A 53,740-nucleotide genomic window follows, 5' to 3' on the forward strand; every position below is an offset into this window, starting at 1 on the left:
GGACATGACCCACACCAGCGGGCCGCCGTCCGGCGCAGCGTCCCCGGCTGCGTCCTCGGCGGCCTCGGCTTCGGGTGCCTGCTCCAGGATCACGTGCGCGTTGGTGCCGCTGACCCCGAAGCTGGAGACCGCGGCACGCGCCGGGCGGCCGGCCTCGGGCCACGGCGTGGGCTCGGTACCGGTCAGCGGGGCGATCGCACCGGCCCAGTCGACGTGCGGGTTGAGTCCGTCGATGTGCAGCGTCGGCGGCAGCGCGCCGTTGCGCATCGCCATGACCATCTTGATGACGCCCGCCACGCCGGCCGCCGCCTGCGTGTGGCCCATGTTCGACTTGATCGAGCCCAGCCACAGCGGGGTGCTCGACGTGCGCTCGCGGCCGTAGGTGTTGAGCAGCGCCTGCGCCTCGATCGGGTCGCCGAGCCTGGTGCCGGTGCCGTGCGCCTCGACGGCGTCGACGTCGTCGGCGTCGAGCCGGGCGTCGGCCAGCGCCTGCCAGATCACCCGCTCCTGGGACGGACCGTTGGGCGCCGCCATGCCGTTGCTGCGGCCGTCCTGGTTCACCGCGGAACCCCGCACGACGGCGAGGATCCGCCGGCCGTTGCGCTGCGCGTCGGACAGCCGCTCGAGCAGCAGCACGCCGACGCCCTCGGACCAGGAGACGCCGTCGGCCGTGTCGGAGAACGCCTTGCACCGCCCGTCCGGGGAGATCGCGCGCTGGCGGGCGAACTCCACGAACGTGTCCGGCGAGGCCATCACGGTCGTGCCGCCGGCGAGCGCGAGCGAGCACTCGCCGCCGCGCAGCGCCTGCACCGCGAGGTGGATCGCCACCAGGGAGGACGAGCAGGCCGTGTCGACGGTGACCGCCGGCCCCTCGAGGCCGAACGTGTAGGACACCCGGCCGGACAGGATGCTCGGCAGGCTCGACGTGTACAGCGAGCCCTCGACCTCCTCCGGGACCCGGCCGAGGAACCGCGTGCAGTAGAAGTCGAACATGACGCCGGCGAAGACGCCGGTGCGCGCGCCACGCAAGGACATCGGGTCGATCCCGGCCCGCTCGAACGCCTCCCAGCAGGTCTCCAGGAACAGCCGGTGCTGCGGGTCGGTCGCGAGCGCCTGGCCGGGGCTCATGCCGAACACCTCGGCGTCGAAGTCCGCCGCGTCGTAGAGGAACCCGCCGTTGCGCGTGTAGGTCGTGCCGCGAGCCTCCGGATCGGGGTCGTACAGGGCGTCGAGGTCCCAGCCGCGGTCGGTGGGGAACTCGCCGATCACGTCACGCCGCTCGGTGACGAGCTCCCACAGCTGCTCGGGGCTCTGGACCCCGCCCGGGTAGCGGCAGCCGACGCCCACGATCGCGATCGGCTCGTGCCGGGCTTCCGTCACGCCGGTCAGCCGGCTCTCGGTCTCCGCTAAACGACGACGGGTGTCGGTCAGGTCGGCGGTCGCGCGCTTGAGGTAGTTGCGCAGTTCTTCCTCGGTCGCCATGCCGAACCTTTCCTCGGTGGGTGGGGGATGCCGGAGCTCGTCGCTCAGAGCTGGTTGTCGATGAAGTCGAAGATCTCGTCGTCCGTCGCGGAGTCGAGCTTCTCCCCGACGGCGTCCGCGGCCGCCGATCCGTTGCCGAACCGGGCGACGGTGCTGTTGAGGATCGCGATCAGCCCGGCCCTGGTTGCCTCGTCGTGCTGGTCGAGCAGCTGTTCGAGCTGGTCGAGCGCGCCCCGCAGGGTGTCTTCCGGGGACGGTGCGGCCGGCGCCAGTGTCTGGCGCAGGAACTCGCCGAGCGCGGCCACCGTCGGGTGGTCGAACGCCAGCGTCGCCGGCAGCCGCAGGCCGGTCTCCGCGTCGAGCCGGTTGCGCAGCTCCACGGCGGCGAGCGAGTCGAAGCCGAGCTCGGTGAACGCGCGGTCCACGTCGACCGACTCCGGGTTCGGGTGGGCCAGCACGGCGGCGACGTGCGAGCGGACCAGGTCCACCAGCATGCCGCGGGCCTCCGTCTCGGCCAGCGTGGCGAGCCGGGCCACCAGCGCGCCCGAGGAGTCCCCGCCACCACCACCCGCGCTCGCGGCGCGGCGCGGGGTGCGCACCAGGCCGCGCAGCAGCGGCGGCAGCACGCCGCCCTCGGCCCGCGACCGCAGCCCGGCACTGTCCCAGTTGGACGCGACGACCACGGGATCGGCCGTGCCGAGCCCGCCGCCGAACCCGCTGCCGAACGCCGCGTCGAACAGGTCGAGGCCGTGCTCGATCGCGAGCGGGGCGACGCCGGAGCGGCGCAGCCGCACGATCTCCGCGTCGGAGAGCGTGCCGGTCATGCCGGACTCGGTGTCCCACAGTCCCCATGCGACGGAGACCGCGGGCAGCCCGCGCTCGCGGCGGTGCGCGGCAAGGCCGTCCAGCGTGGCGTTCGCCGCCGCGTAGTTGCCCTGCCCGGGGTTGCCGAGCACGCCGGCGAGCGAGGAGAACAGCACGAACGTCGTGAGCGGCTTGTCCGCGGTGAGCTCGTGCAGGTGCCAGGCGGCGTCCACCTTGGGCGTGCACACCGTGTCGATGCGCTCGGCGGACAGGCCGTCGATCGTCGCGTCGTCGAGGACGCCGGCGGTGTGCACGACACCGGTCAGCGGCGCGTCCGCCGGGATCGCGGCGATGACCTCGGCCAGCGCCGAGCGGTCGGCCACGTCGCACGCGGCCACCGTGACCGCCGCGCCCAAACCCTCCAGTTCGGACACCAGCGCCGCCGCACCCGGCGCGCCCGCGCCCCGGCGCGACACCAGCACCAGGCTGCGCACGCCGTGTCCGGTGACCAGCCGCCGGGCCACCAGGCGGCCCAGGCCACCGGTGCCGCCGGTCACCAGCACCGTGCCCGCCGTGTCCACCCCATCCACTGTGTGCACCGTGTCCGCCGTGTCCACATCGGACCTGGTCGGTTCGCCGGTTCGGCGGGCGAGCCGCGGGGCGTGCAAGCCGTCGTCGGTGACCACGAGCTGCGGCTCGTCGGCCGAGGCGGCGGCGAGCGTGGCCCAGCCGTCGAAGCCGTCCGGCACGTCCGCGAGCACGAACCGGCCCGGGTGCTCCGACTGCGCCGAGCGCACCAGACCCCACACCGCCGCACCCGCCACGTCGGTACCGGCCGCCGGGCCGGCGGCCCCGCGGGTCGCGAACACCACCCGGCACCGGTCGAGCCGCGCGTCGCTCACGCAGGCCTGCAGGACCTCGAGCACCGCACCGGCGAGCTCGCGTGCCGCCGCCGGGACGTCGCCCGTCCCGGCGGCGCACGGCACCACCAGGCACTCCGGCGGCGCCTCGCCCGCCTCCAGCGCGGCCAGCAACGCCGTCAGGTCGCCGTACCCGGTCAGCCCGGGCACGGCCGAGCCGACCGAGACCCAGCCGGACACGTCCGCGGCGGCGGGCGCGGTGACCGGCACCCAGTCCACGCCGTGCGAGACCGGGCCGGAGTCACCCGCACCGGCCAGGGACTGCGCCGAGATCGTGCGCACGCGCACCGAGTCGATGCCGCACACGAGGTGGCCGCGCCCGTCGGCGGCCGCGACCGTGACCTCGTCGCCGCCGGACGAGGTCACGGTGGCGAGCCGCACCCGCAGCACCGACGCACCGGACGCGGCGAGCCGCGCGCCGCGGAAGACGAACGGCAGCCGCAGCTCGTCCGAGTCGGCGGTCAGGACCATCGCGTGGAAGGCGGCGTCGAGCACGGCCGGATGGATGCCGAAACCGGACAGGTCCAGGCCCTCCGGCGCGATGATCTCCGCGAACAGCTCGTCGTCACCGCGCCGCCACACGCCGGTCACCCCGCGGAACGCCGGGCCGTACTCGTAGCCGCGGTCGAGCAGCGCGTCGTACCCGGCGTCGAGCCCGCCCTCGATGTCCACAGTGGAGGATCCGGTCGGCGGCCAGGCCGTGGCCCAGTCGCACGCCGGGCCGTCGCCGCCCCGGGTGAGGACGCCGGACGCGCAACGCGTCCAGTCGGCCTCGCCGGTCCGGGCGTACACCCGCACCGCGCGGGCGTCCGCCCCGCCGTCGACCACGACCTCGAGGAACAGCTCGCCGTCCGCGGGCAGCACGAGCGGTGCCTCGAACATGAGCTCCTCGACGACCTCGCAGCCCGTCTGAGCCCCCGCCTCGAGCACGGCGTCCAGCACCGCGGTGCCGGGCACGACGACCGAGCCGGACACCATGTGGTCGGCGAGCCACGGCAACGCGGCGAGCGTGATCCGGCCGGTGAGCACGACCCCGCCGGAGTCGCCCAGCTCGACCATCGCGCCGAGCAGCGGATGGGCCATGCCGCGCTGGCCGACGGACGCGGGATCGGTGCTGTCCGCGCGCGGCGGCAGCCAGTAGTGCTCCTTGTCGAACGCGTAGGTGGGCAGGGCCGCGGCGACCGGGGCGATGTCCGCGCCGGTCTCGAACAGCGCGGACCAGCCGACGGGCACGCCGGCGGCACACGCCTGCGCGAGGCAGGTCAGGACGGCGTGCGACTCGGTCAGCTGCTTGCGGTACAGCGACAGCACCGACACGTCCGGCGCGGTGACGCAGTGGTGCGCCATGCCGGCGAGCACCGCGTTGGGCCCGACCTCGAGGTAGGTGTCGACCCCGCGGGACTCCAGCTCGGCGACGGTGTCGTGGAACCGCACGGTCCGGCGGATCTGCTCGACCCAGTACGCCGGCGCGGTCCACGTCAGGTCGTCGCCGGACGGGTCCGCCCCGGACAGGTTGGTGGCGAAGGAGATCGTCGGCGTCTCGAATGTCACGCGGTCCAGCTCGGCGGCGAACTCGTCGAGCATCGGCTCCATCAGCGCGGAGTGGAACGCGTGGCTGACCGGTAACCGGCGGGTGCGGCGGCCCTGCGCCGACCAGTGCTCGGCCACCGCGAGGCACGCCGCCTCGGCACCGGACACGACGACCGCGGTGGGCCCGTTGATCGCGCCGATGCCGACCCGCTCGCGGCCCTCCAGCGTTGCGGCGACCTCGTCCGGGGTGGCCTCGATCGCGACCATGGCGCCCGCCTCGGTGATCGCCTGCATCAGCCGGGCGCGCGCGGTGATCAGCCGGGCGGCGTCGGGCAGCGACCACACGCCGGCGACGTGGGCGGCGGCGAACTCGCCGATCGAGTGGCCGGCCACGTGGTCGGGCTCGACGCCGAGCGACTCCAGCAACCGGAACGCCGCCACCTCGAAGGCGAACAGGGCCGGCTGGGTGTAGTACGTCTTGTCCAGGAGCATGGCCTCGGGCGTGTCCGGCCGGGCCCAGACGACCTCGCGCAGCGGGCGGTCGAGGTACTCGTCGAGAGCCGCGCACACCTCGTCGAACGCGTCGGCGAAGGCCGGGTAGGCGAGGTAGAGGTCCCGGCCCATGCCGACCCGCTGGCCGCCCTGCCCGGTGAACAGCATCGCGACGGTCGCCTTGTCCCGGGCGGTGCCGGTGACGACGTCGGCCTGCTCGCCGCGAAGGTGCGCCTCGATGTTCGCGAGCAGCCGGTCCCGGTCGCCGCCGAGCACGACGGCCCGCTGCTTCCAGTACGGCCGGGCGGTGACGAGGGCCTGCGCCACGTCGACCGCGCGCAGGTCCGGCCGGCTCGCGGCGAACTCGCGCAGGCGGGTCAGCTGGCCGCGCAGCGAGGTGGCGTTGCGGGCGCTGACCACCCACGCCACCGGTCCACTGTGGTCGGTCACGGTCGCGGCCGGGGCGTCCACGAGTGGGCTCGGGTCCTCGGGCGTCTCCTCGAGGATGAGGTGGGCGTTGGTGCCGCTGATGCCGAACGAGGAGATGCCGCACCGGCGCGGGTGCCCGCGGCGGGCCCACTCCTGCGTCTCGGTCAGCAGCGCGACGGACCCGGCCGACCAGTCGACGTGCGGGGAGGGCACGTCCGCGTGCAGGGTCGGCGGCAGCACGCCGTTGCGCATCGCGTGCACCATCTTGATCACGCCGGCGATGCCGGCGGTGGCCTGCGTGTGCCCGATGTTGGACTTGATCGAGCCGAGCCACAGCGGCTCGTCGGCCGGGCGGCCCTGGCCGTACGTGGCGATCAGCGCCTGCGCCTCGATCGGGTCGCCGAGCCGGGTTCCGGTGCCGTGCGCCTCGACGGCGTCGACGTCCCGGATGTCCAGCCCCGCGTCGGCGAGCGCCTGCTGGATGACCCGCTCCTGGGCCGGCCCGTTGGGCGCGGTCATGCCGTTGCTGCGGCCGTCCTGGTTCACCGCGGAACCGCGTACCACCGCGAGGATGTGCCGGCCGTTGCGCCGCGCGTCGGACAGCTTCTCCAGCACCAGCACGCCCACGCCCTCCGACCAGGCCGCACCGGACGCGTCCGCGGAGAACGCCCGGCAGTGCCCGTCCGCGGACAGCGCGCGCTGGCGGCAGAAGTCGACGTACGGGTCGGTCGTCGCCATGACCGTGGTGGCACCGGCCAGCGCGAGCGTGCACTCGCCGTTGCGCAGCGCCTGCGCGGCGAGGTGGATGGCCACCAGCGAGGAGGAGCACGCGGTGTCGAGGCTGATCGACGGGCCGGCCAGGCCGAGCGTGTAGGAGACGCGTCCGGACAGGACACTCGGCGCGTTGGACACGAGGATGACGCCCTCGAGCCCGTCGGGCGTGGCGCCGTTGAAGCGCATGGCGTAGTCGTTGTGCATGATGCCGGCGAAGACGCCGGTACGGCTGTCGGCCAGCGTGCGCGGGTCGATCCCGGCGCGCTCCAGCGCCTCCCAGGTGGTCTCCAGGAACAGCCGGTGCTGCGGGTCGGTGGCGAGCGCGCTGCGCGGGCTCATCTCGAAGAACGCCGCGTCGAACTCGCCCGCGTCGTAGAGGAATCCCGCCCTGCGCGTGTAGGTCTTGCCGACGGCGTCCGGGTCCGGGTCGTAGATGCCCTCGACGTCCCAGCCGCGGTCGGCCGGGAAGTCGCCGATCGCGTCGCCGCGGTCGGCGACCAGCCGCCACAGCTCCTCCGGGCTGGTGACCCCGCCCGGGAAGCGGCACCCCATGCCGACGACGGCGATGGGCTCGTGGCGGCCCTGCTCCAGGTCGGCCAGCCGCCGCCGGGCATCGGTGAGGTCAATGGTCACGCGCTTGAGGTAGTCGCGCAGTTTGTCCTCGGTCGCCATTGTCTTGCCTTTCTTGCGGAGCAAGGAATTCGGGGGTCAGAGCTGCTTGTCGATGATCGCGAAGATCTCCTCGTCCGAAGCCGAGCTGACCTTCTCCAGGACGGCGTCCGCCTCGAACGTGTCGGTGCTCGCCTTGGCACCCGTGCCGAGCCGGTCGAGGGTGCTGTGCAGGATCGCGACGAGCTTGGTCCGGGTGGCCTCGTCGCGGTCGGGCAGCACGCCGTGGATCTGGTCCAGCGCGGCGCGCAGCATGTCCTCGGGGGACGGTGCGGCCGGGGCCAGCTCGCGGTACAGGTGCCCGGCGAGCGCGGTGACGGTCGGGTGGTCGAAGGCGAGCGTGGTCGGCAGCCGCAGGCCGGTCTCGGCGTCGAGCCGGTTGCGGAGCTCGACCGCGGTCAGCGAGTCGAAGCCGAGCTCGGTGAACGCCCGGTCCACGTCGACCGATGCCGCGCCGGCGTGTGCCAGCACCGCGGCCACGTGCGTGCGCACCAGGTCCACGAGGAACTTGCGCGCGTCGCCCTCGGCCATCGTCGCGAGCCGTTCGGTGAGCCCGCCGGGGCTCGCCGGGGTTGCCGCTGCGGATGTGGCGAGGGCCGCCGCGGCGGGGGTGGCCGCGGCCGCTACGCGGCGGGTGCCGCGCACGAGCCCGCGCAGCACCTCGGGCAGGGAGCCGGCCTCGGCCCGCTCCCGCAGTCCGGTGGCGTCCCACTTGGCCGCCACGAGCAACGAGTCCGGTGTGGACCGTGACATGGACACCGCGTGGTCGAACAGCGCCAGCCCCGCCTCGACGCTCAGCGGCGCGATGCCGAACCGGTTCAGCCGAGCGACCTCCGCCTCGGACAGCACGCCGGTGATGCCGGTGCCGACCTCCCACAGGCCCCACGCCACCGACACGGCGGGCTTGCCCTGCCGGCGCCGGTGGGCGGCGAGCTGGTCGAGGAAGACGTTGGCCGCCGCGTAGTTGCCCTGGCCCGGGTTGCCGGCCACGCCGGCCACCGAGGAGAACAGCACGAACATCGACAGCGGCAGGCCGGCGGTCAGCTCGTGCAGGTGCCACGCGCCGTCCACCTTGGGCGCGAGCACGGCGTCGAGGCCGTGCGCGGTGAGCCCTTCGACGGTGGCGTCGTCGGTGCTGCCGGCCGTGTGCACGACGCCGGTGAGCGGGGCGTCCGCGCCGATGGCGGAGACGACCGCGGCCAGCGCGCGGCGGTCGGTGACGTCGCAGGCGGCCACGGTCACCGTGGCGCCCAGACCCTCCAGTTCGGACACCAGCTCGGCCGCGCCCGGCGCGTCCGGGCCGCGGCGCGAGGTCAGCACCAGGTGCCGCACGCCGTGGCTCGCCACGAGCCGCCGGGCGACGAGCGCGCCCAGGCCGCCGGTGCCGCCGGTCACCAGGACCGTGCCGTCCACTTCGGCCGGCTCGGTGTCCGCCGTCTCGATGCGGGTGAGCCTCGGGACCAGGACGTCACCGCCGCGCACCGCGAACTGCGTCTCGCCGGCCAGCGCGGTAGCGGCCACGAGGTCCCAGCGCGGCGGCTCGCCGGACACGTCCGCTATCGCGAACCGGCCGGGGTGCTCGGACTGCGCCGAACGCACCAGGCCCCACAGCGGGGCGGCGACCACGGCGTCGGTGTCGCTGCCGGTGTCGCTGCCGGCGTCGGTGCCGCTGCCGCTGCCGATGTCGCTGCCGGGCTCCGCGAACACGCCGCCGGTGACGAACACCAGCCGGCTGCCGGCGAAGCGCTCGTCACCGACCCAGCCCTGGATCAGGTCCAGCGCGCCGTACAGGCCCTCGCGCACCGAGTAGGGCAGGTCGCCCGGCAGCGCGTCCGGCCGGTGGGTCACGAGCACGGTGGCCGGCACGTCGCCCGCGGTCGTCTCGGCGAGCGAGGCGAGGTCGTAGAACACGCCGGCGTCCACGCCGGCCCCCGCCAGCGCGGTGGCCAGCTCGTCGGCCGACTCGTCGTAGCCGACCACGGCGACCCGCTGCCCGGCGAGGTCCACTTCGGACGGAGCGAGCCCGGTCCACGTCAGCGCGTATGCCATGGCACCGGATCGAGCGCCGGATCGAGCGCCGGACCGGGGCGTGGTCCGGTTGCCCCGGCGTGGCACGCGCCGCAGGGTCAGCTCGTCGATCGCGGCGACCCGGCGGCCCGCACCGTCGTAGCAGGCGAGCGAGACGCGGTCGTCCGCGATGCGGGTTACGCGCACGCGCAGCGTCTCCGCGCCGACCGCGCTCACCTGCACGCCCTGCCAGGAGAAGGGCAGCAGCAGCGTGCCGTCCTCCCCGTGCACGGAGCCGTGCACGACGCCGTCGAGCACCAGCGGGTGCAGTGCGGCGTCGAGCAGGGCGGGATGCAGCGTGAACCCGGTCGCGTCGCCGCGCACGTGCTCCGGGAGCAGGACCTCGACGCAGGTGTCCCCGCCGGTGTCCCCGCCGGTGTCCCCGCCGATGTCCCCGCCGATGTCCCCGCCGATGTCCCCGCCCACCCGCCACGCGCCGGTCATGCCCTGGAAGGCCGGGCCGTAGTCGTAACCGCAGTCGGCCAGCTGCTCGTACGCACCGGCCAGGTCGATCTCGACCGCGTCCGCGGGCGGCCACGCGGTGAGCTCGTCGGCCGGGGCGGAGGCCGCGGTCGCGAGCGTGCCGGTGGCGTGCCGGGTCCAGCCGTCCGCGTCGGGTTCGCGCGTGTAGAGCGTGAGGGGGCGCCGCCCAGCGCCGTCCGGACCGCCGTCCGCGCCGCCGACCGTCAGCTGGACGTCGACGCCGCCGGTCTCCGGCAGGATCACCGGCGCCTCCAGCGTGAGGTCGGCGATCCGGTCGCAGCCCGCGACGACGCCCGCCTCCAGGGCCAGCTCGACGAACGCGGTGCCGGGCAGCAGCACGGTGCCGTCCACGGCGTGGTCGGCGAGCCACGGCATGGCCGACCGGGACAGCCGGCCGGTGACGAGGTAGCCGCTGGTCAGGCCGTCGCCGGCGACCGGGACGACGGCGCCGAGCAGCGGGTGGCGGGAGGCGGTCAGGCCGCCCGCCGCGATGCCCTGGCCCGCGGTCGAGCCGTCGAGCCAGAAGCGGCTGCGCTCGAACGGATACGTGGGCAGGCCGGCCGGCGGCCGGTACCCGGCGGTCGCGCCCGCGGTGCCCAGCGCGGCCGGCCAGTCGACCGGCACGCCCGCCACGTACGCCTCGGCGGCCGCGGTGAGCAGGCGCCGGCGCCCGCCGTCGCCGCGGCGGATCGAGCCGATCGCGTCGCCGTCGATGCCCGCCGCGCGCAGGGTGTCCTGCACGTGGCCGGTCAGCACCGGGTGCGGGCTGGACTCGATGAACAGCGGTGTACCAGTGCCGGCGAACGAGCCGGTGAACGAGCCGGCGAACGCGCGGACGGCCTGCTCGAACAGCACGGGGTAGCGCACGCCGCGGACCCAGTAGTCGGTGGTCAGCTCGGCGGGCTCGACGAACCCGCCCTCGAGCGCGGAGCAGAACGGGATGTCGGTGTGCCGCGGCGGGACCTCGCCCAGCGTGGCCAGGATCTCCTCGCGCAGCGGCTCGAGGTGGGGCGTGTGGGCGGCGTAGTCGATGGGGATCCGCCGGATGCGCACGGCCTCGCCGCAGGACTCGGCGAACTCGTCGAGCGCGCCGATCTCGCCCGCCACGACCGTGCTGAACGGGCTGCTCTCGATCGCCACCCACAGGCGGTCCGGCCACTGGGCGATCAGCTCGCGGACGCGGTCGGCCGCCGCGGCGACCACGGCCATCCCGCCGGTTCCGGTCAGCGGCATCAGTGCCTGGCTGCGCAGCGCGACGATCCGCGCGGCCTGCTCGACGGACAGCGCGCCGCCGATGCACGCGGCGGTGATCTCGCCCTGGGAGTGCCCGACCACCGCGGCCGGCTCGACGCCGAACGACCGCCACACCGCGGCGAGCGACGCCATCACGGCGAACAGCACGGGCTGGATCACTTCCGAGCCGGCCGGCTCCGGCGCGCCGTCGGCGCCCCGCAGCACGTCCTCGACCGACCAGCCGGTGAACTCGGCGAGCGCGTCGCCGCAGCGGCGGAGCTCGGCGGCGAACACCGGGTCCTCGTCGAGCAGCTCCACGGCCATGCCGGCCCACTGCGAGCCCTGGCCGGGGAAGAGGAACACGGGCCGCACGTCGGCGCCGGCCACACCGTCCACAATGGCCGGATGCGCGATGCCCTCGGCCAGCGCCGCCAGGGCGGCCGCCAGCTCCGCGCGGTCGCCGGTGACGACCACCGCGCGGTGGGTCAGCGCGGTGCGGCGGGCGAGCGCGTGGCTCGCGGCGGCCAGGTCGGCGTCCGGCGCGGTGGTGGCGAAGTCGTGCAGCCGCGCGGCCAGCGTGCGCAGGGCGGTGCCGGTCCGCGCGGACAGCACCCACACCAGTGGCGCGTCGGCCGCCGGCTGTCCGGCTTGCGGGGCCTGCTCGAGGATCAGGTGCGCGTTGGTGCCGCTGATGCCGAAGCTGGACACCGCGGCACGCAGCGGCCGGTCGGCGGCCGGCTCGACGGGTTCGGTCAGCAGCCGGACGGTGCCGTCCGCCCAGTCCACGTGCGGGGTCGGCTCGTCGACGTGCAGCGTGCGCGGCAGCACGCCGTGCTCCAGCGCCTTGACCATCTTGATCACGCCGCCGACGCCGGCCGCGGCCTGCGTGTGGCCGAGGTTGGACTTGAGCGAGCCGAGCCACAGTGGACGGTCCGCGCTCCGGCCGGCGCCGTAGGTCGCGAGCAGGGCGTGCGCCTCGATCGGGTCGCCGAGCGTGGTGCCGGTGCCGTGCGCCTCGACGGCGTCCACATCGGACGCGGCGAGCCCGGCGTCGGCGAGCGCGTCGGTGATCACCCGCTCCTGGGACGGTCCGTTGGGCGCGGTCATGCCGTTGCTGCGGCCGTCCTGGTTGACCGCCGCGCCGCGCAGCACCGCGAGCACCGGGTGCCCGTCGCGGCGCGCGGCGGACAGCCGCTCCAGCAGCACCATGCCGGCGCCCTCGGCCCAGCCGGTGCCGTCCGCGGCCGCGGCGAACGCCTTGCAGCGGCCGTCGACCGCGAGCCCGCCCTGGCGGCTGAACTCGACGAACATGCCGGGTGTGGCCATCACCGTCGCACCGCCGGCCAGCGCGAGGTCGCACTCGCCACGGCGCAGCGCCTGCATCGCGAGGTGGATCGCCACGAGCGAGGACGAGCACGCGGTGTCGACGGTGAGCGCGGGGCCCTGCAGGCCGAGCGTGTAGGCGATCCGTCCGGACGCGACGCTCAGCGCGGTGCCGGTGAGCAGGTGGCCGTCGACGGCGCCGGTCGGCTGGTGCAGCCGGGGCCCGTAGTCCGGCGCCATCGCGCCGACGAACACGCCCGTGCGGCTGCCGCGCAGCGCGTCGTGGTCGAGGCCGGCGCGCTCGACGGTCTCCCAGCAGATCTCCAGCAGCAGCCGCTGCTGCGGGTCCATCGCGGTGGCCTCGCGCGGGCTGATGCCGAAGAACGCGGCGTCGAACTCGTCGGCGTCGTACAGGAAGCCGCCGACGCGGGTGTCGCTGGTGCCGGACCGGTCCTCGCCGGTGGCGAACAGCGTGTCGAGGTCCCAGCCGCGGTTGGCCGGGAAGCCGGCGACCGCCTCGGCGCCCTCGGACACCAGCTGCCACAGGTCCTCCGGCGAGCGCACGTCGCCCGGGTACCGGCAGCCCATGCCGACGATGACGATCGGGTCGTCTTCCTCAGCCGTGCTGGTGGTGCCGCGCCGGTCCGGGCCTGGCGCGGTGCCACCGGCCAGCGTGTGCAGGTGGTCGACGACCGCCTCGACGGTCGGGTGGTCGAACAGGAGGCCGGTGGCCGGGCGCAGGCCGGTCGCGGCGCGCAGGCGGTTGCGCAGCTCGACCGCGGTGACCGAGTCGACGCCCAGGTCCTTGAAGGTCCGGGTGGCGGGCACGGCCTGGCCGTCGGAGTAGCCGAGCACGTCGGCGACCGTGCGCAGCACCAGCTCGCGCAGCTCGCGGCGGGACCGGACGGGGGTGGCGGCGGGGGCCGCGGCGGGGGTCGCGGCGGCGGCCGGGGCGGCATCGAGCCGCGCGACGGGCCGGGCGGCCGGGGTGGCGTCGAGCCAGTGGCGTTCGCGCTGGAACGGGTACGTGGGCAGGTCGATCAGCCGGGTGGCGGGCAGGCCCGTGCCGCCGGACCAGTCGACGGTCGCGCCGGCGACGTAGGCCTCGGCGAGCGAGTGGGCGAACCGGTCCGCGCCGCCGTCGTCGCGGCGCAGGGTGCCGACGACCGTGGCGTCGCGCTCGGCCTCCTCGACGGTCTGCTCCACGGCGGCGACCAGGACGGGATGCGGGCTCGCCTCGACGAACAGGCCGCAGCCGAGCGCCAGCGCGCGCCGCGTGGCGTCGGCGAACCGCACGCGCTCGCGCAGGCTGCGGTACCAGTAGTCCGCGTCGAGGCCGGCGGTATCGATCGGCTCGCCGGTGAGCGTGGAGACGAACTCGGTTCCCGTGCCGCGCGGGCGCACCGGGGCGAGCGCGTCGAGCAGCTCGTCGCGCAGCCGCTCGACCTCGGCGGAGTGCGACGCGTAGTCGACGGGGATGATCTTGGCCCGGGTGCCGGCGGCGACGAGCTCGTCACGCAGCCCGGCCAGCGCGCTTTGCTCCCCCGAGACGACGACCGAGCCGGGCCCGTTGACGGCCGCAACCGTGACCGGCCGGCCCGCCAGTGCGGGCTCGACGTCGGCCAGGGCGGCGGCTATCGACATCATGCCGCCGCTGCCGGCGATCCCGGCGATGGCGCGGCTGCGCAACGCCACCACCCGCGCACCGTCCTCAATAGACAGCGCGCCGATCGCGGTGGCCGCGGCGATCTCGCCCTGTGAATGGCCGATGACGAGGTCCGGCCGCACGCCGTGCGCCTGCCAGACCGCCGCGAGCGAGACCATGACCGCCCACAGCGCGGGCTGGACGACGTCGACGCGGTCGAAGCCGGGGGCGCCGGGCGCGCCGGTCAGCACGTCGGTCAGCGAGTAGTCGGCGAACGGTTCGAGCGCGGTGGCGCAGTCGGCGATCCGGGCGGCGAACACGGGCGAGCGCTCGAGCAGCGCGCGGGCCATCTCCGGCCACTGGGAGCCCTGGCCGGGGAAGACGAACGCGCACCGCCCGGTCGTGCCGATGCCGGTGACCACCTGCGGGCCGGGCGTGCCGGCGGCGAGCGACTCCAGGCCGCCGATGCGGTCCGGGCCGAGAACCACCGCGCGGTGCTCGAACTCGGCCCGGCTGCGTAACAACGACAGCGCGACGTCGCCGGCTCTGGCCGCGGCGGCGGTGTCCCGCAGCCGCGCGGCCTGCACGTGCAGCGCGGCGGCCGAGCGCGCCGAGAGAACCCAGGGCAGGTCCGCGCCGCGCTCGGCCGGTTCCGGCTCGCCGGTCCCCGGTGCGGCGCCCAGCACGAGGTGGCAGTTGGTGCCGCCCATGCCGAACGAGCTGACGCCGGCGAGCCGCGGGCCGTCCGGCCACGGGCGGGTGTCGCGGACGACTCGCAGGCGCAGCTCGTCGAGCGGGATGCCGGGGTTCGGGGTTTCGTGGTGCAGGCTCGCCGGGACCGCGCCGTGCTTGATGCTGAGCACGGTCTTCAGCAGGCCCGCGATGCCGGCGGCACCTTCGAGGTGGCCGATGTTGGTCTTCACCGAGCCGACGAGCAGCGGCTCGTTCGCCGCGCGGCCGGTGCCGAGCGCGGTGCCGAGCGCGGCGGCCTCGACCGGGTCGCCGACGCGCGTGCCGGTGCCGTGCAGCTCGACGTAGCCGACCTCGGCCGGCTCGACGCCGGCCCGCTCGCACGCCAGCCGGATGACCTCCGCCTGCGCACGCTCGCTCGGTGCGGTCAGGCCCTCGCCGCCGCCGTCGTTGTTGACCGCGCCGCCGAGGATGACGCCGTGCACGGGGTCGCCGTCGCGCTGCGCGGCGGCGAGCGGCTTGAGCACGACCAGCGCGCCGCCCTCGCCGCGGACGTAGCCGTCGGCGCGGCTGTCGAACACGTGGCAGCGGCCGCTTCGGGACAGCGCGCCGAACCGGCCGATGGCGGTGGTGGTCTCGGCGAGCAGGTTGAGGTTCACCCCGCCCGCGAGCGCGAGCTCGACCTGGCCGGACCGCAGGCTCTCGCACGCCAGCTGCACGGCGACGAGCGAGGAGGACTGGCCGGCGTCGAGGGTGAAGCTGGGCCCGCGCAGGCCGAGGAAGTAGGAGACCCGGTTGGCGATCATGGCGCGGTTGGCGCCGGTGTATGCGTGCTGGCTGGCACCGCCGGCGCCGAGCCGGTCCTGCAGGGCCGCGTAGTCGTAGGAGATGGCGCCGACGAACACGCCCGCTGCCGTGTCGCGCAGGGCCGCCGGGACGATGCGGGCGTTCTCCAGGGCCTCCCAGGACAGCTCGAGCGCCAGCCGCTGCTGCGGGTCCATGACCGCGGCCTCGTTCGGGGAGATCCCGAAGAAGCCGGCGTCGAAGGCGGCCACGTCGGAGACGAAGCCGCCGCGGCGGTACTCCGGCGCGGCGCCCGCGGGCCAGCGGTCCTCGGGCGCCTCGGTGACCGCGTCCACCCCGTCGCGCAGCAACGCCCAGAACGCGTCCGGGTCGCCTGCCTGCGGCAGCCGGCAGGACATGCCGACGATGGCGATCGGCTGACTCGTCTCACCAACCATCAATGCCCACCTCAGCACTGGTAAACGCCCGCACGACGCCGCGTGGGCGTCAATTACCGGGCATCCTGATTCCGGGGAATTCGCGGTTCGGTTTCCGCCTGGCGAAATTCCGTTCCGCTGAGCAGAGCATCTTCACCGGCCGCGCCCGTGTCAACGGCTTCGGGCGCTTGTGGCGGTGGCAACTAGCGACCACAACAAGGTGCCAACGCCGGCCCTTTGACCGGCGGTCGCCGCGCACCTTAGCTTCGGTACCGGACAAATAGACCCTTCGCATTTTCCTGCCCCCGCAACCGTTCCGCGCGGGCAGCTCCCACGCCCGAATGGAGAGGATCGAAGATGGCCGAACTGACGGTTACCACGACGAGACCGAGCACTCCGGCCCCGCCCGGCGAGCACACCGCCACCATCCCGACGAGCCCGGCGCGGCTGAGCGGGGCGGTGCTGTCGGCGGCGCGCGCCGTGGTTGGTTTCCTGTACGCCTGCCACGGCGCCGATTCGCTCTTCGGCGTGTTCGGTCGCGAGCACACGGCCGCGTTCGGCGCATGGCCGAGCTGGTACGCGGGGGTGATCGCGCTGTTCGGTGGCGCCCTGGTGGCGATCGGCCTGGCCACCCGGCCGGCGGCGCTGCTGTGCTCGGGCGCGATGGCGTTCGCGTACTTCACCGTGCACCAGCCCGGCGGCCTGCTGCCGATCCAGAACCACGGCGAGCCGGCCGCGATGTTCTGCTGGACGTTCCTGCTGATCGCGACGCTGGGCCCCGGCTCGTTCGCGCTCGACACCCTTCGCCGGCGCCGGGCCTGACCCCGTCACGACGTCGTTCCGGGGCGGCCGCGCCCCCCCGGGACGACGTCGTTTCCCGCCGGCAACAAATTACCGCAACAACGTGTCAGCAGGCGCTGGTCGACCGGCGCGCACCGGCGCGTTATCGTGGAAAGGAAATGCGCATGTTCTCCTGGTGGGGAATGGCGATGAGCCGGCTGCGATGGCTGGTCGTGCTCGCCACAATTGGATTCGTAGCATTCGCCGGCGTGTGGGGTACCGGTGTTTTCGACAGACTCGCCGACGACGCCAGCCTGAGCGACCCCAGCAGTGAGTCCGCGCAGATATCGGACCGCGTCACCAAGGAGCTCGGAGCGCAGAAGACGCATTTCGTCGCGCTGTACTCGAGCGACTACCTGACCGTTTCCGACCCGGCGTTCGCCGCCGAGATCGCCGCCGTGACCAAGCGCGTGCGCGGCTTCGCGGCCGTCAAGCAGGTGACGTCCTTCTACGAGACCAAGGCACCGCAGCTGGTCTCCCGCGACAAGCACGCCACGTACCTGCCGATCCGGTTCGCCACGGGCACCGACGACGCCACCGTTGCGCAGGTCCGCGACGCGCTCGCCGTCGACACGCTGAAGCTGCAGGTCGGCGGCCCGCTCGCGATCGACGAGGACATCAGCGGCCAGGTGGAGCACGACATCGTGCGCGCCGAGCTGATCGCCATGCCGATCCTGCTGGTGTTGCTCGTCCTCATCTTCGGCAGCCTCGTCGCGGCCTGCATGCCACTGGTGCTCGGCGTGCTAGCGATCCTCGGCGCGTTCACGGCGGTCCGCGGGATCACGATGCTGACCGACGTGTCGGTGTTCTCGATCAACATCATCACGATCCTCGGGCTGGGCCTGGCGGTGGACTACGCGCTGTTCATGGTCACCCGGTTCCGCGAGGAGCTCGACCGCGGCCGGCCGGTGCGCGCGGCGGTCTCCCGCACGATGGCCACGGCGGGCCGGACCGTCGCGGTGTCCGGCACGATCGTGTCGCTCTCGCTGTCCGGCCTGCTGATGTTCCCGCAGCTGCTGCTGCGGTCGATGGGGCTTGGCGGCGCGGCCGCCGTGGCGGTGGCCATGGTGTCCAGCCTGACCGTGCTGCCGGCACTGCTCGCCCTGCTGGGGCACCGGATCGACGCGCTGCGCCTGCCGTGGTCGCGGCGCCGGCGGATCCGCACGGTGACCGGGGCGGTCGAGTCGCTCGCCACGCGGTCCGGCGGGTGGGCCCGCATCGCGCGCAGCGTCATGCGCCGGCCGGTGCTCTACACGATCGGCATCACCGCGGTGCTGCTGGTGCTGGCCACCCCGTTCACGCGCGTGCAGTTCGGCGGTGTGGACGAGCGCGTGCTGCCGGCCGGCACGGAGAGCCGCGTCGTGTCCGAGCGGCTGGACGCCGAGTTCCCCGGCGGCGGCTCGGACCCGATCAAGGTGCTGGTGAGCGACGTGGACCCGGGCGTGGCCAAGTGGTACACCGGCGAGCTGCGCATGCTCGGTGGGGTGACCGGCGTCGAGATCGCCGCCCAGCGCGGGCGGGCCTCGTTGCTGAACGTCGAGTTCGCCGGCGCGGCGAACTCCGAGCACGCCCGGCAGATCGTCGAGGAGATCCGCGCGGCCGACCCACCGGCCGGCGCCGAGGTCCTGGTCGGAGGTCCCACGGCCGGCATCGTCGACCAGCTGAACCGGCTGGACGAGCGGCTGCCGTGGATGGCGCTGCTGGTCGCCGGTGTCACGTTCGTCCTGCTGACGTTCGCGTTCGGCTCGATCGTGGTGCCGCTCAAGGCGATCGTGATGAACCTCGTGTCGATCGGCGCGGCGTTCGGCGTGGTGGTCTGGATCTTCCAGGACGGGCATCTGGCGGACTTCCTGGGCTTCACCCCGACCGGCTACATCGACGCGAGCCAGCCGATCCTGATGCTGGCGATCCTCTTCGGACTGTCGATGGACTACGAGGTGTTCCTGCTGTCCCGCATCCGCGAGCAGTGGGACCACCTGGGTGACAACACGTCCGCGGTCGCCGCCGGCGTCCAGCGCACGGGCGGCATCATCACCGCGGCGGCGCTGCTGCTGTGCGTGGTGGTGGGCGCGTTCGCGACGTCGGGCATCACGTTCATCAAGATGGTCGGCGTCGGCATGCTCGTCGCCCTCGCGGTGGACGCCACCCTGGTGCGCCTCCTGCTGGTCCCGGCCACGATGCGCCTGCTGGGCCGGGGGAACTGGTGGGCCCCGTCGTTCCTGCGCGGCATCTACGGCCGCTACGGCGGCCTGGAGTCCGAACTGGACGACTTCCTTCCCGCGGAGCGGGAGCACGTCCTCGTCACGGCTCGCTAGCGCGGTTCAGCAGCGAGTGCCTCCGGCTGTAGGCGAAGTAGACGATCATGCCGAGCACGAACCAGATCGCGAAGCGCAGCCACGTCTCGGGCTTCAGGAAGGTGATCAGCCAGATCGAGAACACCACGCCGACGATCGGCACCACCGGCATCCACGGGCAGCGGAACGAGCGGGGCAGGTCCGGCCTGCGGTAGCGCAGCACGATGACCGCGGTGCACACCACCACGAACGCGAGCAGGATCCCGATGTTGGTGAGCTCGGCCGCCTCGCCGATCGGCAGCAGGCCGGCGATGACGGCGGCCGCGGCGCCCAGGATCCACGTGATGCGCGCGGGGACCTGGCGGGCCGCGCTGGTCTTGCCGAGCCACGCGGGCAGCAGGCCGTCACGGCTCATCGAGTAGCCGACGCGGGTGGCGCCCATCAGGAAGGTGAACAGCACGGTGAGGATGCCGAGGATCGCACCGGCCGCGATGACCGCGCCAAGCGCCGAGAGGCCGACCGACTCGAACGCGGCGGAGAACGCCGCGTTCGGGTCGATGTCGCGGTAGTCGACCATGCCGGTGAGCACGAGGCACGCCAGCACGTAGAGGACCATCGAGATCGCTAGCGAGTAGATGATCGCCCTGGGCATGTGTTTCTGCGACTCGCGCGACTCCTCGGCGGCGGTGGACATCGCGTCGTAGCCGAACACGGCGAAGAACACCGTCGCGGCACCGGTGAACACGCCCGCGATGCCGAACGGCGCGAACGGGGTGAAGTTGCCGGCGTCGATGTGGAACGCGCCGACGGCGATCACGAGGACGACCACGCCGACCTTGAGGTAGACGAGCGAGGTCTCGAACCGCGCGGCGCTTCGCATGCCGCGGTTGAGCACGTAGGCGATCAGCAGGCAGAGCAGGACCGCGAACAGGTTGACCTTGTACGTGCCGGCGGCGACGCCCTCGGGTTCGGTGCCGGGCGCGCCGAGCATCCACGACGGCAGCGAGATGTCGAGGAAGCCGAGGAGGTCGTTGAAGTACCCGGAGATCCCGATGGCCACGACCGCGACGATCGCGGTGTACTCGAGCAGCAGGTCCCACCCGATGAACCACCCGACGATCTCGCCCAGGACGGCGTAGCCGTAGGTGTAGGCCGAGCCGGCGCGCGGAATGAGCCCGGCGAACTCGGCGTAGGAGAAGGCGGCCGCGGCACTCGCGACCCCGGCGACGAGGAACGAGAGCACGACGGCCGGCCCGGCGGTCTCGTGCGCCACCGCCCCGGCGAGCGAGAAGATCCCCGCCCCGATGATCCCGCCGATCCCGATGGCGGTCAGCTGCCAGAGCCCGAGCGTGCGCCGCAGCCCGCCCTCCTCCGGCGCCTCGATGGTGTCGATCGGCTTGCGCCGGAACAACCCGGTAGCCGAAACCCGCGCGTCACCCTCCGGACGTTCCACGACCCCTCCCGTGCACGAGCGGTGCCTGCGATGTATCCGTCAGACCAACGGTAGGCCGGGGAGTCAAGACCGGCAGCTCATCAAGGCGTTCGGCGATGGCCGGTACCGTGGCACACTGCCTCGGCGGCGGGGTTCTGACGTACGCGCGGCTCGGTCACGCGAGGGGCTGGACTATCCGGGTCTCCCAGGTCTCGGGGTCCGGGTGCTCGCCCGGATCGGTCAGGTAGATCTCGTACGGCGGGCCGCCTCGTTGGTGGCCCTCCTTCTCCAGCCACGTCTCGATCGCCTGGTACGTGTCCGGCAGCGTGTCGTACGGGCCTTTGTGGACGGTCACGGCCGCCTTGCCCGACGGCAGCGAAAGCGGCTCGATGCCCGCGGACGGGTCGCCGGGTGCGGGTGCCGCGATCTGCACGCCACCCTCGATGACCACCGAGCTCATCCCGAACTCGGGGTACCGGGCGAACGGCGGGCCGGTCATCGTCAGGCCATGCTGCTGCGCGTGCGCGAACACCGCCGGCAGCGTCGAGCCCAGCGCGGCGGCTATCTCGTCGCGGGACGTACGGCGGCGCATCACCAGCGCGTCGACGGTCGGCATCTCCTGTACGGCGATCTCCGCGGGCACGGGAACGCTCCTCTCGGTAGACACGGTCATGCGGTACAGGCCCACGCACGGCGCCGCGGCGGACACGGCCGCCGCGTGCGTGCGGGACAGGTCGGCGACGTGCAGGCCTCTGGCCCGGTACGCCCGCGGGCTGACGCCGAACAGCCGGCGGAACGCGCGGGTGAACACCTCGTGGCTGGCGAACCCGTGTGACGCCGCCACGGCCGACGTGCGCCGGTCCGTGGTGACCAGGTCCGCCGCCGCACGCGCCAGCCGGACCCGCGACGTGTACGCCTTCGGCGTCTCGCCAACCACGGCGCGGAACCGCCGGTGCAGGTTGTACGCCGACCGGTGCGCCAAAGTGGACAGCGCGGACAGCGACACGTCCGCCCGCCGGCGCTCGTTGACCAGCGCCAGCAACCGAAGGATGTCCCGGGGCACGGCGGCAACCCTAGCCACGGCGGGCGGGTCCGGCTTGACCTTTCTTGCCCGGATCACGCCGCCTCCGTCAGGGCTTCGCCGAGTGAGTCCACGACGTGGTCGACGCTCACCGTGGTGATGCACATCGGCGGCTTGAGCTTCAGCACGTTCTTGTGGTCGCCCGTGGGCTGGACGACGCAGCCCTTCGCCAGCAGCGCCTCGCACACCCGCTCCGCCAGCTCGGTGGCCGGTGCGAACGTGGCGCGATCGGTCACCAGCTCTACGCCGAGGAACAGGCCCAGGCCGTGGACCGCCCCGATCGACGGGTGTGCCAGCGCCTCGAGACGAGCCTTGAAGTGCTCGCCCACCACGCGCGCGTTCTCCTGCAGGCCCTCGTCGCGCAGCACGTCCAGCACCGCGAGCCCGGCCACGCAGCTGACCGGGCTCCCGCCCGCCGAGGAGAACAGGCTGCCCTCCACGGCGAAGGCGTCGGCGATCGCGCGCGTGGTGAGCACCGCGCCCAGCGGATGCCCGTTGCCCATCGCCTTGGCGACGGTGATGATGTCCGGTCGCGCGCCCTGCTGCTCGAAACCCCAGAAGTACTCGCCGAGCCGCCCGTAGCCGACCTGCACCTCGTCGCTGATGCACACGCCGCCGAGCGCGCGGACCCGCTCGTACACCCCGGCCAGGTACCCCGGCGGCAGCAGCACCCCGCCGCCGTTGCCGAAGACCGGCTCCAGGATCACGCCCGCCAGCGACGCGCGCCCGGCGGGGCCGAGGGCGGACAGCTGCGCGTCGAGGTCGGCGAGGTAGCCCGCGGCGGCGTCCGGGCCGCGGTGCGTGCCGCGGACCGCGTTGGGCGCGTCGGCGAGCTCGACCCAGCCGGGCCGGCTCGTCAGCGCGCGGGGGTTGTCGCCGATGGACGTCGACACGGCGTCGGCGCCGGCGGTCCAGCCGTGGTACGCCTCGCGCGCGGCGAGCACCCGCGGCCGGCCGGTCGCCGTCATCGCCAGCCGCAGCGCCAGCTCGACCGCCTCGCTGCCGCTGTTGACGAGGAACACCGTGTCGAGGCCGGCCGGCGCGAGGGCCGCGAGCCGCTCGGACAGCTGCGTGAGCGCGGCGTAGTGGAACCGCGAGTTCGTGTTCAGCAGGGCGAGCTGCCGGGCGACGGCGGCGGTGACCCGCGGATGCGCGTGGCCGAGCAGCGCGACGTTGTTGATCGCGTCCACGTACACCCTGGCCTTGGTGTCCACGAGGTACTCGCGCCAGCCGCGCTCGATTTGCGGCGGGTGGCGGTAGTAGTGCTCCTGGACCCGGGCGAACGCGGCGTCGCGGCGCGCCAGCAGGTCGGCGGGATCGGCGGCCGGGGCCGCGACGGGCACGCCGAGCAGCGCGGACGGGTCCGGGCTGAGCCGCCGCCAGCTCTCCTCGGCCCGCGGCGTCACGAGGAACGGCGGAAGAAGACCGGGGACGGCGGACAGCCGCACCCCGACGAGCTCCGCACCGACGGCCAGCGGGTCGCCACGGCGCACCGCGTCGGCCACCGGGCGAACGCCGGACAGGTGCAGCTCCAGCGAGTCACCACGCAGCCGGAGCCACCCGTCGCCGGCCACGAGCCGGCCGTCGAAGGGCGCCACGAGCTCGGTCCCGGCCGGCAGTACGAGGTCGACCCCGAGCGCGAACGTGGCGCACGGCGCGACGAGCGGGCGCCCGCGGGTCAGCCGGTACTCGGCCCACCGCGTCACCGCGGCGCCCGCCTCCTTCGCGTGCGCCCGCAGGATCCGCGTCTCGGCACCGTCCACGAGCCACGCGCCCTCGTCGAGGTCCGGGCTCACCGGGGACAGGTCGACCACCGCGGGCACGCAGCCCGGCGGCAGCAGCCGCCCGACCGAGGACGCGTCACCCGGCGTCGCGGCGGCCGCCCGGATCAGGACGTCGAGCTCGTCGGCCGGCCAGGACGAGGCGACCCGGAACGAGCGCAGCTCCGCGGCCCGGCGGGCGCCGACGTAGTCGTTGCCGTCGTCGAGCGCGGCCTGCGCGTAGTTGCTGACGACGAGCACGGCGGTGCGCAGCACGACGAGCGGCCACAGCGCGGCGAGCTCCGGCTCGCCGAGCGGCACGCGGGCGGTGAAGGCGCCGACCGCCGCCAGCATCGGCGCCGGGTCGTCGCCCTTCATCAGCACCGCGGCACAGGCGGCCACGAGCTCGGCCACCCGCCAGCCGTGCTGCAGGTCGCCGAAGTCGATCACGCCGGCGGTGCCGTCGTCGAGCAGCACGACGTTGTCGTCGGTCACGTCGGCGTGGATCACCTGCTCCGGCAGCCGCCCCGCGACCGTGCGGAGCCGGCGCGACGCCGTCGCGCGGGCCGCCGCGACCGAGGCACGCAGGTCCGGCGGTACGAACGGCAGCAGCTCGGCCACGACGTCCCCGGCCACCCGCATGTCCCACTGGGTGCGACGCACCGTGCCGGGATGCCGGAAGCCCGCGAGCGCGGCGGCGACGCGGCCCGCGGTGTCCCCGAGCAGTCGCGCCTCCGGGAGCCCGAAGCCCGGCCGGTCGATCAGCGGCGTGCCCTCCACGTAGCTCAGCGCGCGGGTCAGGAGCGTGGTCCCGCCGACGTCGACGCGCTCGACGTCGGCGCCGGACAGGCTCGGCACGGGGAGTGGCACGGTGACCCCGGCCGCGGACAGCGTGCGCGACGCGAGGGCCTGCGCCTCGAGCTCGGCCGCGTCCGTCGCCGGGTTGGCGAACTTGAGCACGGCGCCCGCGACCCGGAAGTTGCGGTCCTGCTGGCTGCCCAGCTCCGCCGCCCGCCCGCGCAGCCCCCAGAGCCGGAGCGCGACGTCCTCGGCCTGCGCGGCGGTGACGGCCGGGCGGGCGAGGCCCGCCAACCCGGGTGAGTCGGTCATGCCACGCTCCTACCACACCCCAGCGCGAAACGGTGCGCGGCGCGTCCTCGGGACCGTCGACGTCAGGACCGTCCGGGTCCGGGGTTCGTTTCGCCGATCCGTCCATTCCGAGCCGTTGGTGCCGCTTGGCCGGGTTCCGGCCATTGCCGGATTCACGAATTCCGGGCAGTTTGCGAATGGGCCATTTGCCGTCTTGTAAATACAACCGCGATTGACGATAGTCACGCCGTCGCACGGGAATGGATCGCGCGCGGGGAGACCCATTCCGTCGGGGATTGTAGAAATAGTTTACCAACGCTTAGGGAAAGTGGGGAGCTGCAGATGCGGCATTCCTTGCGGTCCGCATGCGCCCTGGTCATCGCCATAGTTACGGGTGTGGCGGTGGCCGGCACGGCAGGACCGGTCGCTCTGGCACAACCGACTGCGAGCACCGGCTCCGGGCCACAGTCGGTGATTGTCTTACTCAAAGACCAACTCACGAATACGCCGGCGACAAAGGGCGATTCGAGCACCCGCCGAAACCGCGCGAAGAGCGCGCAGGACTCCGTGCTCGGCCGCCTCGCGGGTGCCGCGCCGGCCAAGGTCAAGCATTTCTCGCTCGGCAACGCCTTCTCCGCGACGGTGACCGCCGGCCAGGCCGCCGCGCTCGCGCGCGACCCGGCCGTCGCCAAGGTGCTGCCCGACAGCGAGGTCACGCTCCCCGAGCCCACCGCACCGGGCGCTCCCGGCACCGGTGGCGCGCCCGGCAGGTCGTCGGCGACCACGGCCGCCGAGGGCCAGATCTGCCCGACCGACCCGAACCACCCGCTGCTCGAGCCCGAGGCGCTCACCTCGATCCGCGCGGCGAGCACCGACGGCTCGAAGAGCGCGGCGGACCTCGCCGACGGGCACGGCGTGAAGGTGGCCTTCCTGGCCGACAACATGGACCCGAACTACGCCGACTTCATCCGGCCGGACGGGTCGAAGGTGTTCGTGGACTACAAGGACTTCTCCGGCGACGGGCCGAACACGACCGACAGCGGCGCCGAGGCCTTCGGCGACGCCTCCTCGATCGCCGCCCAGGGCGTCGTGGTCCACGACCTGTCGAAGTTCGTGAACCAGGCCCACCCGCTGCCGCCCGGCTGCAACATCGTGGTCAAGGGCGTGGCGCCGGGTGCGAGCCTCGTCGGGCTGAACGTGTTCGGCTCGACCGCGACGAACTCCGCGGTCCTGCAGGCGATCGACTACGCGGTGACCGTCGCGCACGTCGACGTCATCAACGAGTCGCTCGGCCTCAACCAGTACCCGGACCTCAGCTCGCGCGAGCTGTTCCAGGTGTTCAACGACAACGCCGTGGCCGCGGGCGTCACCGTCGTCTGCTCCACCGGCGACGCGGGCATCACGTCGACCATCGGCAGCCCGGCCACCGACCCGCTGGTGATCTCCACCGGCGCGACCACGGACAACCGGCTCTACGCGCAGACCACCTACGCCGCGTTCCCGTTCTCCAACGGCAAGTGGGTCAGCGACAACATCTCCGCGCTGTCCTCCTCCGGCATCACGATGGGCGGTCGCACGATCGACCTCGTCGCCCCCGGTGAGGGCAACTGGGCGGACTGCTCGCCCGCCTACGCGGAGTGCGTCAACTTCCAGTCGCCACCGCAGCCGACCGACCTCGAGTCGTTCGGCGGCACCAGCGAGTCGGCCCCGCTGACCGCGGCCACCGCCGCGCTGATCATCCAGGCGTACCGCGGCAGCCATCACGGCCACTCGCCCTCGCCCGCGCTGATCAAGCGGATCCTCACCGGCACCAGCCGCGACCTCGGGCTGCCGGCCGACGAGCAGGGCTCGGGCCTGCTCGACGCCCGCGCCGCGGTCGAGGCCGCGCTGACCGCGCCGGGCACCACCGGCGCACCGGCCGGCGTGCGGTCCAACATCGTGCTCTCCGACGGCCAGGTCACCCTCGAGGGCGCGCCGGGCAGCACGAAGTCGGGCTCGGTCAAGGTGACCAACGTGGGCAACCACGCGGTGAGCGTCCACACCGGAACGCGGACCTTCCGGGAGCAGTCGGCGCACCGGCAGACCGTGCAGTTCGACGCCACCACGCTGCCGACCTTCACCTACTACAACGGCCAGACGTGGGCGGTGAAGAAGGTGCCGTTCGACGTCCCGGACGGCGCCGACCGGCTGTTCGCCCGGATGGCGTGGCAGGGCAACCCGGCCGTGGTGCGGCTGACGTTGCTCGCACCGGACGGCACGTTCGTCGCCAACAGCCGCCCGCAGGGCGGCGCCGCGACGGCCAACTACGCCAACGTCGACGTCCGGTCGCCGAAGGCCGGCACGTGGACCGCGGTGATGTACTCGATCGCCGGCACCGGCGGGTACACCGGCCCGATCATCCTCGACACCAGCACGCAGCGGGCCGCGCCGTACGGGCACGTCTCGCCGTCGACGCTGACGCTCGGGCCGGGCCAGACCAGGTCGGTCTCGTTCAGCCTGCGCACCCCGGACAGCGGCGGCGACGCCGACTACTCGGTCACGTTCGGCACGTCCGAGGGGCAGCACACGACGATGTCGGCGGTGCTGCGCAGCGTCATCCCGACGCCGGGCCGGTTCCACGGCACGATCACCGGCGGCAACGCCAGGGCCGTGTCGCCGGCGCAGACGTTCAGCTACTCCTTCGACGTCCCGCGCGGCAAGCGGGACCTCGACATCGGGCTGCGGCTGTCCGACCCGGGTTCGCTCGTGGACATCGTGCTGATCGACCCGAACGGCGAGCTCGCCGACGTCAACAGCAACGTGTTCCTCAACTCGCAGACCACGGTCGCGCAGGGTGGCACGGTGCAGACGTACGACGCGCGGCCGCTGCCGGGCCGCTGGCACCTGGTGCTCGTCGTGCAGAACCCGGTGACCGGCCAGGAGATCGAGCAGCCGTTCCGCGGGACGGTCGGGTTCGACCAGCTGGCCGTGCACGCGAACGGCCTGCCCGCGGGCGGCACGCTCACGGCCGGCCAGGCGGTGACCGTCCCGGTGACCGTGCGCAACACCGGCGTCGAGCCGATCGCCGTCGGCGTCGACCCCCGCACGAACGACGTGCGGACGCTGACGCCGGTGCCGATCCAGGGCAGCAACGAGGTGGACCTGCCGGAGGACCCGGCGGCCGCCCCGGTGTACCTCGCCCCGCCGGACACCAGCCGCCTGACGGTCGCGACGACGTCGACGGTGCCGGCGCAGGTCGAGCTGCAGAGCTCGGCGGCGGGCTTCGACCTGTTCGGTGACCTGAAGGCCGCCCAGAACGGCGACACCACGTCGGTGGCGACCGTGGGCGAGCGGAAGGGTTACGTGAGCAAGGGCATCTGGTTCGGCGCGCTGCAGGAGATCGGCCCGTTCGGTGCCGCGGGTGCCCAGCCGGGGCACGCGACCTACACGGCGACGATGCGCACGACGGGCTTCGACTCGTCGGTGACGTCGTCGACGGGTGACCCGTTCGACTTCGCCGTCGACCCGAACGGAACCGGCGGCACGCCGTCGATCATCCGGCCGGGCCAGACCGCCACCGTCCAGGTGACGATCACGCCGGCGGGCCGGCCGGGCGAGGAGGTGTCGGGCCACCTGAACCTGGTGACCGTGCCGGTCCTGCCGACCGGCGTCACCGCCCTGCCGTTCAACGGCACGGGCGAGGTCATCGCGGTCCTGCCGTACGACTACCGGGTCAAGTAACCAACCGACCCGGGCCCGGGTCCCGTCCGCCGCGGACGGGGCCCGGGCCCGTACCAGCGGGATCGCGTCGCCCGGCTCAGGGCCGGAAAGCGGCGATGACCTTCGCCATGCGGACCAGCGGCTCGGGCGAGGTCAGGTCCGGGAGGCGGACCATGACCTCCGCGACGCCGGCCTCGGCCAGCTCGCGGAACCGTCCTATGTGGTCGTCGACGGTGCCGGCGTGCACCGCGGCCGCGTAGCTCGCCGCGTCCTGGCGGCGGGGACGCAGGCGGTCGACGAGGCCGGCCACCGAACGGTCGTCGTCGCCCACCAGGGCGGTGCACAGGTGCGTCAGGTCGATCGGGTCCCGGCCGGCCGCCGCGCAGTGGGCGTGCAGCACGGATGCCTTGCGCCGCACGGTGTCCAGGTCGCCGAGGACGTTCGCGGCGTCCGCGTGGCGAGCGGCGAGCCGCAGCGTGCGCCGCTCGCCCCCGCCACCCACGACGATCGGGACGTGGTCCTGCAGCGGGCGCGGGTAGCACGTAGCCTCGGGCACGCGCAGCGCCTTGCCCTCGAACGCGGGGCTGCCCGGACCCCACAGCAGCGGCAGCAACGTCAGCGCGTCCTCGAGCAACGCGTACCGCGAGCGGGCCGGCGGGAACTCCCAGCCGTACGCGGTGTGCTCGGCCTTGAACCACGCCAGCCCCAGCCCGCACACCGCGCGGCCGCCGCTGAGCACGTCCAGCGTGGCGATGATCTTGCCGAGGTGCGCGACGTTGCGGTACGTGATGCCGGTGACGAGCGCGCCCAGCCGCACCCGCGACGTGCACGCGGCCAGGTAGGCCAGCGTCGTGTAGCTCTCCAGGAAGTCGTCCCACGCCCGGCCGACCTGCGGAATCTGTCTGAAGTGGTCCATCACGTAGATCGCGTCGAAGCCGGCCTCCTCGGCCGCGACCGCGATCTCCCGCAGCCGCGCCGCCGTCGCGGCCTTGCCGCCGTCGAACGCGAACGCCGACAGGTGCAGCCCGAACCGCAGCCCGGTCGGCCGCTCCTGCTGCCGCGCGGCGGCGGCCGGCGACGTCGCGAACGGGGCGGCAACCTGCCGGACCGGTTGCGGGGCAAGGACTTCGTCGTACCCCTCGGCGGCCAGCAGGTCGCGGACCGCACGCCAGCTCCGCAGCTGTGCGGTCAGCGCGTCGGCGGGGATGCGCTTGGCACGGCCGCGGTTGCGGGCCCGGCACTCGGCGGCCGGCGTGTCGAACGCGACCGCCACGCACGGCAGCCCGTGCCGGCGGGCAAGCGCCAGCCACGCCCGCCTGCGGTCCGTGTCCAGCCCCAGCGTGTCGATGACCGTGGTCAGCCGGCGGGCGAGCCGCACGGCGACGATCTGCTCGAGCAACGCGAACGCGTCCGTGCTGGCGGCGATGTCGTCCTCGCCCGCGCCGACCACGGCGCGCAGCCGGTCGCTGGACACGATCGTCTCGGCCGGGAAGTGCTCGGCGGCCCACGTCGACTTGCCCGACGCACCCGGCCCGACGAGCACGACCACACATGGCGACGGCAGCGCGAGCGTCACCCGGCCACGATCCCACACCCGTACCGGGAAATCAGCCCGGCGGCCCGGCCCAGATCGTGCGGACGTGGGCGATGTGGTGGCGCATCAGCCGCTCGGCACCGTCCGCGTCGCCGGCGGCCAGGAGGTCCAGCAGCTCGGCGTGCTCGTGCGCGGACGGGACGAGCGCGCCGCGGTCGGCCAGGGAGCGCAGGCCGTAGATCCGCGAGCGGGCGCGCAGCGAACGTACGGTCTCGACCAGGTGCTGGTTACCGGCCAGCGCGAGGAGCCGCAGGTGGAACTCCATGTCGGCGGTGACATGCGCGATGAGGTCACCCCGGCCGGCGGCCGCCTCGATCTCCGCGGCGAGCGGGCGCAGCTCGGCCAGCACGTCCGGGGCGACACCGGCCTCGGCGATCCGGCGGACGGTCGGCACCTCGATCAGCGCCCGCAGCTCGCTCAGCTCGTCCAGGTCCTTCCCGGACAGTTCGGTGACGCGGAAACCCTTGTTGCGCAAGGTGTCCACGAGTCCCTCGGTCGCCAGGTCGAGCATCGCCTCCCGGACCGGGGTCGCCGAGACGCCGAACTGCGCGGCGAGGCTGGGCGCCGAGTAGACGACCCCGGGGCGCAGCTCCCCGGAGATCACGGCGGCACGCAGCGTCTGCCGGATCTCCTCGCGCAGGTTCCGCCGCGCACCCAGCGCCGGCAGGGCGAGGTCCTCCCCCGTCATGCCCGCTTCTCCCAGCTGGCCGCGGCGATCACCAGGTCCTCCCAGGCCATCCCGACGCTCTTGAACAGCACCGGCCGCCCCGGCTCGACCGCCACCCCGCCGCGGACGGCGTCCGCCAGGCAGACCACTGTGGACGGATCCAGGACGCCGGCCCGGACCGCCTGGACCACGTCGCCGGCCTCGCGCAGGGCGGCCGACCGGGCCTCGACGACCACCGTCGACCCGCCGGCCACGGCATCGTCGACCTCGCGCGCGTCCGGCTCGTGCGAGCCGACGGCCACGACCATGGCCCCGGCGGGCAGCCGGGCACCGTCGAACAGCGGCGTCCGAGCGGTGGTCGCGCACACGACCAAGTCCGCGCCGGCGACGTCCGCCACCGAGCCCACCCGTCCGTCCACCGAGGACGCGAACTCGCCGGCGGAGGACCGGCCGATGACGACGACCTCCGCCACCGGCCGGACCGTGCGGATCGCCGCGATGTGGCTGCGGGCCTGCGGGCCGGTGCCGAACACGACGAGCCGGGACGCGGCCGCGGGCGCGAGCACGTCGACGGCGAGCGCCGAGACCGCCGCGGTGCGCACCGCCGTCAGCGCCGAGGCGTCCAGTGTGGCCAGCGGGGCGAGCGTCGCGGCGTCGTGCAGCAGGTAGGTGCCCTGGATGCGCGGATGGCCCAGCGCCGGGTTGCCGGGCGCCACGGAGGCGACCTTGACGCCGACGTACCGGTCCCACTCGGCCGGCATCAGCAGCAGGTGCCCGTGCGACACCGGCACCACGGACCGGGCGGCGTCCGCCTCCGGGTCCAGCCCGCCACACAGGGCCGCGCGGAGCGCCTCGATCGCCGCCCGCTCGCCGACGACCGGGATCACAGCTGGAACCCCTCGGGGAACGGGTCGTCGGGGTCGAGGAAGTACTGCGCGGTCCCGGTCACCCAGGCGCGGCCGGTGATCGTCGGCAGCACCGCCGGCTGGTCGCCGACCCGCTGCTCGCCGACCAGCCGGCCGGTGAAGTGCGTGCCGATGAACGACTCGTTGCGGAAGTCGGTGTGCAGCGGCAGCTCGCCGCGCGTGTGCAGCTGTGCCATCCGCGCGCTCGTGCCGGTGCCGCACGGCGAGCGGTCGAACCAGCCGGGGTGGATCGCCATCGCGTGCCGGGAGTGCCGCGCGTCCGACCCCGGCGCGGCGAGGTAGACGTGGTGGCAGCCGGCGATGTCCGGGTTCTCCGGGTGCACCGGCCGGTCCTGCTTGTTGATCGAGTCCATGATGGACAGCCCGGCGTCGAGCAGGCGCTGCCCGGCCGCGCGGTCGAACGGGAGGCCGAGCTGCGCCACGCCCAGGATGGCGTAGAAGTTCCCGCCGAACGCCATGTCGTAGCGCACGTCGCCGAACCCGGGCACGTCGACGACGCGGTCGAGCCCGAGCGTGAACGACGGCACGTTCTGGATGGTGACCGAGCGCGCCACCCCGCCGGCGACGGCGACCTCGGCCACGACCAGGCCGGCCGGCGTGTCCAGGCGGATCGTCGTGACCGGCTCGCTGACCTCGACCATGCCGGTCTCCACGAGTACCGTCGCCACGCCGATCGTGCCGTGCCCGCACATCGGCAGGCAGCCGGAGACCTCGATGAACACCACGCCCCAGTCGGCGTCCGGCCGGGTCGGCGGCTGCAGGATCGCGCCGCTCATCGCGGAGTGCCCGCGCGGCTCGTACATGAGCAGCCGGCGGATGTGGTCGAGATGGGCGATGAAGTGCATCCGCCGCGCGAACATCGTGTCGCCGGGGATGACGCCGACGCCGCCGGTGATCACCCGGGTCGGCATCCCCTCGGTGTGGGAGTCCACGGCGTGGAAGACGCGTTTCGTCCGCATCAGGAAAGCCCCTCCGCCAGGGCCTTCTCGGTGGCCTGCCGCACGGCCGCCTCGTGTTCGGGCGTGAGCGGCACGCGCGGCGCCCGGCACGGGCCGCCGTACCGGCCGGCGATGTCCATGCTCAGCTTGATCGACTGCACGAACTCGGTGCGGGAGTCCCAGCGCAGCAACGGATGCAGCAGCCGGTACAGCGGCAGCGCCTTGGCCAGGTCGCCGGCCGACGCCGCCCGCCACAGCGCCACGCACGCCTCGGGCAGCGCGTTCGGGAAGCCCGCGACCCAGCCCGGCGAGCCGGCGATCGCGAGCTCGAGCGCCACGTCGTCCGCACCGCACAGCACGTCCAGGCCCGGCGCGAGCTCGGCGATGCGGTAGGGCCGCCGCACGTCGCCGGTGAACTCCTTGACGCCGACGATCAGCCCTTCCCGGTACAGCTCGGCGAGCAGTTCGGGGCCGAGGTCGACCTTGGTGTCGATGGGGTTGTTGTAGGCCACGATCGGCAGCCCGGCCTTGGCGACCTCGCGGTAGTGCCCGAGCACCGCCCGCTCGTCGGCGCGGTAGGAGTTGGGCGGCAGCGACATCACGGCCGGGCACCCCGCCTCGCCGGCCTGCTCGGCCCAGCGCCGGGCCTCGGCCGCGCCGTACGCCCCGACGCCGGGCATCACGGTGAACCCGCCGGGCGCTGCCGCGACCGCGGTCGTCACCACGCGGGCCCGCTCCTCGGGCGTGAGCGTCGGGTACTCCCCCAGCGAGCCGTTGGGGGTGACGCCGTGGCAGCCGTGCGCGGCGAGCCAGGCGACGTGCTCGGCGTAGCGGTCGTAGTCGACGGCGAGGTCCTCGGTGAGCGGCAGCGCGGTCGCCACCAGGACCCCGTGCCAAGGTTTGGTCATCGGTGTTGTCATGGCTCCTCCAGCTGTTGTTCGGCGAGGGCGGCGAGTGTGATCGGCTGGGCGATGGGCCGGGCGGCCAGGCCGCGCAGGCCGGCCGCGGTGAGCGGTCCGGTCAGGCACGCGGTCGCGTAGCCGCACACCCGGCCCTGGCACAGGCCCATGCCGGGCCGCACGAGCAGCTTCACGGCCCGCGGCTCGCTCGCGCCGAGTTCGCTGACCGCGCGCCGGACCTCACCGACCGGAACCTCTTCGCACCGGCACACCACGGTGTCGTCGTCGAGCCAGGTCTGCCAGCCGGGCCGGACGGGATACGTCCGGTGCATGGCGGCGGCGAACCGGCGGAGTGCGGCCCGGCGGCGCAGGAGCTTCCCGCCGGGTGCCCCGCCCGCCGCGTGCCGGCCGGCGATCTCACCCTCCACAAGGGACAGTTGCGCGCCGCCGACTCCGCAGACCTCCCCGGCGAGGTACACGCCGGCCACGGACGCGCGCTGCTCGTCGTCGGCCGTGGCCACGAGGCTGCCGTCGGCGTCGAGGTGGGTGTCGCAGCCGAGCTGCAGCGGGATCTCGAGCTGGGGCGTGAAGCCGTAGCCGACGGCAAGGGCGTCGCACTCGATGTCCCGTTCGGCGACGACCCGCCACGCCGCGTCGAGCTTCGCGACCGTGACCGCCTCGAGCCGGTCGCCGCCGTGCGCGGCGACGACGGTTTGCCCGGTGTGGACCCGAATCCGGTGCCGCCGCAGGGTCCGGACGTAGCCGGCGCCCTCGGCGAGCTTGGCCGGGTTGCGCAGCACGGCGGCCGGGTGGCGGGCGAAGCCGAGCGGCGAGCCGGCCTCGAACACGCCCGGCACCCGCGCGCCGGCGGCGGCGAGCGCGGTGGCGACCGGCAGCAGGAACGGGCCGGTGCCGGCGACGACGACCCGGTCGCCGACCACGACCCCGTGTCCCTTGAGGAGCGCCTGCGCGCCACCGGCGGTGTACACGCCGGGCAGGGTCCAGCCGGGGAAGGGCAGCTGCCGGTCGTACGCGCCGGTCGCGACGATCACGGTGGCCGACCGGATCTCGCCGGCGTTCGTGTGCGTCGTGAACCCGTCCGCGGTGCGCTCGACGTGCCAGATCGCATGGCCCGGGCGGAAGTCCACGGGCGGGGTGCGGGGGCCGGTGCCACCCGGGCGGTGGCGCCAGTACTGGCCGCCGGCCCGCGGCGCCGAGTCGACGAGCGTGACGCGCGCGCCGGCCCGGTGCGCGGCGGCCGCGGCGGCGAGCCCGGCGGGACCCGCGCCCAGCACCGCGATGTCAGCGCGCACGGCCGGTGCCCTCCTGCGGTTCGACCTCGTCGCCGCCGCGTACCTCGGTCAGGCAGGCCCGCTGGTTGGGCCGGCCGTTGACGACCACCAGGCAGTCGAAGCAGACGCCGATCCCGCAGAACACGCCGCGCGGTGCGCCCGCGTGCCGGGTCGTGCGCCACGCGGGGTACCCGGCCGCGATCAGCGCCGCCCCGACGCTCTGCCCCGCCTCGGCGCTGATCTCCTTGCCGGCGAACGAAAACCTCATGCCGCCGCCTCGAACCTGCCGGGCCGGAACGGCGTGAGGTCGAGGTCCGGCTTCACGCCCGTCAGCACCTGCGCGATGAGGTGTCCGGTCGCGGCGGCCAGTCCGATGCCGGCGCCCTCGTGGCCGCACGCGTGCACGAGTCCGGGCACCCGCGGGTCCGGGCCGATCACCGGCAGGTGGTCGGGGCAGTACGGCCGGAAGCCGAGGTAGCTGCGCAGCACGTTGACCTCGGCGAGGAACGGGAACAGCCCGACGGCCTGCGCGGCGAGCCTGCCCAGCACGGGCAGCGCCAGCGACCGGTCGAACCCCACGCGCTCGCGGCTGGCGCCGATCAGCACGGTGCCGGCACGGGTGCCCTCGACGACCACGGAGGTCTCGAGCCCGGCGTCGTCGCTCGCCACGTTGGCCACGTAGTCGGCGGTGTAGACCTTGTGCAGGATGAGCGGCGGCAGCGGCTCGGTCACGAGGATGAACCCGCGGCGCGGCAGCACCGGCACGGGCGCCGCGGCCATCGCGGCGACCTCGCCGCCCCAGGTGCCGGCGGCGTTGACCACCCACCGCGCGGCCATGTCGCCACGATCGGTCCGCACCCCGGCGACGGCGCCGCTCGTGTCCCGCCGGATGCCGAGGACGTCCGTTCCGGTGCGCACGCTCGCGCCCTTCGCGCGGGCGTGCCGCAGCAGCTCCGCGGCCGCGAGCATGGGCTGGACCTGCATGTCCTGCGGGTAGTAGGCGCCACCGGCGACGTCCGGGGTGAGCTCGGGCTCCAGCTCGGCGAGCCCGCTAGCCCCGACCCGGGTCACGTCGATCCCGCAGGCGCGCTGCCGCCCGATGAGCGTGTCCAGCCCGGCCGCGGCGTCCGGCGTCCGGGCGACGACGACCCCGCCCTTCGCGTGCAGCTCGATCCGGTCGCCGAGGCGCTCGCCCAGCTCGGTCCACAGCCCGACGGAGAGCAGCGCGAGGTCCAGCTCGGGGCCGGGCTCCTTGTCGGAGACGAGGATGTTGCCCTCCCCCGCGCTGGTCGTGCCGCCGGCCACCGCGCCCCGGTCGACCACGCCGACCCGCAGCCCGGCCTCGGCGCAGTAGTAGGCGCAGGCCGCACCGACCATCCCGGCACCGATCACCAGCACGTCCACACCGGTACAATGTCACATTGCACAGCTTCGCGTAAGCCGGCGCGCTCGACAGCGCTCGCGGAATCCGCCGGGACGGCTTGCCCGGCGTTGCGCGGTCTGTGAAGGTGCCCCGATGAGCGATGGCACGTACCACCTGTCCGCGCGCCAGACGGTCGTGGTCAGGAGATCCGGCGCCGACACCGATGGCGAGGTGCTCGAGGTGGAGGCGACCTGGACCGGCGGCGGGGACCTGCCGCCGACGCATCTCCATCCGTCCCAGGACGAGCACTTCGAGGTGACCGAGGGCGAGCTGCGCGTGCTTCTCGACGGCACGGAGCGGCGGGTGGCGGCCGGCGAGGTCCTGGACATCCCGCGCGGCACCGCGCACGCGATGACCGCGACCGACAAGGGTGCGCGCGCCGTGTGGCAGACCCGGCCCGCGCTGCGCACCGAGCAGTTCTTCGCCGCGATGGACGAGGCGCACCAGCGGGGCGGCTCGATCGCCGACCTCGTGCCCGTCGCCCGCGCGCACCGCGCCGAGGTCCGGTTCACCAGCCCGCCGCCGTGGCTGCAGGTGCCGCTGTTCGCCACCCTGGCCGTGCTGGGGAAACTGCGCCGCCGCCGGCGGGTGTGACGCGAACGTGCCTTCGTACGCCTGACACATCGGGAGGGCGGCTCCCCGACGGCCGCCCTCCCTGGCCTCGTCCGGCCCACCCCTGCACTCACCCTGTCGCGCGCCCGCGCACCAGCTCCGTCCGCCGACCGACTCTCGGGCGGGACGAGCTACTCGAACGACGGAACGCACCTGCCGACCGGTGGCGGCGGGCGCCTGACCGTCACCTCTCCGCGGACCCTCTTGGCCAGCAGGCACTCCTTGCCGGCCTGGATCGCGAGCGCGAGGTCGGCGCCCCGGACCTCGACGAAGGGGCGCGGGTCTTGCGGGTCGAGGCTCGAGTGGTCGTCGACCAGTTCCGCCGGCTCGAGCAGGTACGCGCCGTACAACCTGTTCCGCACCTGATCCTCGGACAGCGAGCCTGGCAGCCCGCGTAGCAACGACTTCAGCGCCTTCTCGTACTCGGCCTTCTCCGCCCACGCGGGCGCGGGCGAGTACGTGATCGCGTGCGCGTCGGCCGGGCAGTCGACCTCCGCCGGCGCCCCGATGATGCCGTAGTAGCTGAAGTCCATGCCGTAGCACACAGTGACCGGCTCGGTTGCGTTCCACCCCGAGTCGGTCCCCGGCTTGTGGATGCGGATCACCAGGCGTGCCAAGCGATCGCCGGTCTCCGCGGCATCGAAGTCGGTCGCCTCCAGCAGCGTGAACCCCTCGCTCTGCCCCAACGGCGTAGCCAGCGCCGCCCGCGCGAACCCCTCCGCCGAGTACTGCCGGGGATAGCTGATCGCGTTGGCCAGTGTCTCGGCCTGGCGGTCCGTCTCGTCGGTCCCCTCCCGGGCACATCCCGCCAGCAACGACCCGGCGACCAGTAGGACCGCAACCCGCCCCCAGCGCGACATGCCCGCACACTGCCCGACCGGTCGCTCGGGCGCGAGGCCGGTTACCCGTTCGTCACTCACCTGTGCCGTGCGAAAGCGGAAACTTCCGCCCGAACTTCGCTTGTTGGCGGCAAAAGCACGCCCATAGCATCGCGCCAGGTGAGACGCCATTCACCCGCCGTTCGGCGGACCGGAGGGCGCCCTGGGGGCCGGCGACCAGTCCCGCCACATCCCGATCCACCCCGTACCGGGCGCGAGTGCGCCTGAGCAGGAAACGGAGCGCCACATGACCGTCGACCGCAGAGGAATGGCGGAGGACGTCGTCAACCGGGCCTGGCTCGAGAACTTCGTCAGCGAGATGCTGGCGGAGCCGCCGGCTCCGCAGACCCCCGCCGCCGTCGCCGACGAGCCCGGGGAACCCCGCCGCCGGCGTCGCCCGCGGCGGCGGAACTACCAGCCGCGCCACTCCCCCGCCGCGCGGGCCGCCGACACCCCGCGGACCGGTCACCCGCTCGGCGTCACCGGCAAGGTGCTGCTCGGCGCGGCGATCACCGGTGTCGGCATGGGGCTCGCACCCGGGGTGTCGGTCGCCGAGCCCGCGCAGGCCCCGCCGGACTCCCGCCCCGCCCCGGTCACCGACGTGCGGTCCATGACAGACCGGGAGCTGGGCCAGGAGCTCGGCCGGGTCAGCGGCAAGGACTCCCTGCGCACCCGGGAGGTCGTCGCCGAGATGAAGCTGCGCGGTACGCAGTTCCTCGAGGCGGCGCCCCCGTCGCAGGGCATCGGCATCTCCGGGGGGATCCCGGTCCGGCCCGGCGTGTCGATCACCGGCACGCTCGCCTACGACCCCGACAACGGCAGCATCATCACCAGCCTCGGCGCGCGGGCCGGCAAGCCGATCGCGCCGCAGTTCACCGGCATCACGCCCAAGCCGGACGGGCTCAACGCCGAGGCCAACGCGAACGTCAAGCTCGGCCCGAACGCCGAGCTCTCCAACAAGTTCTCGCTCAACGTCTCGCCCGAGGGAGCGGTGTCCGGCAGCTACAAGGCCAAGGGCACGGTCACGACACCCGACGGGCGCAGCTACGAGATGGACGTGACCGTCGAGCGCCAGGCGGACGGCACGTGGAACATCAAGACGCCGGACGGTGTCACGGTCGGCACGCAGCTGCCCGGCGGCTCCGTCGACGTCAAGCTCCCGACCGACCCCAACGCCGCCCCATCGCAGCCGGAGATCAAGGGCAAGGCGCCGGAGACCGGGTACAAGCCGCTGTCCCCGTCGTTCGACGCGAGCGCCGCGGTCAGCGTCGACAAGGAGTTCAAGCGGACGCCGCCGCCGCCCACCCCGGAGGAGGTCGACCGCGCGAAGGCCGACTTCGCCAAGTCGCAGGCCGAAGGGCGCCAGCAGATCGCCCAGTGGATGGCACAGAACCGGCCGGAGGCCGTGCAGCGCCAGGCGCAGGAGACGATCCAGGACCGGATCAACGCGATCGAGGCCCAGCGGCAGCAGTCGCTGCCCGACCGCGACCGCGACGGCATCCCGGACGAGTCGGACGCCACCCCGAACGAGAACAACACCGACCCGACGAGCACCGACGTCGGCGACGGGCCCGAGGGCAACCCCGGCTACACCAGCGACCAGGTCGAAAACCCGCAGCTGTCGAGCCCGCCGCAGGGCACGGATCCCAACGGGGACCTCGACCACGACGGCCTGCCGAACAACCAGGACGCGACCTGGAACGAGAACAACACCGACCCGACGAGCACCGATGTCGGCGACGGACCCGAGGGCAACCCCGGCTACACCAGCTCGACCGAGTCCGGCTACTCCGACTCGGGCTTCGGCAACAACGCCAGCACCGACACGGGCAGCACCGGCAGCACCGACCTCAGCAGCTCCAACGCGGGCACCGCCGACTCCGGCAGCATCAGCGGCGACCTGACCAGCGGCACCGGCAGCGCCGACACCGGCTCGCCGGCCACCTCCGATTCCGGATTCGGTGACAACTCCGGCGGCGTCGAGTCCGGCGGCAGCGTCGACGCCGGCTCCGGATCCAGTGACGCCGGCGGCAGCGTCGACTCCGGTAGCGGCTACTCCGACTCCGGGTTCGGCGACTCCGGTGGTGGGTTCGACTCCAGTGGTGGGTTCGACTCCGGCGGCGGCTTCGACTCCGGTGGCGGCTTCGACTCGGGTGGCGGCGACGCCGGCTTCTGACGCCCTGTGTCCTTCCTCGCCCGGCGGCGACGAGCGCTCCGCACCTCGCCGAATCACCTGCGCCGGATGATGCGGGCACCAGCGGTCGCGAGCAGCGTCGCTCGCGGGGGCAGGGGACGCACGGAAGGAAGCAGGCGATGCGCGGACTACTGGGCGCGCGACGGCGACGACCGAACCTCTTGGGCGCGGCCGCCCGGACGGCGGTGATAGCCGGCACCGCGTCGGCGGTCACCGGCGCCGTCCGGCGGCGGCGCAGCCACAACCACGCCGAGCAGACCATGCCGGCACCGGGAATCACCGACGATCAGCTCGGCCGGCTGGAGCGCCTCGCCGCGCTGCGCAAGGCGGACGCGTTGTCCGACGAGGAGTTCAAGGCGGAGAAGGCAGAGATCCTCGGCCACCCGGAGGGCACCGAACCACCTACGTGAGACAGCGCACAAAGGCCCTCGACCAGGCGAACCACCGGGATCGAGGGGCCTTTGTGCTGCCTCGGGCCGCCGACCGTGAACCGCGGGGACGCCGACTCCGTAGTTATTCGTGACGTCGGGCCCGTGCTCGCCGGGGCTGCCCCGAGGAATCCGTGGAGTTGTCTATGCCTGCGCGTCGCGGATCGACGCGAATCATTTTCGCGATCGCGATCTTGCTCGGCGCCCTGGTGGTCGCGCCGCCGGCTGCCACCGCGCAGCCCTCCCTCGACGACCAGATCGCGAAGGCCGACGCCGAGCTGCGGGCCGCGCAGGTGAAGCTGGGCAAGACGTTCGGCAGGTTCACGGCCGCGGAGAAGCGGCACAAGAGTGCAGTCGCCGCCGTCAAGGCCGCGCGCGTCAAGGAGCGGCGCGCGCGCACCGAGTCGGCCGCCGCGGCGCGGCTCGAGGAGAACACCAGAGGGCGGTTCGACCAGTTCACCGACGCGAACTACCGCGGCGGCAACACCGTCACGTCGGTGACCGCGCTGCTCACGTCGGACAGCCCGGACGACATGCTGAAGCGGGCCTCGATGCTGAACGTGCTCGGCGGCGAGTACGCCGAGGTCGTCGACAAGATGAGTACCGCCGCCGCGCGGAAGGCCAAGGCCTCGGGCGACGCCCGCCAGGCGGTTGCCGACGCCGCGAGCAACCGCGACAAGGCCGCCAAGGCGGAGACCGACGCCAAGCGCGCGTACACCGCCGCGCTCGCCGCGCAGAAGGCGGCCAAGTCCGAGACCGACCAGCTCGCCCAGCGGAAGGCGGGCCTGCTCGGCCAGTCGGTGACGGTCGGCGACGGCGCCGTCGTGAAGCCCACGGTCGGCACGCTCACCTCCGGCTTCGGCCCGCGCGACGGCACCATCCACTACGGCCAGGACATCGCGAACGCCATCGGCACGCCGATCCTCGCGGCCATGGCCGGCGAGGTGATCGACGCCGGGCCGGCGAGCGGTTTCGGCCAGTGGGTGCGGGTGCAACATTCCGGCGGGCTGATCACCGTCTACGGACACGTGGCCACGTTCACGGTGACGGTCGGCCAGATCGTCGCCGCGGGCCAGCAGATCGCGACCATGGGCAACGAGGGTCAGTCCACCGGGCCACACCTGCACTTCGAGGTGCACCAGGACGGCACCGCGATCGATCCGCTGCCGTGGCTGCGCAGCAACGGCGTCGACATCTGAGCCGCAAGCTCGTGGCGCGGCTCATAGCGCCGTGCGTGTCAGATGACATGTTGCGGCTGGTGGCGGGACCGCATCCTGGGCATTCGATGTTCGTGCGAGGCGGTGGTGGGGCACCGTCTCGTTCGCTTCCGAGGGGGACGTCATGGCCATCGCAGTCATCGGAGTGCTCGCCCTGGTCGTATTCGCCGCGGGTTTCTGGCTGGGTCGGCGGCCCAGGCTGGACGCCGAGGTTCGGCGGGAGCTGAACTACATCCGGGCCACCGCACGCAGGTGCGACCACGGTGCGTTGAACCCCTACCCGCACGCCAACTTCATCGGCGACGTGGGGACCAGCGCGTTCTGAGAGCTGCCCAGGGTGAGGCGGGCCGGCGACGCGGCGCATGGCGGGCCGCGCCGCCCGGCCTCGGCTACCGCTTGGCGTAGTTGCTCGCGCCCCACCAGTCGACGACGACGACCTCCTCGTCGCCCACGACCCAGGCGTCGTGACCGGCGGGGAGGCTCGTCACCTGGCCGGGCGTGGCGTCGAACTCGAGGCCGTCGACCGTGCGGATCCGCAGCGTGCCGGCCACGTGGTACTGGAAGTGCGGCGCCTCGCACAGCTCGGTGCCGGCGATCGGCTTGACGTGCTCGGACCATCGCCAGCCCGGCCGCAGCACGAGCCGGCCGATCTCGCTGCCGCCCACGCGGACGAGCTCGAGCCGGCCGCGGTCGAACTCGCGGACCTCGTCGGGCGAGGCGAAGTCACGCTGTTCCATGGTGGTCATGCCGGTCATCGCGGGGCTCCTTCACTCGTCCCAGGCCTGGACGCCGGACTGGCGGACGATCCGCCCGCCGGCGAGGTCCAGCACGGCCGAGCAGAGCACCCGGGTGCCGTCGGCGTAGCGGCAGGCTTCCAGGTACGCCACGCCGTCCGGCTGCGCGACGACCCGCTCGAGCTCGTGGGTCATGTCGCGGCCGTTGACGTCGGTCAGGTACTCCGCGATGGCCTGCCGGCCGCGCAGCACGCGCGGGCCGCTCGGCGGGCTCGTCCGGTCGACGATCCGGATCTCCGCGTCGTCGGCGTACATGGACAGCAGCGCGTTCGTGTCGCGCTCCTCGATGCCGCGGCGGAACCGCTCGACGGCGAACGTGGTCTCGGTGGTACTCATGATCTTTCCCTCCTTCTCGGGTGTCACGAGAGTCCGCGGGGCCCGTCAATGCAGCGTCAATCACGGGGTGGACGGCAGGGTCACCGTCCGTGCGCGGGATTGCCCGCCGGACCGTCCCGCGCGGACACTGAAGCGGCCATGTTGCGGATCCGGCTGTTCGGCGAGCTGTCCGCCGACCTCGACGGCGCGCCGCTGCGCCTGCCGGCGAGCCGGAAGGCGTGCGCGCTGCTCGCGTGGCTGGCCCTGCACCCGGGCGGGCACGGGCGGTCGCGGCTGGCCGCCACGTTCTGGCCGGACGTTCCCGACTCGAGCGCCCGGGCGAGCCTGCGCAGCGCGATCTGGGCGCTGCGCGCCGCGCTCGACGACGCCGCCGAGCACCTGATCGCCACCCGCGACGCCGTGGAGCTGCGCGGGGCGACCGTCGACGTGCACGAGTTCGACGCGCTGCTGGCGGCCGGCCGCTACGACCGGGCCGAGCGGCTGGGCCGTGCCGAGCTGCTGCATCACTTCGACGCCGAGTGGGTGTTCGACCTGCGCGAGGAGTACGACGCGCGGCGCGCCGAGGTCCTGGCCGGGCTCGCCGGACGAGCCGAGGCGGACGGCGAGCTCGCGGCCGCGGCCGAGTGGGCCCGCCGGTGGGCGGCGTTGCGGCCGCTAGACGAGACCGCGGCACGCGCGGTGCTCCGGCTCCTGCTCGCCACCGGCGAGCGGGCCGCCGCGGTCGCGAGCTACCGCCGCCTGGCCGCGCGCTTGCGAGCCGAGTTGGCGATCGACCCGGCACCGGAGACGACGTCGCTCGTGGCGCCGCAGCTCGAACCCGCCGCGCACGCCGAACCGCCGGCTGCCGAGCCGGACCCGGGCGCGCCCGGCCTCGTCGGCCGCGATCGGGAGCTCGCCGGGCTGATCGCGGCCTGGCGGCGGGCCAAGGCCGGCGCCGGCCGGGCGGTCGCGGTGTCCGGCGACGGCGGCATCGGGAAGTCCCGGCTCGCCGAGGAACTGTGCGACCGGGCCACGAGGGACGGCGCGCTCGTCGAGGTCGGCGTGGCCCCGGGCTTCGGCCCGTCCGTCCCCTTCGGACCGTGGACGGAGCTGGTCGCCGCTCTCGCCGAGCGGGTCGGACCGCTGCCCCGGGACGCGGCGTGGCCGGCCGAGCTCGCCCGGGTCGTGCGGTCCGTGGCCGCGCCCGGCGCCCGCCCGGCGGGTGAGCCGGACTTCGACCGCGTGCGGTTCTACGAGGCCGTCGTCGAGCTGGTCGCCCGGGCCGCCCGCGCACACCCCGTCCTCCTGGTCGTCGAGGACCTGCAGCTCGTCGACACGTCCAGCGTCGAGCTGACCGCCCACGTCGGCCGCCGGCTGGCCCGGCTGCCGGTGCTGCTCGTGCTCACCCGGCGCCGGCTGCCGCCCCGCCCGGACGTCGACGGGATGCTCGGGGCGCTGCGGGCGCGCGGCGCGCTCACCGCGGACCTCGAGCTCGCTCCCCTGCCGCCGAACGCCGTGCGCCGGCTCGTCGCGGACCTGCCCGAGCCGCGCCTCGCCCAGGTCGTCGCGGTCGCGGGCGGCAACCCGCTGATCGCGCTGGAGACCGCCCGCGCGGCCGACCCGGTGACCGGCCTGCGGGGCGCCACCCGGGCCGCGACCAGCCGGCTGCACGGCCCGGCCCGGCTGTTCGTCGAGCTCCTCGCCGCGGCGGGCCGCGATCTCGACCGGGCCGAGGTGGCCGCGCTGCCCCTCGCCGGCGACCCGGCCCGGGCGGTGACCGAGGCCCTCGGTTCGGGCCTGCTCCGCCAGCGTGGCGAGGCGACCGGGTTCCGGCACGCGTTGCTGTCCGATGCGGTGTACCGCGACCTCGCCGGACCGCTGCGCGCCCGGCTGCACGGCGAGCTCGCCGACACGTTCCGCCGCCGGCCCGGCCGCCGGCTCGCCGCCGAGATCGCCCGGCACCTGCGCCTCGCGGGTCGCGACGACCTGGCCGTCACCCACCTGCTGACCGCGGCCGCGGACGCTCGCGCCATGGCCGCGCTGGCCGAGGCGGCCGGGTTCCTGACCGAGGTCACCCAGCTCGACCCGGACGACGCCGACCCGGTCCTGGAGCTGGCCGAGGTGCAGGCGTGGCGCGGGCTGGCCGCGGAGTCCGACGCGGCGTTCGAGGAGGCGCTGACCCGGATCCGCCGCGCGGACACGGGCGCGCTGGCGGGTGCCTGGCTGCGGCGAGGCAGGTGGCTGCGCGGCGGCATCTGCCACCCGCGCGAGTCCCGCCGCTCCTACCGCGCGGCGCTCGACGTGCTGGAGATCGACGCCCCGGACCCGCTCGCGCGGGCGGAGGCGCTCGCCGGGATGGCCTGGGCGGAGGCGATCTCCGGGGACCCCGCCGCCGTCGACCCGCTGCTGGCGGAGGTCCGCACCATCGCCGAGGACGGCGGCGACCTGCTCGCTCACGACGTCGGCATCGCCCGGGGCCACGCGCTGCTCCGCGCCGGCCGGTTCACCGACAGCTACGCGCCGCTCGACGCCGCGGCCGCCGCCGCCAACCGGTCCGGCCGGCCCGACATGGCCTACAGCTGCCTCGCCAGCGCCGCGGGCGCGGCCGCCTGCGCCGGTGAGTTCGAGACCTCGCTCGACTTCGTCGAGCGATGCCTGCCGCTCGTCGTGCCCACCGGCCTGCTGCGGCTCGGCGTGTACACGCACTCCGCGCGGGCCACCGTGCTGCGCCGGCTCGGCCGCCACGACGAGGCGGCCGCCGCCTGCGACCAGGCGGCGGCGCTGGCCGACCGCCTCGGGCTGGCGGAGCTGGAGGCGCTGGTGCGGTACGACCGCGGGATGCTCGCGCACGGCACGGGCGACTGGGACACCGCCGCCCGCGAGCTCGGCGCCGCCGTCGAGGCGCGGGCACCGGTCAGCCTGCCGCTGGCCCGGATCTTCCGCGCCGACGCGCTCGCCCGCGCCGGCCGGCCGGACGACGCCGACGCGGAGCTGCGGGCGACCGCGCTCGAGCCGGTCACGGCCGCCGACTTCCCGCAGACGCTCGTCGCCCGGATGAGCGCGGTCCAGGCCCGGATCGCGGCGGACCGCGGCGACGCCGAGCTGGCCGACACCCGCTACGCCGAGGCCGAGCAGGCGTGGCGCCGGTGCGCCGAGCGGGCCGCCGACCCGGGCGCCGGCTACGTCGCCGCGCTCATCGACCTCGGCCGCCCGCCGATCAGCATGTTCGTCGAACCGGAGCGGGAGCTGGCCGCGGTGACCGCCGAGCGCGGGAGCAGGACTCATGCCGAGCTTCGATGACCGCGTGCGCAGCGCGGCGCCGCCCGAGGACGTCTGGAAGCTGCTCTACGACCCGTCCCGGTTCCCGGACTGGTGGGCCGGCGTCGGCACCGTCGAGCGGTCCGATGTGGACGCCGGCGCGTACACGATGTACCCGGCGGGCTACCCGGACTTCCCGATGCCGCAACAGCTTCGCAGCGACCGGGCCGGTGGCAGCGTGGCGGTTTCGTGCCTGGTGTCGGACCTGACGTTCGAGTGGCGGCTGCACCCGCTCGACGGCGGCCGGGCGACCGAGATCGCCGTGCACGTGGAGATCCCCGAGTCCGACGCGCACCGGCTCGCCGGTCAGCGCGAGCTCATCCACCGCTCGCTGCGCGCGCTTGCCGAGCTTGCGGGCAGCAGAGGTTGAGCGTGACCAGGCCGTGCATCGTCGCCCATCTCGTCGCGGCCTCGTCGCGGCCATCGGCCGACGCCGCCCCGGCCAACGCGCAGACGTCCTCGATCAGGTTCGCGCGCGGCTCCGGCGAGAGGTCCAGCGAGGCCGGGTACTGCTCGAACAGGAACGCGTGCATGCCCATCGGTCAACCCTCGTCCAGGGCGGCGGCGAAGCGGGCGGCGACTGTCGCGACCGCGGAGCGCAGTGCCTCGCCGCCCGCTACGTGGAAGGCGATCGGCACGGTCGCCAGCCACTCTTGTGCGTACATCGCCGGGTTGCTCGTGCTCCCCACGAGAACACACCGCTCCCCCAACGGTTCCAGGCGTCCCATCGGGGGGCGGATCCACGGGGCCACCCGATCCACCGGCGCGTCGAACACCACCCGCGTCGGGTACTCCCAGCCGGTGCCCAGGTTCTCCTCCACCGCCGCCACCGGGTCCAGGCCGCGGGGTGGCTCGAACTCGTGGACGGTCTGCTCGACGGCGCGGACGCGGTCGACGCGATACGTCCGGATCGCGTCCGCTCGGTGCGAGTGGCACAGCAGGTACCAACGCCCGTGCCGGACGACCACCGCCCACGGGTCCACTTCGGCCGCCCACTCGTTGCCCGGCTCGCTGCGGTACGTGACCCGCACGCGGCGGCGCGCCGCGATGGCCGCCACGAGCGCGCTCGTGGTCGCGGGGTCGGGGCGCGCGGAGTGTTGGTCGGGCGCTGACAACGCGTGCTCGCGCAGCGCCGCCGCCTGCCGGCCGACGCTGTCCGGCAGCGCGCGGATGACCTTGTCGAGCGCGACGCCCACCAGGTCGGCCGGCGGGCCGTCGAGCACCGCCATGACCAGGCCCAGCGCCTCGGGCTCGGTGAACACCACCGGCGGCAGCCGTGTCCCGCGCCCGAGCCGGTAGCCGCCGTACGGGCCCCGCGTCGTCTCGACCGGGATGCCCGCCTCGCGCAGGATCGCCACGTACCGGCGCGCGGCCCGCTCCGTGACGCCCAGCCCCGCGCCCAGCTCGGATGCCGTCACGCCGGGACGGGTCCGCAGGATCTCCATGGCACGCAGCGCGCGGGCGGTGGGGCTGAGATCGTCCGGCATGCCGGCAGATTAGGCGAGCAGAGCCGGAAGTAGAACGTCCGGTACCGGCTCTAGCGTGACCGCCATGGACATCCTCCTCATCGCCGGGCTGTGGCTCGACGGATCCGCGTGGGACGAGGTCGTGCCCGCGCTCCGGGATCTGGGCCACCGCCCCGTGCCGGTGACCCTCCCCGGGCAGGGCGACGGATCGCCGGCCGCCACAATCGACGACCAGCTGAACGCGGTGGTCGCCGCCGTCGACGCGGCGCCCGGGAACGTCGTGGTCGTGGGGCACTCGGCCGCCTGCTCCCTGGCCTGGCTGGCCGCCGACCGGCGACCGGACAAGGTGTCGAAGGTAGCCCTCGTCGGCGGCTTCCCGCCCGGCGACGGCGACCGGTACGCCGGCTTCTTCGAGGTCGAGGACGGCGTCGTGCCGTTCCCCGGGTGGGCCAGGTTCGAGGGACCCGACTCCGCCGACCTCGACGAGGACGCCCGGCGCGGCATCGAGGCCGCCGCCATTCCCGTCCCCGAGGCGGTGGCCAGGGGCGCCGTCCGGTTGACCGACGCGCGCCGCCACGACATCCCCGTCGTGCTCGTGTGTCCGGAGTTCACCCCGGCCCAGGCCCGCGAGTGGATCGACGCCGGGGAGATCCCGGAGCTCGCCACGGCCAAGCACGTGGAGCTCGTCGACATCGACTCGGGCCACTGGCCGATGTTCACCAAGCCGGCCGAGCTCGCCCGGCTCCTCGCCGCGGCAGCGCGGGGAGAGTGATCGGATGTCGTTCACGGTCAAGCCGCTCGACGCGTCCACTTGGGACGCTTTCGCCGAGCTCGTCGAGCGCAACAACGGGATCTTCGGCGGCTGCTGGTGCATCGGCTTCCACACCGAGCGCGGGCCGCGGGACGGCAGGTCTCGCGAGCGCAAGGAGGAGCTCGTCAAGACCGACCGCGCCCACGCCGCCCTCGTCCTCGACGAGGACGGCGTCGCGCAGGGGTGGTGCCAGTACGGCAGCCCGGCGGAGCTCGCGAACATCAAGCACCGCCGCGTGTACGAGAAGGACGCGCCGCCGCGTCCCGACTGGCGGATCACCTGCTTCTGGGTCGACACGAAGCACCGCGGCCAGGGCATCGCGCGGGCGGCGCTGGAGGGCGCGCTGGACCAGATCGCCCGGGCCGGTGGCGGGCTCGTCGAGGCGATCCCCGAGGTGACCGAGGGCCGTGCGGCGCAGGGCCGGTTCCTGTTCAGCGCGACCGTCGAGCTGTTCGAGGACTACGGGTTCACCCGCGGCCGGCAGGTCGGCAAGCACGCCTTCGTCGTGAGCAAGGTGGTCGAGCCGGTCAGACCTTGAGCAGCGGGCTCGGCGCGCGCGTCGCCCACATGGCGCGGCCTGCCCCGCGGCGTGCACACGTCCGCGCACACGCGGCCCGCGATGACACGATGCGAGCCATGACCATGGACCGACCGACGCCGCCGATGCTCGCCGACGAACGCCAGACCCTCGAGGGATGGCTGGACTTCTACCGGGCCACGCTGGCCACGAAATGCGCCGGCCTCGACGACGAGCAGCTGCGCACGGCCGCCGCACCACCGTCTCCGCTGACCCTGCTCGGGCTCGTCCAGCACATGGCCGAGGTCGAGCGGAACTGGTTCCGCCGCGTTCTCGCGGACGAGGACGCGCCCGCCATCTACCCCGACCGCAACGCGACTCCCGGCCACGACGGCGGGTTCGGCCTGTCCGCCGGCAGCACGTTCGCGGCGGCCGAGGCGACCTGGCGGCAGGAGATCGAGCACGCACGGGCGAACTGCGCGGGCCGGGCACTGGACGACACCGGCTCCTTCGCCGCCGGCGAGGTCACGCTGCGCTGGATCTTCACCCACATGGTCGGCGAGTACGCCCGCCACTGCGGCCACGCCGACCTCATCCGCGAGCGCCTGGACGGCGTCACCGGCGTGTAGCCGGTCAGGCGGGCAGGTCGAACTCGTAGCCCTGGTCGACGAGCCACGGCAGGACCTTCTCCAGCGCGGTCATGGTCTGCTGCCGGTCGCCGCCCGCGTCGTGCAGCAGGACCACGTCGTGGTCGCCGGCCTGCTGCACCGAGTCGACGATGGCGGCCACGCCCGGCTTGGTCCAGTCCTCGGTGTCGATCGACCACGCCAGCGGCTGCATGCCGAGCCGGGCGGCGATCCGCTGCACGGAGTCCGGGTCCGGGTCGCCGGGACGGGAGAACGCGCCGGCCGGCGCGCGGAAGTAGCGCACGTCCGCATCGGGTGCCGCGTCGATGATCGCGTCGCGGCAGTCCTTGATCTCCGCCTTCCGGTCGGCGGCCGGCCGGGCGGGCAGCTTCTCGTCGTGGTGCATCGTGTGGTCGCACAGGGCGTGCCCGGCGCCGGCGATCCGGCGGACCAGGTCGGGGTGCTCCCGCGCGTTCTCGCCCACGACGCAGAACGTGGCCTGCACGTCGTACTGGTCCAGGAGGTCCAGCACCCGCGGGGTCCACGTGGGATCGGGCCCGTCGTCGAAGGTGAGCGCGATGTGCTTGCCGGCCTGGTGTTCGGTGCTGCCCACGACCACGTCCGGGCTCGGCTCACCGGGAGCCGGCTCCCGCTGCTCGCCGGGCTCGCCGGGCCGGGCCGGGCGGTCGCCGTCACCATGGCCAGGGCCGTCGTCGGCGGGCGCGCGGTCCCCGGCCGGGTCGGGCTCGTCCGCACCGGTACGCGGTGGTGCGGCAGGCACCCCGGACGTGGCCGCGACCGGCGCCTCGGCCGGCACCCACGCCGTGTCGCCGGGCAGCGGCAAGCCGGAGATCATCACCCCGCCGCACGCGCTCAACGCGGCCGTAGCGACGACGAATCCCGCCATGGTCTTCCAGGTCTTCACCGCGAACCTCCCCACTGGACGCCTTGCACAGGGACAGACGTGATCAAGCCGGTTCGGTTGGGAGCTCGCGGGCCGAATGAGCAGTACGTCACCGGCGGGCAACCTCGCGGGACGCCACACGTCCATACAGACAAAGGAATACGGGGGTCCACTCCGGATTGATGAGTCCATTGTGGAGCAGAACCGGCCTCGCCCCGGGCGTGGGATGTGGCCTAGCTTCACGGGTGTGACACGTACGCCGGCGGCAGTCCGCGACCTCAGCCCGGGCGTGTTCGCGTTCGTCATGGCGACCGGCATCGTGTCGGTCGCCTTCCACGACGTGCGCGTGCCGTCCGTTTCGTACGTCCTGCTCTGGATCGGCGTGGCCGGGTACGTCGCGTTGCTGGTCGCGACCGGCTGGCGGCTGCTGCGGTTCCGGGACCGCCTGGTCGCCGACCTGGTCGGGCCGTACGGGTTCGCCTTCCTGACCGTCGTCGCGGCGTCCGACGTGCTCGCGAACCGGCTGGCGCTGGACAGCGCGCGCTGGGCGGCCGCCGTCCTGCTCGCGATCGGCGTGCTCGGCTGGCTCGGACTGGGCTACGGCGTGCCGATCGGCATGATCGCCGGCGTTCGCGGGGAGACGAGCTTCGAGCAGGTCAACGGGACGTGGTTCCTGTGGGTCGTCGCGACGCAGTCGGTGACCGTCGCCGTCACGACACTCGAGCCGGGCGGCCCGGCCGGGGCCATGGCGGTGTTCGCCGCGGTGTGCTGGGCGGTCGGGCTCGTGCTGTACCTGCTGGTGGCCGCGCTGGTGCTGACGCGGCTGCTGGTCCGGTCGGTCGGCCCGGCGCAGCTGATCCCCGCGTACTGGATCTTCATGGGTGCCGGGGCGATCACCGTGCTCGCGGGCGCCCAGCTGACGCGGCTGCCGGGCGCCACCCGGTTCGTGCCGCACGTCGCGATCGTGGCGGTGTCGGTCGTGGTGTGGTCGTTCTGCACCTGGCTGATCCCCCTGCTGCTCGCGCTGAGCGTGTGGCGGCACGCGCTGCACCGGGTGTCGCTGCGGTACGAGAGCGGCCTGTGGAGCATGGTCTTCCCGGTCGGCATGTACGGCGTGGCCACCCACCACCTCGGGGTGGCCACCGGTACCGGCTGGCTGACCGACCTGGGCGCCGGCGAGGCGTGGGTGGCGCTGGCGGTGTGGGCGGCGGTGTTCGCGGCCATGCTGATCGCCGCCGCCCGGCACGCCCGCCGGCTCAGCAGACCCCCCGGGCCGCGGTGACCGGCCCCGCCCCGCCCGACGATCGCGGGACAGCGGACGCCCTCCACGTGCTGGAGTACCGCCGCTGCCCCGTGATCGTTCCGGTCAACGCAGGCGCAGCACCTGGCCGGGGAAGATGAGGTTCGGGTTCTCGATGTCGTTCAGCCGGACGAGCGCCGCGACCGTGGTGCCGTGCGCGGCCGCGATCGTCGAGAGCGTGTCGCCCTTCTTCACGACGTACTTGTCCGGTCCCGGGCCGGGCGCCGGGCCGCCGTTGCCGAGCAGCAGGCTCGCGAGCCGGTGCGAGCCGACGGTCGCGTCGCGGTCGACGTGCCCGGGGATGCCCGGCACCTTGCCCTCGCTGGTGTGCTGGTGCAGCGCCAGCTTCGGGTGTTCGAAGCCCGGCTTGCCCGGGTTGCCGTTGAACCGCGCGATCCACAGCCGCACGTCGCCGTCGGCCCATCTGTCGGGCTTCAGGACGTTGCGGTACCAGTCGAGGTTGGCGTAGACGAGTACCTTCCGCTGCCCGGTCGCGGCGCGCAGCCGGTCGATGAACTCGTCGACGAAGGCGTTCGCGGTGCCGCGCAGCTCGGCCGCCTCCATGTCCAGCATCGGGGCCAGCGAGCCGGCGCCGGTCATGCCCCGGGCCCGCAGCTGGGTGGCGAAGTGCCGGACCTGTCCGGCGACGTCGCCCGCGCGGGCGAAGTGGTAGCCGCCGACCCGGATGCCGGCGGCACGCGCCCGGTTGGCGTGCCCCGCGGCGGCGTTGTCGACGAAGCCCGCCGACTCGGTGAGCTTGATGCTCGCGTAGGTGATGTTGTTGCCTCGTACGGCTTTCCAGTCGTCCACCCGGTTGTGGTGACTCACGTCGATGCCGAAGTCCGTCATGGTGTCTCTCCTGTCCGTGTCCCTGTTCATGTCGGTGTGGACAGACAACGGAGACGCGGGCCCGCGCTTTGATACGCCGGGTCTCAACCGCCGATGCAGACGAACCCGGCCGACGCGGCCAGCGCGCGCGGGCCCTGGTCGCGCAGGCCGTGCTGGGCCGCGGCGAGGGCGGCCGCCGCGGTGGCGCCGCCGGCGAGCTCGTGGTGGAACGCGGTCATCAGCGGCGCGGTCTCGGCGTCCGGGATCGGCACGACCGAGGCGACGAGCGAGGCCGTGCCCTTGGCCATGAACGTGGCGCTCAGGCCGAGCAGCTCGTCGCCGGTGCACACGAGCGACCGGCCGCTGTCGCAGGACGCGAGCACGACCGTGTGCGGGACGCGGGGTTGCAGCTCGACGTCGTAGACGACGAGCGGGCCGTCGTGCAGCCGCAGGCTGGCGAACAGCGGGTTGTCCGGGGCGAGGCGGCCGTGCGCGGCCAGGTGCACGACCTGCGCCGAACGCAGCACGCCGAGCACCGCGTCGACGGTGGCCGCACCGTCCACGACGGGTGTGCCGCCGTGGATGGCGGCCACGGCCACGGCCTCCGCCCGCGCACCGGTCAGCCCCGGGCCGGCGACGGCGATCGCCGGGCCCGGCCCGTTCGGCCGCATGGCGGCCGCGTGCCACAGCGTGGCGGACGGCGACACCACGACCGGGCGGCCGGTGCAGTTGGGCAGGACCGACCACGGCAGGTTGTGCAGCGGGCCGGTGGGGACGACGACGAGGGGCAGGCCCTCGAGGTCGACCGGCCCGAGGAGGACGGCGTCGAGCCGTTCGGCGGCGTCGTCGAGCAGGCCGATCGCGGCGGTTCGCGAAGCCGGGGAGGTGTCCCGGCGCACGATCCGGTGCAGCGCGACGAGCACGCGGTCGATCAGGTCGGCGACCCGGTCGACCGGACCGAGCTCGTGCCGCCGCAGCCGCCCGCCGACCAGGCTGAGCGCGTGCAGGCTGCCGTCGAGCTGGACGAACTCGAGCAGCGCGCGCTCGCCGAGAGCCGCGCGCAGGCGTGGCACCGAGACCGGCCGGCCCGGGCCGGCCTCGCCGCCGCCGCGCTGCAGCCGGTCCTGGTGGCGGATGCGCCGTTCGAGCGCGACCTGCCGGTGGACGAGCCGCTGGTCGCCGGTGCGCTCGAGGTCCCGGGCGAGCGCCCGCAGCTCGGCGAGCAGGCCGGCGAGGGCCGGATCGTCCGGCGGCCGGACCGGTCGGCCCGGTAGCCGGCTCGCACGGCCACGTTCGGCCCACTCGAAGACCTGGCCGGGCCGGCCGTCGCGCAGGGCGGCGCGCAGGCCCAGCTCGGTCAGGTCGGCCCGATGGACGGCCGAGTACACGCGCAGGTCGGCCGCGCCGAGCGAGGTGGCGTGCTCGTCCAGGACGCGCAGGCCGGCGCGGATCGCCGACGCCGCGCCGTGCCGGTCGCCCGCACGCTCGCGGACGAGCGCCTCGGCGTACCACGCACGCGCCCGCAGCGCGGCGGGGCCGCGCCGGCGCCCGGTCGCCGCCTGCCGCAGCAGCTCATCGGCTCCGGGACGCCGCCCGAGCAGCGTGGCCACGGCCAGCCGCGCCTCCAGCGCCGCGGCCGGCCAGCCCGCCCTCGTCAGCGCGGCGACCAGGCCCCGCGGGTCGCGCACCGGCACCCGCACGCCGGCCGCCTGCCCCGCGCGCAGGGCGATGAGCTGGGCGAACGCCGCCCACTCCGGACGCTGCTGGCGGGTGAACCCGCGCCGGGCGCGGCGCGCCTGCGCCAGCGCGGTCGGCCAGTCCCGGGCGAGGAACGCGG

Annotated in this window: 35 protein-coding genes and 1 pseudogene; 14 read left to right on the forward strand and 22 right to left on the reverse strand. The window is 74.2% G+C overall.

Annotated elements, in window-relative coordinates:
• The 3 genes and pseudogenes from VH969_RS09445 to VH969_RS09455 all read right to left on the reverse strand — a co-directional run.
• The coding region (locus VH969_RS09445; protein WP_331973281.1) for a type I polyketide synthase at positions 1-1,482 on the reverse strand (1,482 nt) is incomplete at its 3' end.
• 44 nt (positions 1,483-1,526) lie between these two features.
• Positions 1,527-7,103: pseudogene (locus tag VH969_RS09450) on the reverse strand (type I polyketide synthase); the annotation flags it as partial.
• A gap of 36 nt (positions 7,104-7,139) precedes the next feature.
• Positions 7,140-15,782 (reverse strand): type I polyketide synthase, encoded by an 8,643-nt coding sequence (locus VH969_RS09455; RefSeq protein ID WP_331973283.1) that lies wholly within the window; start codon positions 15,780-15,782, stop codon positions 7,140-7,142.
• A 336-nt stretch (positions 15,783-16,118) separates the two neighbouring features.
• Here VH969_RS09455 and VH969_RS09460 point away from each other — a divergent pair, with 336 nt between their 5' ends.
• Together VH969_RS09460 and VH969_RS09465 are read left to right on the forward strand one after the other, a co-directional pair.
• Positions 16,119-16,583 (forward strand): DoxX family protein, encoded by a 465-nt coding sequence (locus VH969_RS09460; protein WP_331973284.1) that lies wholly within the window; start codon positions 16,119-16,121, stop codon positions 16,581-16,583.
• A gap of 143 nt (positions 16,584-16,726) precedes the next feature.
• Complete coding sequence (locus tag VH969_RS09465) at positions 16,727-18,916, forward strand: MMPL family transporter (RefSeq protein ID WP_331973285.1); 2,190 nt, start codon at positions 16,727-16,729, stop codon at positions 18,914-18,916.
• On the opposite strand, the gene VH969_RS09470 is transcribed toward VH969_RS09465, so the two are convergent.
• The 3 genes from VH969_RS09470 to VH969_RS09480 form a co-directional block, all read right to left on the reverse strand.
• Positions 18,903-20,348 carry an amino acid permease gene (locus VH969_RS09470; RefSeq protein WP_331973286.1) on the reverse strand — a complete coding sequence of 482 codons (1,446 nt, stop codon included), beginning with the start codon at positions 20,346-20,348 and terminating at the stop codon, positions 18,903-18,905. The two genes, VH969_RS09465 and VH969_RS09470, sit on opposite strands and share 14 nt — an antisense overlap.
• 154 nt (positions 20,349-20,502) lie before the next feature.
• A complete protein-coding gene (locus tag VH969_RS09475; RefSeq protein ID WP_331973287.1) occupies positions 20,503-21,447 on the reverse strand; it encodes a helix-turn-helix domain-containing protein in 945 nt (314 codons plus the stop codon).
• Positions 21,444-24,278, reverse strand: a complete 2,835-nt coding sequence (locus tag VH969_RS09480) for an aminotransferase (RefSeq protein ID WP_331973288.1) — start codon at positions 24,276-24,278, stop codon at positions 21,444-21,446. The genes VH969_RS09475 and VH969_RS09480 overlap by 4 nt, the downstream gene beginning before the upstream one ends.
• Positions 24,279-24,599: 321 nt before the next feature.
• Here VH969_RS09480 and VH969_RS09485 point away from each other — a divergent pair, with 321 nt between their 5' ends.
• Positions 24,600-27,977, forward strand: coding sequence for a S8 family serine peptidase (locus VH969_RS09485; RefSeq protein ID WP_331973289.1), 3,378 nt, complete (start codon positions 24,600-24,602; stop codon positions 27,975-27,977).
• Positions 27,978-28,053: 76 nt separating this feature from the next.
• On the opposite strand, the gene VH969_RS09490 is transcribed toward VH969_RS09485, so the two are convergent.
• Genes VH969_RS09490 through VH969_RS09525 form a run of 8 tightly spaced genes read right to left on the reverse strand, consistent with a single transcriptional unit; the run spans position 28,054 to position 35,676 of the window.
• Entirely contained in the window at positions 28,054-29,532 is a 1,479-nt protein-coding gene (locus VH969_RS09490) for a TIGR03560 family F420-dependent LLM class oxidoreductase (RefSeq protein ID WP_331973290.1), read from the reverse strand.
• Positions 29,533-29,563: 31 nt separating this feature from the next.
• Positions 29,564-30,238, reverse strand: coding sequence for a GntR family transcriptional regulator (locus VH969_RS09495; protein WP_331973291.1), 675 nt, complete (start codon positions 30,236-30,238; stop codon positions 29,564-29,566).
• Positions 30,235-31,104, reverse strand: coding sequence for an ornithine cyclodeaminase family protein (locus VH969_RS09500; protein ID WP_331973292.1), 870 nt, complete (start codon positions 31,102-31,104; stop codon positions 30,235-30,237). Before VH969_RS09500 ends, VH969_RS09495 begins: the two co-directional genes overlap by 4 nt.
• The gene (locus VH969_RS09505; protein WP_331973293.1) at positions 31,101-32,102 is read right to left on the reverse strand and encodes a proline racemase family protein; all 1,002 of its coding nucleotides are present in this window, start codon (positions 32,100-32,102) and stop codon (positions 31,101-31,103) included. The genes VH969_RS09500 and VH969_RS09505 overlap by 4 nt, the downstream gene beginning before the upstream one ends.
• The gene (locus tag VH969_RS09510) at positions 32,102-32,989 is read right to left on the reverse strand and encodes a dihydrodipicolinate synthase family protein (protein ID WP_331973294.1); all 888 of its coding nucleotides are present in this window, start codon (positions 32,987-32,989) and stop codon (positions 32,102-32,104) included. The genes VH969_RS09505 and VH969_RS09510 overlap by 1 nt, the downstream gene beginning before the upstream one ends.
• Positions 32,990-32,997: 8 nt before the next feature.
• The gene (locus VH969_RS09515) at positions 32,998-34,293 is read right to left on the reverse strand and encodes an FAD-dependent oxidoreductase (protein ID WP_331973295.1); all 1,296 of its coding nucleotides are present in this window, start codon (positions 34,291-34,293) and stop codon (positions 32,998-33,000) included.
• Complete coding sequence (locus VH969_RS09520) at positions 34,283-34,540, reverse strand: (2Fe-2S)-binding protein (RefSeq protein WP_331973296.1); 258 nt, start codon at positions 34,538-34,540, stop codon at positions 34,283-34,285. The genes VH969_RS09515 and VH969_RS09520 overlap by 11 nt, the downstream gene beginning before the upstream one ends.
• On the reverse strand, positions 34,537-35,676 hold the full coding sequence (locus tag VH969_RS09525; RefSeq protein ID WP_331973297.1) for an NAD(P)/FAD-dependent oxidoreductase: 1,140 nt from the start codon (positions 35,674-35,676) through the stop codon (positions 34,537-34,539). Before VH969_RS09525 ends, VH969_RS09520 begins: the two co-directional genes overlap by 4 nt.
• 112 nt (positions 35,677-35,788) lie before the next feature.
• On the opposite strand from VH969_RS09525, the gene VH969_RS09530 reads away from it, so the two are divergent.
• On the forward strand, positions 35,789-36,289 hold the full coding sequence (locus VH969_RS09530) for a cupin domain-containing protein (protein WP_331973298.1): 501 nt from the start codon (positions 35,789-35,791) through the stop codon (positions 36,287-36,289).
• A gap of 149 nt (positions 36,290-36,438) precedes the next feature.
• Here VH969_RS09530 and VH969_RS09535 read toward each other — a convergent pair whose 3' ends face one another.
• Positions 36,439-37,167 (reverse strand): hypothetical protein, encoded by a 729-nt coding sequence (locus tag VH969_RS09535; protein WP_331973299.1) that lies wholly within the window; start codon positions 37,165-37,167, stop codon positions 36,439-36,441.
• A 265-nt stretch (positions 37,168-37,432) separates the two neighbouring features.
• Between VH969_RS09535 and VH969_RS09540 the strand changes: the two genes are divergently transcribed.
• From VH969_RS09540 to VH969_RS09555, 4 genes are all read left to right on the forward strand, one after another.
• Positions 37,433-39,361 carry a hypothetical protein gene (locus tag VH969_RS09540; RefSeq protein WP_331973300.1) on the forward strand — a complete coding sequence of 643 codons (1,929 nt, stop codon included), beginning with the start codon at positions 37,433-37,435 and terminating at the stop codon, positions 39,359-39,361.
• A gap of 137 nt (positions 39,362-39,498) precedes the next feature.
• On the forward strand, positions 39,499-39,789 hold the full coding sequence (locus tag VH969_RS09545) for an SHOCT domain-containing protein (protein WP_331973301.1): 291 nt from the start codon (positions 39,499-39,501) through the stop codon (positions 39,787-39,789).
• Between the two features lie 164 nt (positions 39,790-39,953).
• Positions 39,954-41,006, forward strand: coding sequence for a M23 family metallopeptidase (locus VH969_RS09550; RefSeq protein WP_331973302.1), 1,053 nt, complete (start codon positions 39,954-39,956; stop codon positions 41,004-41,006).
• A 142-nt stretch (positions 41,007-41,148) separates the two neighbouring features.
• Positions 41,149-41,349 (forward strand): hypothetical protein, encoded by a 201-nt coding sequence (locus VH969_RS09555; RefSeq protein ID WP_331973303.1) that lies wholly within the window; start codon positions 41,149-41,151, stop codon positions 41,347-41,349.
• A 64-nt stretch (positions 41,350-41,413) separates the two neighbouring features.
• Here the strand turns inward: VH969_RS09555 and VH969_RS09560 are convergent, their stop codons facing one another.
• Positions 41,414-41,779 carry a cupin domain-containing protein gene (locus VH969_RS09560; RefSeq protein ID WP_331973304.1) on the reverse strand — a complete coding sequence of 122 codons (366 nt, stop codon included), beginning with the start codon at positions 41,777-41,779 and terminating at the stop codon, positions 41,414-41,416.
• A gap of 12 nt (positions 41,780-41,791) precedes the next feature.
• Entirely contained in the window at positions 41,792-42,154 is a 363-nt protein-coding gene (locus VH969_RS09565; RefSeq protein ID WP_331973305.1) for a nuclear transport factor 2 family protein, read from the reverse strand.
• Positions 42,155-42,292: 138 nt separating this feature from the next.
• Between VH969_RS09565 and VH969_RS09570 the strand changes: the two genes are divergently transcribed.
• Both VH969_RS09570 and VH969_RS09575 read left to right on the forward strand, forming a co-directional pair.
• Positions 42,293-45,433, forward strand: a complete 3,141-nt coding sequence (locus VH969_RS09570; RefSeq protein ID WP_331973306.1) for an ATP-binding protein — start codon at positions 42,293-42,295, stop codon at positions 45,431-45,433.
• Positions 45,417-45,821 carry an SRPBCC family protein gene (locus tag VH969_RS09575; RefSeq protein ID WP_331973307.1) on the forward strand — a complete coding sequence of 135 codons (405 nt, stop codon included), beginning with the start codon at positions 45,417-45,419 and terminating at the stop codon, positions 45,819-45,821. Before VH969_RS09570 ends, VH969_RS09575 begins: the two co-directional genes overlap by 17 nt.
• Here the strand turns inward: VH969_RS09575 and VH969_RS09580 are convergent.
• Positions 45,769-45,990, reverse strand: coding sequence for a hypothetical protein (locus tag VH969_RS09580; RefSeq protein ID WP_331973308.1), 222 nt, complete (start codon positions 45,988-45,990; stop codon positions 45,769-45,771). The genes VH969_RS09575 and VH969_RS09580 overlap by 53 nt on opposite strands.
• A gap of 3 nt (positions 45,991-45,993) precedes the next feature.
• Positions 45,994-46,938 carry a helix-turn-helix transcriptional regulator gene (locus VH969_RS09585; RefSeq protein ID WP_331973309.1) on the reverse strand — a complete coding sequence of 315 codons (945 nt, stop codon included), beginning with the start codon at positions 46,936-46,938 and terminating at the stop codon, positions 45,994-45,996.
• 64 nt (positions 46,939-47,002) lie between these two features.
• Between VH969_RS09585 and VH969_RS09590 the strand changes: the two genes are divergently transcribed.
• The 3 genes from VH969_RS09590 (at position 47,003) to VH969_RS09600 (ending at position 48,874) form a co-directional block, all read left to right on the forward strand.
• Positions 47,003-47,689, forward strand: coding sequence for an alpha/beta fold hydrolase (locus tag VH969_RS09590; protein WP_331973310.1), 687 nt, complete (start codon positions 47,003-47,005; stop codon positions 47,687-47,689).
• 4 nt (positions 47,690-47,693) lie between these two features.
• Positions 47,694-48,266 (forward strand): GNAT family N-acetyltransferase, encoded by a 573-nt coding sequence (locus tag VH969_RS09595; protein ID WP_331973311.1) that lies wholly within the window; start codon positions 47,694-47,696, stop codon positions 48,264-48,266.
• A gap of 98 nt (positions 48,267-48,364) precedes the next feature.
• A complete protein-coding gene (locus VH969_RS09600) occupies positions 48,365-48,874 on the forward strand; it encodes a DinB family protein (protein ID WP_331973312.1) in 510 nt (169 codons plus the stop codon).
• Between the two features lie 4 nt (positions 48,875-48,878).
• Here the strand turns inward: VH969_RS09600 and VH969_RS09605 are convergent, their stop codons facing one another.
• The gene (locus VH969_RS09605; protein ID WP_331973313.1) at positions 48,879-49,796 is read right to left on the reverse strand and encodes a polysaccharide deacetylase family protein; all 918 of its coding nucleotides are present in this window, start codon (positions 49,794-49,796) and stop codon (positions 48,879-48,881) included.
• Between the two features lie 226 nt (positions 49,797-50,022).
• Here VH969_RS09605 and VH969_RS09610 point away from each other — a divergent pair, with 226 nt between their 5' ends.
• Positions 50,023-51,057, forward strand: a complete 1,035-nt coding sequence (locus VH969_RS09610; RefSeq protein WP_331973314.1) for a tellurite resistance/C4-dicarboxylate transporter family protein — start codon at positions 50,023-50,025, stop codon at positions 51,055-51,057.
• Between the two features lie 84 nt (positions 51,058-51,141).
• Here the strand turns inward: VH969_RS09610 and VH969_RS09615 are convergent, their stop codons facing one another.
• Together VH969_RS09615 and VH969_RS09620 are read right to left on the reverse strand one after the other, a co-directional pair.
• Positions 51,142-51,924 (reverse strand): GH25 family lysozyme, encoded by a 783-nt coding sequence (locus tag VH969_RS09615; protein WP_331973315.1) that lies wholly within the window; start codon positions 51,922-51,924, stop codon positions 51,142-51,144.
• 83 nt (positions 51,925-52,007) lie between these two features.
• The coding region (locus VH969_RS09620) for a CHAT domain-containing protein (protein WP_331973316.1) at positions 52,008-53,740 on the reverse strand (1,733 nt) is incomplete at its 5' end.

Origin of the sequence: Actinophytocola sp. (assembly GCF_036555685.1) — a bacterium.
GTDB lineage: Bacteria > Actinomycetota > Actinomycetes > Mycobacteriales > Pseudonocardiaceae > Actinophytocola.

Coding starts and splice junctions, on each gene's coding strand:
- VH969_RS09595 (WP_331973311.1), top strand. CDS start 47,694: ATGTCGTTCACGGTCAAGCCGCTCGACGCGTCCACTTGGGACGCTTTC.
- VH969_RS09600 (WP_331973312.1), top strand. CDS start 48,365: ATGACCATGGACCGACCGACGCCGCCGATGCTCGCCGACGAACGCCAG.
- VH969_RS09570 (WP_331973306.1), top strand. CDS start 42,293: ATGTTGCGGATCCGGCTGTTCGGCGAGCTGTCCGCCGACCTCGACGGC.
- VH969_RS09455 (WP_331973283.1), bottom strand. CDS start 15,782: ATGGTTGGTGAGACGAGTCAGCCGATCGCCATCGTCGGCATGTCCTGC.
- VH969_RS09495 (WP_331973291.1), bottom strand. CDS start 30,238: ATGACGGGGGAGGACCTCGCCCTGCCGGCGCTGGGTGCGCGGCGGAAC.
- VH969_RS09565 (WP_331973305.1), bottom strand. CDS start 42,154: ATGAGTACCACCGAGACCACGTTCGCCGTCGAGCGGTTCCGCCGCGGC.
- VH969_RS09520 (WP_331973296.1), bottom strand. CDS start 34,540: ATGAGGTTTTCGTTCGCCGGCAAGGAGATCAGCGCCGAGGCGGGGCAG.
- VH969_RS09575 (WP_331973307.1), top strand. CDS start 45,417: ATGCCGAGCTTCGATGACCGCGTGCGCAGCGCGGCGCCGCCCGAGGAC.
- VH969_RS09555 (WP_331973303.1), top strand. CDS start 41,149: ATGGCCATCGCAGTCATCGGAGTGCTCGCCCTGGTCGTATTCGCCGCG.
- VH969_RS09460 (WP_331973284.1), top strand. CDS start 16,119: ATGGCCGAACTGACGGTTACCACGACGAGACCGAGCACTCCGGCCCCG.
- VH969_RS09540 (WP_331973300.1), top strand. CDS start 37,433: ATGACCGTCGACCGCAGAGGAATGGCGGAGGACGTCGTCAACCGGGCC.
- VH969_RS09615 (WP_331973315.1), bottom strand. CDS start 51,924: ATGACGGACTTCGGCATCGACGTGAGTCACCACAACCGGGTGGACGAC.
- VH969_RS09465 (WP_331973285.1), top strand. CDS start 16,727: ATGTTCTCCTGGTGGGGAATGGCGATGAGCCGGCTGCGATGGCTGGTC.
- VH969_RS09530 (WP_331973298.1), top strand. CDS start 35,789: ATGAGCGATGGCACGTACCACCTGTCCGCGCGCCAGACGGTCGTGGTC.
- VH969_RS09560 (WP_331973304.1), bottom strand. CDS start 41,779: ATGACCGGCATGACCACCATGGAACAGCGTGACTTCGCCTCGCCCGAC.
- VH969_RS09510 (WP_331973294.1), bottom strand. CDS start 32,989: ATGACCAAACCTTGGCACGGGGTCCTGGTGGCGACCGCGCTGCCGCTC.
- VH969_RS09535 (WP_331973299.1), bottom strand. CDS start 37,167: ATGTCGCGCTGGGGGCGGGTTGCGGTCCTACTGGTCGCCGGGTCGTTG.
- VH969_RS09480 (WP_331973288.1), bottom strand. CDS start 24,278: ATGACCGACTCACCCGGGTTGGCGGGCCTCGCCCGCCCGGCCGTCACC.
- VH969_RS09505 (WP_331973293.1), bottom strand. CDS start 32,102: ATGCGGACGAAACGCGTCTTCCACGCCGTGGACTCCCACACCGAGGGG.
- VH969_RS09590 (WP_331973310.1), top strand. CDS start 47,003: ATGGACATCCTCCTCATCGCCGGGCTGTGGCTCGACGGATCCGCGTGG.
- VH969_RS09585 (WP_331973309.1), bottom strand. CDS start 46,938: ATGCCGGACGATCTCAGCCCCACCGCCCGCGCGCTGCGTGCCATGGAG.
- VH969_RS09545 (WP_331973301.1), top strand. CDS start 39,499: ATGCGCGGACTACTGGGCGCGCGACGGCGACGACCGAACCTCTTGGGC.
- VH969_RS09580 (WP_331973308.1), bottom strand. CDS start 45,990: ATGGGCATGCACGCGTTCCTGTTCGAGCAGTACCCGGCCTCGCTGGAC.
- VH969_RS09550 (WP_331973302.1), top strand. CDS start 39,954: ATGCCTGCGCGTCGCGGATCGACGCGAATCATTTTCGCGATCGCGATC.
- VH969_RS09485 (WP_331973289.1), top strand. CDS start 24,600: ATGCGGCATTCCTTGCGGTCCGCATGCGCCCTGGTCATCGCCATAGTT.